The sequence below is a fragment of the Limosilactobacillus ingluviei str. Autruche 4 genome, from assembly GCF_000312405.1.
Classification (GTDB): Bacteria; Bacillota; Bacilli; order Lactobacillales; family Lactobacillaceae; genus Limosilactobacillus; species Limosilactobacillus ingluviei.
On the sequence record NZ_HE997173.1, the window covers coordinates 728,824 to 786,494 of the forward strand.

Here is a 57,671-nt window from a genome sequence, read left to right on the forward strand (position 1 = left end):
TTTACAGATATGCGCAAAAGTTTGTAAAAAACAAATTAATAAATTTAGATAAGGTTGATATATTAACATTTCACCAAAGACAAACGCTTATCATTTTCACGGATCGGTTATTGCGCATATTTTTAGATATGTCGTGTGTCAATTGACAAAAACGGCCAAAATCAAAAGTAATTTTTCAAACCAGCGGTACCGTGACACAAAAGTAAGCGGCTTAGCTATTCCGCCCGTTAAATTTTTGCTACAATTGGTCAGGACGTCCAAACGTGATTGACGCTAAAAGCTGCGATTTGGGAGGAAAACTACCATGAAAAAGTTACTTACGCTCGGGATGACCCTACTCTGCGGCTGCAGTCTTGCCGCTTGTGGCACTTCCCCTTCCGCTCAGCACAACGCCAATGAGGCCGATGGTCCCCTCACTAAAGTGGGCCAGTACACCAAAAGTGACGCTACTGACCCCAAAGTAACCCTGCTGGCGATCAAGCACTATGATCGCACCTACCAATTGGACGGGGCCACGATTAAAATCAAGACGGCAAAGCTGCTCCAAATGGACGCCACCACGAAAAAGCAGCGGACTGATTACGAGACCAAGCTCGGCCAAGACCTGGGCAAGAAATTTTACGTGTACCAAGTTGAGTATGTTTTGACCAACACGTCGGATCAAAAAATTACTTCCAATGGGTTTGAGGTCATCAATCCCCAGGGCGAGCAACTCGCCACTAATGATGGCGCCGCCGATCTGGCCACTAACGCTAGCATCCAGCCCAAGGCTAAAAAATCCGGCACTTTAATCGCCATCGCCAAAAAGAGCGATCAAGGGAAGCTCGATCAATTCAAGCTCGTGTCCCCCGAATTAATTGACGCAGCAGGCCACACAACCGCTGAGGCACAAACCATTGACTTGCGCAAAAGGGCTGGTAACACCAGCCAAACGGCAGCGGCCAATTCTTCATCGGATGAGCAGTCAGCAACGCCGGCCGCTAACAGTAATCAACAAACGGCCGCCTCATCCGCCGACCATGCTAATGGCGACGATAAGGTCATGGTGGCCGGCCACAGCTTCCACCACGAAACCTTTGCCGGTACCGATATTTTAGTTGGCGACAACGGTGAGGGCGAAGCCGGCGAATGGGCCGCCAATAATCCGGCCACCCAAAACGACGCCAGCGTTAAGGCCCAGCTAAGTTCAATCTATGGTAATAACTAAGTCCTTGGCTAAGGCAAGTATTCACTCCAAAAGTAGTCTTAAGCTCACAAAAGCGGTGCCACCCTACACGGGAGCACCGCTTTTTTAGGCATAAAAAAGAGCCCCCAACTGGGAGCTCTGTTCGGTAATTAGATGTCGCGACGACGTTCCGCGATCCGCGCACCCTTACCAGTCCGTTCACGCAGGTAGTACAGCTTAGCGCGACGTACCCGACCGTAACGAACAACTTCGATCTTTTCTACCCGTGGGGAGTGAACTGGGAAAGTCCGTTCCACCCCAACCCCGTTACTGATCTTCCGAACAGTGTAGGTAGCGGAGATGCCAGCACCGTGGCGCTTGATAACAACCCCTTCAAAGATTTGAACCCGTTCCCGGCTCCCTTCAACGATCAGGGCGTGAACCCGAACCGTATCCCCGGCCCGGAAAGCAGGGATGTCACTACGTAATTGACTTGCGGTGATCTTTTCGATCAATTGATTTTGACGCATTTTATTTATTCCTTTCATCGGCATTCATTCTTTCCCTTGGGAACAGCGGAATACCGTTTATCCGGCTAAACAGCCTTTAGTAATATAACATATCTCCCCCACTGATGCAAGGGCAACTTATTTTTTCCGCTTCACCAGCACCGAGTGGCGGATCCCGTAGCCAAAGTAGACCAACAGCCCAATGACAAACCAGCCGACCATCAGCAATTTGGCATCGACATCCAGGTTCCAGAAAATAACCGCCGAGAACAGCGCCGACAGGGCTGGTAAGACCGGGTATCCGGGCATCTTAAACGAAGCTTCCGGCAAATCGACTCCTTCGCGCTTGCGTAAAGCGTAGATTCCCAGTGATACAAAGATAAAGGCCACCAACGTCCCCGCTGATACCAAAGTCGCCAGGAAGGTAAAGGGAAAGACCGACCCGAGGATCATCGCCAAGACCGTGATCGTCCACAGAGCATGATTTGGGACGTGATTTTCATCGATATGGCCCAAAGTCTTAGGCAGTAAGCCATCCCGGCCAAAGGCGTAAATTAACCGCGAGGAGGCCAAGAGGATCGCAATCAAGGCCGAGAAGATCCCAATCAAGGCCACCACCGACAAGAGGTTGGCCACCAGGGGATGGCCAGCGTGGCGCAGGGCCCAGGCCGCGGGCTCGGCATTATTGGCGTAGCGGTGGTACGGGAACATCCCGACTAAGACCAGGGAAACGGCGATAAAAAAGCCCGTCCCTAACACCAAGGTCCCAATCAGCCCGCGGGGCATCGTCTTTTGGGGGTTCTTAGTCTCGGCGGTATTGGCCGCAATCGCATCAAAGCCGACGTAGGCAATGAAGATCTGCGAAGCCCCGGCCATAATCCCGCTAAGGCCCCCAAAGGTCGTCCCCGGGCGGTGCGGCGGGATAAAGGGCGTGTAGTTTTGCGGGTGCAGGGCCGTCACCCCGACCGCCACGAAGAGAATGATCACCAGCAGCTTGATGGCCACAATCGCATTTTCAATCCGGCTGACCTGGTGGACCCCATGAGAAACCAACCACCCGACCAACAGGATCGCCAACGCAGCAAATAAGTCCAGATACGAACCCTGGTGGGGATTAAAGCCCCCGGTCAAGGCCACTGGCAGCTTAACCCCCAGCGAAGCTAAGAATCCCTGCATATACGCTGACCAGCCCGAGGCGACAAAGGCGACCGAGATGAAGTATTCCGCCAAGAGCGCCCAGCCAGCAATCCAGCCAAAGAACTCCCCAAACAAGACATTCATCCACGAAAACGCCGACCCGGCAAAGGGCAAAACCGATGATGTTTCCGCGTAGGCCAACGCCGACAAGCCGGCCCCAACCGCGGCAACAATGAAAGCCAGCGGGACGGCCGGGCCGGTGTGCTCAGCCGCCACGATTCCCGGCAAGGTAAAGATGGCCGTGCCGACCACCATCCCGGTCCCCAAGCCGATTAAATCCAGGGTCGTCAAAGTCGGGGCCAAGCTGCCGTCTTTTAATTGGTAAGTCGCGGGATCCTCCCGCAACAACAAGCGCGCAAGTAACTTTTTCATCTATTGGTCACCCGCTTCTTCTAAGCGCAAGTCCTGCAGCATGATCCGCTGTTCTGGGGTCAGCGGAGCAGTTTCCAAGAGGTCCGGCCGCCGCTCTAAAGTGCGGCGCAAGGACTCTTTCATCCGCCATTCGCGGATCTTTTGGTGGTTACCCGAGGTTAAGACTTCGGGCACCTTCATCCCGCGAAAATCCGCGGGCCGCGTGTATTGTGGGTATTCGAGCAGCCCGTTGGAGAATGAATCGCCCATTGGCGAAGCCATATTGCCTAAAACCCCCGGGACAAAGCGGGCGGTCGCATCGATCATCACCATCGCCGCCAACTCGCCCCCAGTCAAGACGTAATCGCCCAGTGAGGCTTCATCGGTCACCAGGGTCCGAATCCGTTCGTCGTAGCCCTCGTAGTGCCCACAAATAAAGGTCAGGTGCTCTTCTTGGGCCAATTCGCGGGCGTAGGCCTGATCAAAGCGCCGGCCGGCCGGATCGAGCAGGATCACCCGTCCCTTGGGGTACTGGTCCTTGGTTTCGGCTTCAATGGCCGCCATCGCATCAAAGATCGGCTGGGCTTGTAAAAGCATCCCGGCTCCACCCCCGAAGGGCGCATCGTCGACGTGATTGTGCTTGTCAGTGGTGAAGTGCCGAAAATCAGTGACCTTGATGTCTAAGAAACCATCAGCTTGGGCCCGGCCGACGATCGACTGGCCTAACGTAGCATTAAACATGTCCGGAAAGAGGCTTAAGATATCAATCCGCATTATTCCAACCCCTCCATTAATTCCACCGTTACGACCCCGGCAGCTAGATCAACGTCTTTAACGACGTCGTCAATGACGGGCAACAATAAGTCCTTTTGCCCCGGCCGCTGAACGACCCAAACGTCGTTGGCCCCCGGTGCCAAGATCTCTTTAATCGTCCCTAAGGCTTGCCCAGCCGTCGTCTCGACGACCAGACCAATAATTTGGTGGTAGTAATATTCCCCCTCGGCCAGTTCGCCTTGCGCTTCTTCGGGTACCGCTAAGTAGCAGTCCCGGAAGGTCTGGACGTCATTAATATTGTCGTACTCCTTAAACTTCAGCAGCTCCATCCCCTTGTGGGCGCGAGCTTGTTGGATCGTCACCTCCACCGGGGTGTTCCCTTTTAAGATCACCAGCTGCTTGCCAACTTGAAAGCGGTCCTCGGGGAAGTCCGTCGTCACCATGACCTTGACTTCGCCCCGAATCCCGTGGGTATTTACAATTTTCCCAACGTGGTAGTAATTCACGTCTGCCTCCTTTAGCTCGTTAATTCAAGTGGTTCAGTAGAAAAAAGGGCCGCGACAATTACTCGTCACGACCCCTTCATTAATGGCGCTGGTCATTGATTACCAACCTAATTTTCTTTGCGTTCACCCGCTTATCCCGGGCCCCTTCAACCAGGGTCCGTAATGCCGAGATTACGTGCCCCTGGCGACCAATCACCCGGCCAACGTCAGCCGGATCGACGTCGAGAACGTAATTAATGTAACGCTCATCTTCCCGCGGGGTAACCTTGACGGCGGCTGGCTTTTGCACCAAGGGCCGGACCAAGGTTAACACTAACTCTGAAAAATCTGTTGTAACCATTAACCAATCCCATTACTTCTTAGCGTACTTAGCTTCGTGGAACTTTTGCATAACCCCGGCCTTTTGGAACATGTTCCGGACCGTGTCGGAAGGTTGTGCCCCCTTTTGCAACCATTCCATAACTGCGTCTTCGTCGAACTTAACTTCCTTTGGCGTCGTCAATGGGTTGTAAGTCCCCAACGTAGTGATGAAACGACCGTCACGTGGTGAACGTGAGTCAGCAACCACGATCCGGTAGAATGGGCGCCGCTTGGAACCCATCCGCTTTAAACGAATCTTAACAGACATGCATTCACACCTCCTTGCCCTTTATTTCTAACAGGTAATAATATACCAAGTTTCCAAATGATTGTAAAGGATTTTTTCTTGACAGGGGCAAAAAAGATTTTATTTGGCCTCCGTCCCCTGCTGTCCCAACGCCTGTAAGTGGGCGCGATGCTGGATTCCCCAGGCGTGCAGGGCATCCAAAGTTGGGATCAACTCCTGGCCGTGGGCCGTTAGGCGGTATTCGACTTTGGGCGGCACGGTCGGATAGACGGTCCGCTGGACCAGATCATCAGCGGCCAGCTCCCGCAGGGTCTGGGTGAGCATTTTTTTGGTCACGTCCGGCAAGGCCCGTTGCAGATCCGAAAAGCGCAGCACCGGCGTGGCCCGCAACTGGATCAAGACCGGAATCTTCCACTTTCCCAATAAACTGTCCAAGCCCGTATCAATCCGGCAATCGACAGGTTCAAAGGCCATGGTGGTTCCCCCTTTGCGTTTTTTCTACATTATAGAAGGTCCCTCGCGTCCTGCCAAGCCAGGTGGTTTCTTAAAAGTAACCTGATACCTTCAAAGTGCCGTCTTTTCTTCCTTCCCTGGCTCGGTTATGATACTTACATAAAGTAAGAGCGAACCACGGAGGTGCTCACTATGACCATGACAGATTACCGCATCCACCCGGAAAACGGCCTCGAGATCGGCATCTACACCCTCGGGGATCGGATGCCCGACCCTAACACCGGCCAAATGCCCAGTGAAAAGGAACGCATTGACCACCTGATTGAAATGGCGACGACCGCCGAAGCCGTTGGCCTGGACTACTTTGCCCTCGGCGAAAGCCACCAGGAATTCTTCGTCAGCCAGGCCCACGCCGTCATCCTTGGCGCGATTGCCCGGGCGACGGAAAAAATTAAAATCGGCTCCGGGGTGACCGTCGTCTCGACTTCCGACCCTGTCCGGATCTTTGAAAACTTCGCTACCTTAGACTTGCTCTCCAACGGCCGGGCCGAATTAACCGGCGGCCGGGCGTCACGGGTGGGCCTCTTCAAACTCTTGGGCTACGATCTGGCCGACTACGAAGAATTATTTGAAGAAAAATTTGATTTGCTCTTGCAGCTCGCTCGTCAGGACAAGGTCACCTGGTCCGGTAAGTTCCGCGCGCCCCTGGAGGACGCCACCGTCTACCCGCGGCCGTTAAACGGGACAATGCCAATCTGGCGGGGAGTCGGCGGCCCCGCCCAAAGTGCCATCAAGGCTGGGATGGCCGGGGTGCCGATGCAAGTGGCGATGCTGGCCGGACCGGTCTCGCGCTTCAAACAAACGATCGACGTCTACCGCGAAAGTTTACAGCGCCACGGCTTTAATCCCGCTGATTTTCCGGTCACGACCGGGGGGCTGTTCTATTCGGCTGCCGACATGCCAAGTGCCTTGCGGGCCTATTACCCCTACCTCAATGAAGGAATGAAGAAGGCCAACGGCTACGGCTTTAATAAACGACTCTTTGCGATGCAACGCGACCCGCAAGAAGTCATGCTGATCGGCGATCCGGAACAAATCATTGAAAAGCTGCTCTACCAATACGAAGAATTTGGTATGCAACGCTACATTGCCCACATTGATTTTGGTGGGCTGCCACACCACGAAGTCCTCAAGCAAATCGAAATCTTAGGGACCAAGGTCTTGCCAACCGTCAAAAAATACACCCAAACTTATCCCGGAGGTCAAGTCAAATGAACATCGTCTTAGTCGCCGGTGCGATCACCGGTAGTAAAACCGCGACCGTCTTAACCGCCCTGCAAAAGGAACTGCAAATTCAGGCGCCCGCCGCCAAAGTCACCCTCTTGGACCTGCGGCAACTGCAACTGGTCTTTAGCGACGGCCGCGACTTCCGCGAATACGAGGGGGATACCCGCTACGTGGCCGAAACGATTATGCAAGCCGACGCGTTGGTCTTTGGCTCCCCCGTCTACCAAGCTGGGATTTCCGGGGCTCTTAAAAACGTCCTCGACCTCCTGCCGGCCCGAGCGCTGGCCGATAAGGTGGCCACGGCGGTAATCACTGCTGGTAGTCCGCGCCACTTTTTAGTCGCCGACTACCAACTCAAGCCGATCCTTAACTTCATGAAGGCCGTCTTGCTGCCCAGCACCCTTTACGTTGAAGAAAAGGACCTCGCAGGCAATCAGATCGTGACCGATGAAATCACCAGCCGGATCAAACGCTTGGCTCAGGACCTGCTGTTAACCACCAAGACCTACCAGGCCCAATTAGCGGAGTTGGAAGCCGACCTCTTTTAACTCCACCAAAAAACGCCGTTCCCACCGGAACGACGTTTTTTCTATTGCTGCTGGTCTTGGTCAGACTGCCATTCAATTTGGTTGGGCATCTTGCGAAAGGCCAAGTAGAGCCCCGCCAGCCAGACCAAGGTAAAGATCAGCGCCAGTAAGGTCTCTTTTTCAAAGCACAAGACCCCGAGCACCATCGCTAAGAAGATTAAAATCAAGTAATCACTCAAGGGATAGAGCGGCATGGCAAAGCGGGTTTGGACCCAGTGCTGCTTTTTAAAGCGCAGGTGCGCCCAGACGATCGCCGCCCAGATAAAGAGGAAGCAGGTCGTCGCCACCGAGGTCACCAGGACAAAGAGCTGGTTGGGGATCACAAAGCTCAAGCCCAAGGTTGTCGAAATCATCAGGGCTGAAAAAGCCAGGGCCCGGGCCGGCACCTGCCGCTTGGACAAGCGACTAAGACTTCTAAGCGCCGGGTTTTTGACGTCGTGGGTCAATTCCGCCAGCAGGCGGCCGGTCGTGTACAAGGAACTGTTGCAAGCCGAGGCCGCCGCCGTTAAGACGACAAAGTTCACCACGTCGGCCGCCCCGGGAATCCCGATTTCTTTAAAGACCATCACAAAGGGACTGTTGTTGGGATCGAGCCGGTTCCATGGATACAGGGTCATGATCACCGCCAAGGCCCCGATGTAAAAGAGAATGATCCGCAGTGGGATCGCATTAATTGCTTTGGGAATCACCCGGGCCGGGTCGGCAGTTTCCGAGGCCGTCATCCCCACCATTTCAATCCCGACAAAGGCAAAGACGACCATTTGAAAGGACAGCATAAAGCCCGAAAAACCGGTGGCAAAAAAGCCGCCGTGCTTGACGAGGTTGGCCACCGAGGCCCGCTCGCCGCCGCTTTGAAAGCCCATCAACACTAAGCCAATCCCAATCAAGACCAAAGCGATGATGGCGACAATCTTAATCATCGCAAACCAAAATTCGGTTTCACCAAAGGCCGAGACAGTCGCTAAGTTAAGACTCAACAGCAAGCCCAGGGTCAACAACCCCGGGACCCAGATTGGCAAGTGGGGCAACCATAAATGGATATAGGTCCCAATCGCGATGATTTCCCCCATCGCCACGGCAATCCAACAGGCCCAGTAGGTCCAGCCGACCACGGCCGCAATCCGCGGGCCCAAGAAGTCCTTAATCGCCTCAATAAAGGAGCGGTAGTTCAAGTTTGCCAATAAAATTTCCCCGAGCGCCCGCATCAACAAGAAGCACATGATTCCCGTAATAATGTAGGCTAAGAGAATCGCCGGGCCGGCCGAATGGATCGACTTGCCCGAACCCAAGAACAGCCCGGTCCCAATCGTCCCACCCAGGGCGATCAGCTGGACGTGGCGGCTCTTGAGGCCGCGGGAAAGCTCTTGGGGCTGATCAGTTTGCGTTTTCATATTTTTTCCTCCGCGTATCATCTAACTTGGAAGTCTTTATTTTAGCATGATTCTCATTTGATTTTAACTGATTTTTCATTTTACGTCGAATCTTAAGTTTCGCCCCGCCCCAACTTTAAAAACCGCGGTCAACTAAAAAAGCGGGGCCCCCTTTGGCGCACCCCCGCTTGCTCTAGTTGTCTGTTTTCACCAGCCGCTGCTTAACCAAACTCGGATCGGTCTTGCCCGGGTTGAGTTCCACCAGTTTCCCGGAGGCAATGTAGATAATCCACTCGGCCAGGTTGACAATGTGATCACCCGCCCGTTCCAAGTTGCGAATCACGCCCATGTAGGTTTCGTAAGCGGGAATTCGGTCATGATTGGCCATCATCCCCGCTAAAATCGCCTTTTGTTGGCGCACATAAATGACGTCGACTTCCAAGTCCTGGTTGGCAACTTCATAGGCCGCCTGTTCATCATTGTTGGCGTAAGCATCCATGACCTTTTCCAACATCTGCCGCACTAATTCCGTCATTTTCGAAATTTCTTTTTCAATCGCCGGCACGTGGTGGACCTGATTTAAATTCACCGTTGCCCGGGCGATGTGGGTCGTGTAGTCCCCGATCCGTTCCACATCGTTACTGGCCTTTAAAATACTGATGATTTCGCGAAAGTCGCTGGCCAGGGGTTGTTGGAGGGCCATCACCTTCAGGGCCCGCTTTTCCAAGCTGACTTCTTCATCGTTAATGTCTTGGTCGCGGTTTAAGACGTGCTTGGCCAATTCATTATCGTGGTCAATAAAGGCCTTGGTGGCTTGATAGAGTTGCTCGCTAGCATCAATCCCCATTTCCATAAAGCGCGACCGTAACTTCTTTAACTCTGCTTCAAAGATAACGCTCATTTCTTTACCTCACTTTTCCTAGCCAAACTTGCCGCTCAAGTAATCCGCCGTCCGTTGCTCGCTCGGGTTCATAAATAATTGGTCGGTTGGTTTAAATTCTACCAGCTTGCCCTGCTCAAAGTAAGCCGTCCAATCTGAAATTCGCGAGGCCTGCTGCATATTGTGGGTCACGATTATGATCGTGAATTGCTCTTTGAGCTGGGCCAAGGTGGCCTCGATCTGGTTGGTCGAAATCGGGTCTAAGGCACTGGTCGGTTCGTCCATCAGGATGATTTCCGGCTGGGTGGCCAGGGTCCGGGCAATGCACAGCCGCTGCTGCTGACCCCCGGAGAGGGCCTGGGCGCTGGTCTGCAAGCGATCCTTGACTTCTTCCCAGAGGGCGGCTTGCTTAAGGCTTGCTTCCACCCGGTGGTCTAAGACGGTACGGTCCTTTTCCCCGCGCAAGCGCAAGCCGTAGATCACGTTTTCATAAATTGACATCGGAAAGGGGGTGGGTTGTTGAAAGACCATCCCGATTTGTTGGCGGACCCGGTAAACGTTGGTTTCGGGCCGGTTGATGTCGACGCCGTGGAAGTTGATCTGGCCAGTCACCGTGGCGATCTCATCGTTCATCCGGTTCAAGCTCCGCAATAAGGTTGACTTCCCTGACCCCGAAGCCCCAATCAGCGCGGTAATCTGGTGGGCGGGAAAGTCCATGTTGACGTCGGTGACGACTGGCTTTTCCCCGTAAGCGACGGCGACGTTTTGCACTGCTAAGGCAATTTCATTCATGCTAAAGCATCCTTTCTGCTGGTTATTTGCGCAAGCGCCGGGCCAGGTAATTCCCCAGCCCCCGGGCACTCAGGTTAAAGATTAAAATCGTCAGGATCAAGACAGCCGCGGCCCCACTGGACACTGCGGCCGCATCGGGAATCAACCCTTCGGTATTGACCTTCCAAATGTGGACGGCCAGGGTTTCGGCCGGCCGCAGCGGGTTCAAAAAGCTGGTCGGCGCAAAGGGATTCCAGTTGGTGTAATCGACGTTGACCGTGCTTTGCCCGGCGGTGTAGATCAAGGCGGCCGCTTCCCCAAAGATCCGCCCGGCACTTAAAATCGCCCCGGTTAAAATTCCCGGCAAGGCCTGAGGCAGGACGATTTTAAGGGTCACTTGCCACTTGGGCATCCCGAGGCCCAAGCCAGCTTGCCGTTGCAGGGCCGGCACTTGCTGGAGGGCCGTCTCGCAGGCCCGCGTCAAAAGCGGCAGGTTGATGATCGTCAATGCCAAGGCCCCGGCCAAGAGGGAAAAGTCTAACCCCCAGCGCAGGACAAAGACCAGGTAGCCAAACAACCCGATTACAATCGACGGCAGGGAGCTCAAGACTTCAATCGCCAGGCGCAAGGCATTGGTCCAACCATTTTGCGGCGCGTATTCACTCAGGTAGATTGCCGCCCCCAAGGCCAGTGGGACCGCCACCGCCAGGGTCAAAACCACCAGGTAAAAGGAGTTAAAGAGTTGATCAAAGATCCCCCCGCCACTGGTAAACGACGACGCCGAGCTGGTCAAAAAGTGCCAAGAAACGTGGGGCAGCCCGGTGATTAACAGGTAGGCGACCAAACTGATGACGATTAAAGCGGCGATCCCGGCCAAGCCTAGGATCAGCCCCGTCGCCAGGCGATCTTGTTTTTCTGCTTTTTGCATATCATTTCCTCCAAATTATCAGCTAGCCCTTTTTCGTAACCAAGCGCATCCCGAGGTTGAACAATAAGGACATCGCCAGCAAGACTAAGGCCAGGGCCCAGAGGGCATCGTTGGCGGCGGTCCCCATAATCGTGTTCCCCATCCCGGTCGTCAAGACGCTGGTCAGGGTCGCCGCCGAGCTCTGCAGGCTGGTCGGCATGATCGCCGCATTCCCAATCACCATTTGGACCGCTAAGGCTTCCCCAAAGGCGCGGGCCATCCCGAAGATCATCGCCGTTAAAATCCCGCCCCGCGCGGCCGGCAAGACCACCCGGTGGATGGTCTGCCACCGCGTCGCCCCCAGGCCTGCCGAGGCTTGGCGCTGTTGCTTGGGGACGGCTTGCAAGGCTTCAATGGCCATCGAGGTCATCGTCGGCATGATCATCAGGTATAAGACCCCGACCGCGGCGACCAGGCCAAAGCCGGTCCCCCCGACGAGCTGGCGAACGGCCGGCACGATCACCGTCAGCCCCACCAGCCCATAGACGACTGAGGGAATCCCGACCAGCAGCTCAATAACCGGCTGAAGGAGTTTCTTGGCGACGGGTGGCAGAATTTCGGTCACTGCCAGGGCCACCGCCAAGGCAAAGGGCAGGCCGATGAGCCCGGCCACCACCGTCACGATCAGGGAGGTGACGATCATGGGGGCGGCGCCAAACACGCCGGCCCCGGGCGCCCAGGTCGGGCTAAAGAAGAATTCGGTGAGTTTCCCTTCCCCGGTCGTAAAGAGGCGGACCCCCTTGGCAATTAAGAAGAGCAGAATCGTCACCACCAGCGCCCCGATCACCAGCAGGGCCAGGCTGGTCAGCCAACGACCGCGGCGTTCCTGTTGGCGTTCCTTCGAAGCCCCGGTCAAATAAGTATGCCAATTTTCCATGATTACTTTCCTTTCACTGGACTAAGCTTGCCGTGGGCATCCCGGTGCACTTGCATCTCATCGACGCTGACGTAGTGGGCCTTAGGGACCAAAGTTTGTTGGACCGTTGGCGAAGTCAGGTACTTAACAAAGGCGCGGGCCGCCGGGCTGGCGTTTTTCCGGAGGTAGACGTGTTCGTAAGACCACAGCGGCCAGCGGTTGGTTTGAATATTGGCCGCCGTCGCTTTTACCCCGTTCAAGGTCAGCGTCTTAACGGTTGAATTGACGTACGGCAGGGCGACGTAGCTGATCGCCCCCGGGGTGTTGGCGACAATTTGCTTGACGGTCCCGTTGGAATCTTGTTCCTGGGCCGGTTTCGGCGCTTGCCCCTTTAGGATCAAATCTTCAAAGGCCAACCGGGTCCCGGACCCGTCCGCCCGGTTGATGATCGTGATTTTTTCATCGGGGCCGCCAACGGCTTGCCAATTGGTAATTTCCCCGGTAAAAATCCGGCGCAGCTGGTCGGTCGTCAAATTGTTGACCTTCAACTTTGGATTAACGATCGGGACAATCCCGGCGACGGCCACGATATGGTCTTCGAGCTTAGTCGCGTCAATCCCCTTTTTTTGTTCGGCGTAGACGTCCGAAGAACCGAGGTCGACAGCCCCAGCTTGAACCTGGCTGAGCCCGGTCCCCGAGCCACCCCCTTGGATCGTGACGTTCACCCGCGGGTGCTGCTGATTAAAGCCCGGGACCGCCGCTTCGGCCAGCGGCTGCAGAGCCGTCGAACCAACGTTGGTGACCTTCGCCTGTTTGAGTTGACCGCTGGAGTGGGCGCTCCAAGCGCCCCACCCCAAGAGCCCGGCCACAATCACCAGGAATGCGAGCCATCCTTTTTTCATGCTTGATCTTTCCCTTCCGTGGGGTGATTCACCCCGGTTGTTTTCCTTGTCACATCATGGTACAAATAAAGCATACTGAAGCGATGTAAAGCTTTACCCGGAAGAATGTAAAGGTTATGTAAATTTAGGGGGCGACGACGATTAAACAGCTACTGGTACTTTCCAAGGATCAAGCTTTTTTGGCGCGGCTGCATAAGGCCGGGCAACAAAATGACTGGCAGATTACGGCCTTAACCACCGCCACCAGCATCGTGGTCGCCTTAAACCAAGCCGATTATGACGGCCTCTTATGGGATCTGGCCGCCAGCAATTTAGACACGACTTTGGCGACGGTGATGCTGATCCGGGAGACTTTCGCTCACCCAATCATCGCCATTGCCACGACCCCTAGTGAACGCGAACAACGCAAACTCTACCGGGCCAAGGCCGACGCCGTGATCGATCGCACGCTGGCCATGAGCGTCTTTAGCGCTCTGTTTGACCAGCGGACTTGGGTCTACCAAAACGCCCCCGCGACGGTGGCCACCCCCACGCCGGCCGCGCCATCGACCACGACCTACCAATTGGGAACCATCACCGTCGATCCCACTAATTACACCGTTACGAAAAATGGCCAGGCTCTAAACCTGACCAAGAAGGAATTTCAACTGTTAGTCTACTTATTGGAGCACCAAAACCAAGTCCTCAGCCGCGAACAACTGCTCAACGGCGTTTGGGGCTACGACCTGCTGGGGACCTCGCGGATCGTGGACATTCACATCTCGCATCTGCGCGATAAATTAGAGGACGATCCCAAACAGCCCCAGTGGCTCAAGACCGTCCGCGGCTTTGGCTACCGGCTGGAAAAATGAGATGAAGGGCCAGGCTGGTGGTGGTACCACTTTTCGACCCGGCTGACCACCCAAGTCGTCCCATGCAAAATTGGCCCCGTCGTCAAGGCGACCAAGCCCAAGATCGCCCAGCCGCGCAAGCTCGGCCAGGTCAAGCCAAACAGCCACGGGGTCGCTAAACTCCCGCCGGCCAGGGCCAGGAGACAACCAGCGTAAATCAAGCGCCGCACCCGATCGAAGGGCTGGCAGGTCCGGTACAAGACGCGTAACCCTACCAAAATCAAGAGTAAGACGGCGACGGTCGAATAATCGGCGTAGGTCAAGTTAAAGACCTGGGCCAAAGCAACCATCATCCCCACCACAATCACGTCCGTTAAGCCCCCCGGGAGGGCCAAGAACATGACGTTGGTCAAAAAGTGGCCGCGCAGGCATTCATGATTCGGCTGCAAGGCTAAGAAGAAGCCGGGCAGCCCGATCGTGACCAACCCCCATAAGGACACTTGGGCCGGCTTGAGCGGGTAGGTAAAGATAAACGCAACCGCTAAAAGGGCCATCAAAAAGGAAAAGAGGTTCTTAACCAAAAAGAGGCTGGCGGACCGCTGGATGTTATTGACCACCCGTCGCCCTTCCAAGACGACCGCGGGCAGACAGGCAAAGTCCGAATCCAACAAGACCACTTGGGCCACGTGGATGGCCGCCTCGCTGCCCGAGGCCATCGCAATGCTGCAATCGGCGTCCTTTAGGGCTAAGACGTCGTTGACCCCATCGCCGGTCATCGCGACCGTGTGGCCCTGGGCTTGCAGGGCCTGGATCAATTGCCGCTTTTGCTCCGGGGTGACCCGCCCAAAGACCGTATGCTTGGCCGCGGCGGCCTGCAGCGCCGCGGGCGTCCGTAACGTCGTCGCATCGACAAAGTCCGCCGCCCCTTTAATTTGCGCCGCTTGGGCCACGGCGGCCACCGTCGCCGGATTATCACCGGAAATGACTTTGACCGCCACGCCCTGTTGGCGGAAGTAGGCAAAGGTCTGCGGGGCTTGGGGCCGGACCGGGTTGGTCAATTGGACGTAGGCCAAGGGGGTCACTGGCCCCTGCAGCTGCGTGGCCTGCAGCCCGGTCGCCTGGCCAAAGACTAAGACCCGCTGACCCCGTTCCCGGGCGGCAGCCACGGCCGGGGGTAAAGCAGCGCTATTCCCCAGTACAAATTCGGGGGCCCCAATCACATAAGTGGTCGCCCCAAACCGGGCCGCGCTATACTTATTGCGCGAGGTAAAGGGCAGGACCGCCGTCGCCTGCGCCGGCTGCGGGGCGGGAAAGGCCGCCTGCAGGGCCTGCATCGTGCTATTATCCGGGGCCAAGACGCTGAGCAGCTGGGTCAATTGGGCTTGCACCGTTGCCCTGGCTTGACCAGCCACGGGTTGCCACGCCGTGACTTGCATCGTATTTTCCGTAATCGTGCCGGTTTTGTCGACACACAGGGTATCAACCCGGGCCAGGGTTTCGATGCTTTTCATCTCGTGCAATAAGACCCGCTGCTTAGCCAAGCGACTGGCACTGACCGCCAGGGCCACGCTGGCCAAGAGATACAGGCCCTCGGGAATCATCCCCAAAATTGCGGCGACCATCGAGGTAATACTGTCGTGAAGACTTTCATGGTTGACGGCCAGCCCCTGCCAAACCAACAGGATCCCGAGGGGGACCAATGCTACCCCAATTACTTTGATCAATTGATCCAAGGCGCGAATCATTTCGGATTGTTCACCTTGGGGCGTCGCCTTCGCCGCTAAGGTCAGCTGGTTAATGTAGGCGGCTGCCCCGACCGCGGTCACTTGGGCCCGACACGCCCCGGCGACCACAAAGCTCCCTGACATCAAGGTGGCGCCGACCGGCTTTTTGATTTCGTCGGCTTCCCCGGTCAGCAGCGCTTCGTTGACCAAGACTTCACCGGCGCAGACCTTGGCATCCGCCGCAATTTGATCGCCGGTCTGGTACACCACGATGTCGTCTAAGACCAGCTGCGCGACGGCAATCTGCTGGCGTTGGCCGGCCCGGATCACGGTCGCGTGGGGGACGTTGAGCATCGTAAGTTCATCCAAAATCTTTTTCGCACGCACTTCTTGAAAAATCCCGATCAGGGTGTTGGCGATGATAATCGGCAAAAAGGTCAGGTTGCGAAAGGATTGGACCACACACAGCAGCACCGTCAGCACCACAAAAATCAAATTAAAGTAGGTAAAGACGTTGGCGCTAATAATTTGTTTGACCGTCCGCACGGGCGGCGCCACCGCTTGGTTCACCTGCCCGGCCGCCTGGCGCTGGGCCACCTGGGCGGCGGATAGGCCTTGGTTGGGATCAACTTGCTGCAACATCGGACTGCCCCCCTTTCTGGCTCGTTACCCTTATTCTATCATTTTTTCATCCCCGCTGGCTTTAGTGAAAGGAGGACCCCCTTTTGGTAATGACAACTTTTCGGCACCGTTGGCAGGCCTGGCGCTTGCAGCAAGCTAGCCAGCGCTACTGCCGGCGCTGGCCCTTAGCAGCACAGCCAACCCTACAAATCACCCTGGCCACCCAGCTTGCCACCTTGCGCCGCGAAGGCTGGGATTTTGCCGCCTGCCGCGCCTACGTTACGGCGCTGACCAACCAGCCGTCCGCCCCGGCCCCCGCAATTCAGTTGGACCAGGCGTGGCAGCAGCTCCATTGCGTTGGCAGCGACCTTTACACCACCCTGCTGCGGGCCAGCCGGCTGGCTCCCGCGGCCAAACTGCGCTTAATGCTGACAGAGCACTTGCAAGCGGCCGTTGATCCGTACGGCTTTTTACAGTTGAACGCCACCGGCCAAGCCGCCTACCGGTTCAGTGCACAACTCAACCCGCTGTGCGATTATTACCCGCTGGTACGCCAGCTGGTCTGCCAGGCTTACGGCCGGACTGGACTGGGGCGTGATGCACTGGGCCACCAGCTCCACTGCTTTCGCTCCTACCTGGATCGCGCTGCCCTGGCCTACCTGCGCGCCTACCCTCATCCTCAACCCGCCGCCACCGATTACCAACGCCTTTTGCAATTTCTCGCCGACCACCAGCTCCGCGCTGATTACACCACGAACGCCAGCTTGCACAACCGCACGGCCCAGCCCTTTACCTACCCGCACAACATGAAGGTGCAACTAACCGCCAACGATCCAGCTTGGCGCTACAACCGCGGGCGGATGATCGAATTGATTGTCGATTTAACCAGTGAGCAATTCGTCTCCGAGTGGAATGCCTACCAGCACCACCGCCGCGCCAACGGTCAAGTCGACGCAAGGGGGCAGGGCTACCACCCCGCCGAGCTGGCCCAAATTGCCAATACCGAATCTTTTAACTATGGCATCCCCCATGGGGCACACCGTGTTCCCTATCCCTACCGCCACACCCACCAGCGGTTAGACGTTGACCATCCTCAGGACCCGGCCATCCGGCGCTTCGCCCTCACCGGCCGCTTGCAAGCGCCAACCGGAAAAATTATTATTAAGGGCCAAGCCGCCTATCGGGCACCTAAGACGTTGGCAGCGGGTGGCAACTACGTCAACATCGTCAGTGGTGGACAAGTGGCGGACCTGCGGGCTTGGCAAGCCGTCCCAGCCAACCAACGGGCTGGGGTTTACCGCCGCTATGTCCAGTGGGCCAAAGCCGACCGGCGCCACCGGCAGTACGCGGGGTTTGCGGCTTTTTGCAAGCAGATGAAAAATAATGACTACTCCCTCCATCGCTGAACAACTGAAGCCGTATCACTTTATTTCCTTGTGCGTAAAAAGAAGGCCTCCCACAGCCATTGCTACCATCCCGATGCTACTCAAAACAACAAACGGGGCCAAAGCAAACTGCTCCCTTGGCATCTTTGCCAGAATTTCAAATAGCGACGTCTGCGTAACCCATTTTGGCAAGTCTAGTAAAACCGCAAAGTACGTTACACAAAAGCTATAGCCAAGCAAGCCGTACACCAACCAATCACATACGGCGGGCAAACTTAAACTTAGCAACATTAGTCCTACAAACAAGCAAAGCAACGGCCATTGATTCATAGCCGCTTTGATGCAGGTAACGACAAATGCCTGATTAGCTGGCTGCATTGAGCTTACGGCCGCCATTCCTAAACTCAATCCGGTTAGTGCAATGGCTAAGGTCCCAAATCCCACTGCGAGCATCAAGGTAATTAAGTAGATCTTGCCACGGCTCACCCGATGTACCAAAAGATAACCCAAACGCGCTTGAACTTCTTCTGTCCGCACTTTGCGCACCACGACTAATGGCATTACCAAAGCGATTGCGGTCAAGACCATCATAATCAGGGAAGTAAACGAATCAATTAAGCTTGCGGCATTATTCGCAAACATTTGGTTAAGTAACTGGTTGCTATTTATAAAAGTGTCAATATCGCCATAAATTGAGCCATACATTGCCGCAATAACCACATCAGCAATCAACCAGGTAATGATTGTCCCTCGGTTGAGATAAAAGAAGAAGCCCACGGGCATCGTTAAATAGCGTCCCGCTTTAATTCTCCCTCGGTGAGCAACTAGTAAACTCGTTCCTAAGTCCCGCTGACTTTCTAATCGCAACCCGAGCATAAATAAAGTAAGGATGAGCATAAGCAAGCCGAACAGATAACGCCAATCATTCTGATGAAAGGGTTGGCCTAAATAAGCCCAAGCTAACGGATTGAACTTGGACAGCTTTACATTGCTGACATCCGTGCCAGCTCTTAGCAGGTAGAGCAATCCAACTAAACTAAAGAAAATTCTCCGAGCCTGTGAACTCGTGGCAAATATTTGTGCACAAACATACGCCATACTAGCCCCCAACAAGCTCGCTAGCCCTAGCGCACTAGCGAAGTAAAGACTGCCAGTGAAATCCACCGTCGGGGCTTTATACGAAACTAAGATCCCACTAATGAGAATCACCAGCAAAATCGCATGTAGCAAGACCAGTAAGTTAGCAGCTAAACTATAAGCACTCGAACCAATCCTTAATACTTTGAGGATTTCTAGCTGTCCATTTTCTTCCACCTTGCGCGTTTGCCCAATGATAAAACTCCCTGCCACCATCATTGTTACCACTGCGGTAAAGAGCGTCATCTCATGACCGTACATCACGCCAACCGTATATTGATGAGCGGAAGCCACCGGTAAAGGGCCAACGATCGCTGCCATTGCTGGATTTTGCATCGTCACAAACAATCCTGCTTTTCCTTGATCTGCGGCAATTTTTTCAAAAGCAGGTACATAGCCACTCGCAAACGCAACTACCCCTATCAACCATAACGAAAGCCATACCCGCTTTTGACGTAATTGAAATCGACAGAGGGCGAGCGCTTGGGTAAAACTATTTTTCATCGTTCTACCCCCATTCACCAGTTTGATAGTGACGCATAAATAATTCTTCTAATGTTGGCGGCAAGATTTCTAACTTTTGTACCTGATAATGGCTTAATTCTTGTAGCAACTCATTCAAAGCCGACTGATCAATGGAAAAAGTGGCTTGATTGACACCGGTTGGCGTCCAATCGTGAACAAAGGCCGCCGTTTTCAAAACGGAAATGTTTTCTTTTAGCGCAAGCTGAACCGTACTGCGCGTTAGATGCCGTAATTGGGCTAAAGTCCCACTCTCGACCACCCGTCCTCCTTGAATAATAACCACTCGATCTGCCAAACGTTCCACTTCACTTAAAATATGCGAAGAAAGCAACACCGCTTTTTGTTCTGCTTTAAGGCGCGCTACCTCGTCTTGAAAGACCCTTTCCATCAGAGGATCTAAGCCACTTGTTGGTTCATCTAAAATATAAAGTTCACAATCGACGGCTAAGGCGGCAATTAAGCCTACTTTTTGGCGATTCCCCTTTGAGTAGCTCTTCACCTTTTTCGATAAATCTAACTGAAATTTTTGGACTAATTCCGCTTTTTTGGCTTGATTTCCCTTACCATGCAACTTCATCAATAAGTCAATCGTCTGCCCACCGGTTAAATTTTCCCATAGGGCTAAATCGCCCGGAACATACGCCACCGCTTGATGAATCAACAAAGCCTCTTGCCAACTATCCTTGCCAAATACTTCTACCAATCCCCCACTTCTTTTTAGCAGTCCTAACATAATCCGAATTGTTGTAGACTTTCCTGCACCATTGGGGCCAATAAAGCCAACAACTTCACCGGGATAAACTTCAAAGCTTACATCCTTTAAGGCGGTAGTATTCCCAAATTTTTTAGTCAACTGTTCAATTTTTACAATTGGTTCCATCTGTTCCACCTTCTTTATAACTAAAAGACAATTTTAGTCTCAAAATAAGCTGTCTAGCAGTAAATGTCAACATTATAATTAGTAGCTACAACCCCTTTTCTCGTCCGTCTAAAATTCTCCCCTCGCTCTGCCAACCATGCTCAGCGATGCTTGATGCTTGGTTCGCTTCTCATATTCCCTCCACTAATTGATTCTTCATCATGAAATCACCCTCAGAGTTGTATTATCAGCTCTGAGGGCACCATTATTATTGTGTAGTTTTTCTTTTCCAGTTAAAGCGGTGGTTCATCCCAATCTAACTCCCCACCAAAAAATCTGCTGGTACAAATCTTCCTAGTCGTCATCTTGGTACTGGACTTGCAATTCAGCTAACATTACCGCCAGTTGCGGATCCTTTTTAGCCAGCTTTTCTTGTTGCTTTCACAAAGTTACCAAACGGACCCGCCGCCATTGAAGCCCGCCTGCGCGCGGCCCACTGGCCCTTTGCGACCACCGGCGAGCAAATTGTCACCACCGACCCGAATGGTAGCCAGGTCACCATCCAAGCCCAATGATTAACGTTTTGCCGGGTCAACCCCGAAAAAGTTGGCGTTTTTCTCCCCTTTTTACCGCGATTATGTTAAAATCCAACTATCAAACAGCCTAGTTACTTTAAAATTGTTCGGTTTTTCCGAACGTTATTTGGGAGGAACACCACTAATTATGAATCCTGACATTGAAAAAATCTTGTACGACCAAGCCCAAGTCGAAGCCCGGATCGATGCCCTGGCGGAAACGTTAACCCAGCGCTACCAAGACCAATTCCCGGTCGTCGTGCCGGTAATGACCGGAGCGATGATCTTTGCCTCGCTCCTACTCCAACGGCTGGATTTCAAACTGAACATTGACTACGTCGACGTCTCCAGTTATGAAGACAACGCCGAATCTTCGGGCCGGGTCCGCTTGTTGCGGGACCTCTCCCACGACGTGACCGACCGGCCGGTCTTGATCGTCGAAGACATCATCGATACCGGCTACACCCTCAAATTCCTGGACCAACTCTTTGCCAGCCGGGGCGCCAAGAGCATTGCCACTTGCGCCCTCTTGGATAAACCCAGCCGCCGGGAAGTGGCAGTGGACGCCGCTTATATCGGCTTTGAAGTCCCGAATGAATTCATTGTCGGCTACGGGCTGGATTACAACGGTCTGTATCGCAACCTCCCCTACATCGGCGTCTTAAAGCGGTCGATTTACGAATAGAATAAACTTAGCTTTTCGACTAAAACTTAGAAAACAACAACAAAAAGCGCTAGAAATCACCGTTTCAGTCACGTGGTTTCTAACGCTTTTTAATTTTTAAGCCTTTTTTCCAGCCGCTGTTTCAATTATTTAGTAAGTTAGACGTCGTATTGTACGACCCGTTGGGCTGCGGCGATAAATTCACTGATGTTAGCAATTTTATCCGGATCGTATTCGACCACCCCAATTGAAATTTGGATCTCATACTCCCCGAGTTCCTCATCCGCTTGAAGCAACTCTGTAACGCGTTGCTTAATTCGATCCATTGCACGCATGGCGCCCTCATAATCGGCAAAGAGCAGCACTGCCCACTGGGGAGTACCCCCAATTCCTTCGAGGCTATAGACAATATCATTATTGCGAAAGCCATCCGCCAAGATTTTTGACAAGCGTTTCACCAGGTGGTGTTGTTGCTCGGTCGTCAGCAAGTTCATAATTTGGCGAAAATAACGAATCGAAATGATCCCAGTCGCCACCGGAATTGCAAAGCGCTTATGAGTTTCAATAAAGACTTCCGCATCCTGCCGGTAGGAACGCATCGTCCGCAAATCCGTTTCGCTGTTATAACCAAGGCTACGTGCATTAGCTTCCTTTAACCGCTGATTTTCATCTTGCAAGTCGCGCAAGTTGTTGGTCATTAAATGTATCAAAACCGACCATAGCAAGGGCAAAAAAAGCCACCCAATTAACCACAAGTTGAGTTCTTGTCCTAACACTACGTCCGCGTATAACACATAACTCCCCTGAACAAAGATAAACAGCAAATTAAAAATCAACCCGGCCAACAAGCCCACAAAATAAGTGACCAGCACTAAAAAACAAGTAATCGCCAGAAATACGCAGTTTAAAATCATCAGATTAGCTGAAATCCCCACGAAGATGGCTGTCATGATTGAACAAGCTAATAACAAGATGATGTAAATATCAGCACTTAAACTATAGTTTTTATCGTTGCTCATCCTTTTTACCCTTTCTCAGCAAATTGTTTTTCCACAAAATCATAAAAATCGCTGCGACTAGCAAAGCCATAAACAAGCTGGCAATCACTAGGTAGCCGATCAACTTGGTGTTTTTGCGAATGGTTTGTTTCAGTGCCACGTGCTTGTTTAGCGTCGCGTGCTTTTTAAACCGGTAATTGTAGATATTATTGTCTTGATCAACCACAATCGTATCCCCACCATGCTCAACGATCGTCTTTTGGTAATTGATTTGGGTTGAAGCCAAGTAAACATCCTTCGGTGTCATCCCCGTGACGACCAATAGTCCTCGTTTGGGATTGTAGGGGGAGCGCAAAAGCTGGGCCGTGCCAATTGTCTTCCCGTAGTCTGATTCAATACTTAATTTTTCGTTTGAAATAAAGTGGGTGAACCGCGCATTAAAGCGGAAATACAATTGATCATTCAAGCGCTTGATCATTGCATTTTGTCCCGGGGTTCCCAGAACAATCACATTACTGTTCTTCAAGGTCGTGTGATCAGGTTGGTGTTGATAAAATTTAATTTGGCCCGTATTGCTCTTGGTATAAATCCCGATCAAATTAAAAAGATTGGACAAGGCTTCAAAATCATCAGTAGTCATGGTTTGGGGTCTGACCACTGCTAAATGATCGTAGGTATTATTTTTAATGAACAGACTCGGGTAATTGGAAAAAAGCAGCGTGTTCTTTTCCATCGCATGAACAAAGATTTTGGAAGTCGGATTAATCGCCGCCCACGGACTCTCGGTATTGTCTGATTTGGTAATTTGGCGTGGCTCGAGGTCAAAGGCGACCCGCACGGAAAAACCACTGCCGATCTTCAGGTTAGCAGGCAGCTTAAAGGTCAGCTCATCATTATCGGCCCGCTCGGCCCTTAACTTGTAGCTGCCAATGTTGCGATTATTGATGTAGACCGTTACCAATGAATTATTAAAGTTCAAGTTTTTGGCGTACTTCAGGCTTAACCGGACCTTGCTGCCATAGGCATTGCTTTGACTGGCTGGTAAAGCAACAAAGAAGGTTTCTTCATGGTGACCGCTCCCGCTTAGGGTTACCCCTTGGGTAGTCAACTGGCGACTGCCATCATAGTGTAAACTGGACATATAAGTCGCTGTCTTGGCACTTACGTATTTTACCGGCTTTTTGGTCTCGGTCATCAACTCCGTATTCGCCATAAAGCGAGTCGCTTTTTGCAACATTTGATCATCCAGGGCCGTAATGATCAAGGTGTACTTATCTTTGGCATACACTAATTTCAGCCCGCCCCGGTGCTTTAATTTGGCGACTGAAAATTCGTGTTGGTAGCGTTTAGGAAGATGATCATACGTAGCAATTACGACCCGGTACGGAGCGGCTTTGACCCGCCCATCATTATCGGGCAAGATCCGAACTTGGTCCGTGTCCGTTGCAATTGTCCTGGTGACACCGGTCAAAGCATAGGTTGCAGCGGCCAATTCACCATCACTAGGCTGCTTGGGCACGGCAATGACCGATTGCCCAAAGGAAATAGTGTCAGCCCCGGAAAAGTGATTATAAAAGGACTTTAAATTGTAGTCAGGCTGCTTTAAATTGTATTGAAAATTAACGTTTGAGGCTTGATAAAGGGTCAACCAGTTCGCCGGCGTTTGCACGCTAACAGCGCTTTTGCCCGCCTTATTTAAAATTTGGCCGTAAATTTTGAGATTGTTGGACCCCTTGATCAAATTAAGCGGAATGTCAATTGTCTTGGTTTGCACCCCATCCTTTACTTCAGGCCGAAAGGAATAAAATTTTACCCCATTAATGGCCACCGTAATATCTGACGTTTGATCGTCAGCAATTTGTGAAACCTGGTAACTTAAATTCAGCGAAGCCTTCTTCACGTCCCAATAATCAATTTTGGTAAAATATGTGTTGGCCGCGACCGACTTTCCCGATAAGGTTTGCGTGGTATTTTGAAAGGGCTGTGTATAGCTCTTTAAATCATCAGCGTTAGCTTGCCCGCCCCACGCACTCAGCAAGCCAAACGTGGTTAATATCATAATCAGTAATTTCTTCACTATTCATACCTCTGTGTCTTATACCATTTTGCTTTTTTATGAAAAATTTGTTCCTGCAGATACATCAGCATCCCGTAAAAGGCCACGGCCAACCACATTTGACTGTAGACCAAGTACATCACCACGATCAGCAACAGGTTTGATAGCGTCATTTCCCCTTTTTCCGTGGTGATCGTAATAAAAGTTCCTAGAACAAATAAAACAATCGCAAAAAACCACAGCCAATTACTAAAACCATTGATCGACGTATGGAGCAAGCCCGAGACCGACAGGATAAAGACGGTATCGGAAATTACCAATGACGTCATCAATAAAAAGTAGATTGACAAAAAATACATTAAGTCAAATCGAATGGCCTTACTCTTGGGATCGCCCAGCAATTTCAGATTCTTTAAAATTACGTAGATGTTTCCCTTCACCCACCTGGTTCGTTGATGAAACCAGACTAGCAACGTTTGAGGTTCTTGTTCCCAAGTCACCGCAGCCGGTTGGAAATTAATATGATAGCCCATCAAATACGTCCGAAAACTGATTTCCGTGTCCTCGGCCAAGGCTTTCACGTCCCAACCACCAATTTTTTCCAGTAAACTGCGACGAATCACAAAATTGGTGCCGGGAATCGTGCAAAGATTAAACAACTGCTTGCGCCCAGCCTGGGCCATCCATTGGAAAGAGAGGGTTTCGATGTTGATAAAGCGGGTTAACAAGGTCGCATTTTTGTTCCGCGTCCTAAATTTACCAATTACCGCTCCCGCTTTGGGATCGGCCAACAATTCAGCTACTAAAATCCGTAACGCCGGTTTTTCCGGGGTGTTGTCAGCATCATACACTGCAATGACTGACCCCTTCGCTGCTTGCAGCCCAATGTTTAAGGCGTTGGACTTCCCCTTTCCCCCGTTTGTTTGGTCCGTATTGATTACGGTTAACTGGCGGTTAGGGTCCTTGGCTTGAAGCTCGGCCAATAGTGCCGCCGAATTATCCGAAGAATTATCATTAATGACGATAATTTCGTAGCGCTCAGGTGGATAATCCAAGGCTAGCAATGCCCTGACGGTCCTCACAATCACAATTCCTTCGTTATGCGCCGGCACCAGGATGCTGACAAATGGCGGGACGGCAGGTAAGTGGGCGTGGACTTTCATCGTGAGGTATTTTACGTACCCCGCAAAGATCAATACGACGTTTACCGCTAAAATGGTCCAAATCGAAAAAATGCTGATAAATAACAATAAATCGACTAGTGACAATTTTCTTCCTACTTTCTCTTAAACTTTGCCCAATAAGCTTTGCGCCCTAGATAAATCAAGACCCCAAAGCCCAGCAAGGTTACCAAAATAAAGGCCATTAAGAACTTACCTTGATAGAATAAAATCAAGTTCAAACCAGTTTCGTGAGCCTGAGACCGTGCCGAATGCTTTGGTACCGGCGCGGCATCGCTGATATTTTGTGGCTCCCCGTTTACAAAATAGGTCCCCGCATGATAGGTCAATTTCAGCTTAGCAAAAGTCATGGTTCTGGTCTTTGTCTCGGTCGCTGGGTTTTCCCAGTCTAAATTGGCATTTAAAACGCTCTTTTTCACCTGGCGCAACTCCGCTTGGGTCCGGGGGAGTTTAACGTTTAAGGCAATTGGCACCGCATAGGATTGTGCCGCTTTGGTTAAAGCGACCGTGGTCTTTGCTTTGGCTAACCCATTTAACGACATGACATAATAAGCCCGGTCAAAGGATCGACTGAAATTCGTGCGCTGCACCTGCGGGTAAGTCTTCGGGTTGGGCAACAATAACACATTGGTCGCGGCCTTTAGCCCCACCTTGCCCAAAACTCGGTCTTGATTCCAATGGTTGGGAGCGGCTAACCCAGTTGGGTAGACCCCACTTTTAACCATTAACTGCAGGCGCTCACTCATCGTCGCCCTTAAATTAGCCGCGGTAATTTCTTTTCCCGTGTATGAATACAAGTACGGTACGCGCATAAAGACCAGGCCGTTTTTTAGCTCCGCCAGTCGCAACGCATACATATATTTCTGGTAAGCAAACTGATTGGTGTTAGTCTCCACGTTAGTTGCGCTAAGAGCAAACGGAATATTATTGCGGTCCAATGCCGTCACCAATTGATTAAGGTAGTGCAAGTTACTGGTTGGGGTCACATTATTGATTACCAACAGCGGCCGGTTTTCGGCTTGTGGATTAAAGAGGTCCGCCAACAACTTTGCCTCACAGCTCACTGCCAAGCCATTTGTGCGCCAAAACGGCAAGAAGGCATTTTGCCCCACCTTCACGCCGTAGGGCAGGATCTTTTGCTGCCCTACGTTTTGGGTATTTAATTGCCCATATTCATCACGCTGCGCCCCACCGGCTAAGTATTCCATCCGATCGGTATAGGGCAACTGTTCGGTAATTTTATGTGTCGTTAGGGTCAATTGCTGCCGAATCAGCATTCCCTTTTTAGCGTGGAGGTCAGCTAATTCATTGGCCTGTAAATTCGGTCCAATGTGCAGCTTGACACCACTAAAGTGCGCCCGATCAGTATTAAACCGCGGATTGCTTAACCCGGCGGCTGGCCAATTAATCAAAGTGACTACCCCGCGGTAAGCCGCATCATTCAGCTCCCCTTGCCGGTAATTGGCAAGCCGGACAGTCTTAACCGCTAAACCATCCGCTGTCAACATTCGTTGCACGGAATCGATCGTCTTGGTACCGTCATAATAAACATTGGCACTGTCATAGACCAATAACACTGGTCGCTGATCAGCCGCGTGCACCACCGGTTGGCACAGCAAGCTGACTACAATCGCCACCCATATCGATAACCATCGTTTTCTCACTGTTGTTCCTCCCTTGCCGGATGCCAAAAATTATGATGCAAGACATCTGCAATGATTTGTAAAAACATCAGGTTCAATGCTAAAGGCACAATCAATAAGTGCTTAGCCAAGTCGGCATCCCCATCACCAACCACCGCGGTAATAAAGGTTCCAATAATCATGGTGGCATAGCCAATCATCATGAAGGCCTTAATGGCCGCTTCCGTTTCGTTGCTTTTAATTCCAATGACAAAAATGATGGTATAGATGATCGCCAAGACCACGCATAAGGTCAAATAAAACGCAAACTTCTTCGGAAAAAACGCCTTCATGATGGCACCGAATAGTGTAAAGTATTGTACTTGCTGGTGCGGCTTGGCCCCGGAGTCCTTCGTAAAGTCCCCAACCGCCTTAATCTGCACCAAATAACCGTCCCGGGCAGCCACATCTAACATCTCGTCAAATTGTTGGTGATGTGTTAAGTAGTACTTTAAAATCCAAGCAAAATTATACTGGGGGATAAAATCTGCTGTAATATTCTTGGACTTGACGGAAGTGGCAGCGTACGTTTGGGTGTAAATATCCCCCTTAAGCAAACCGTATTGGCGCGAAAGCCCACCTTTTTCCAACGAATTACCTGGATCAGCTTCCTTTAGCAAGACCCCTCGCGTCATTGACTGGTAACTGTTAATGTTGCTGAATTGATCAGTAATCATAACGTAAGTTGCCAGTCCGGTCCCTAGTAAAGCCAAACAAATCAACGGGGCAACCCAACGCGCCAATTTATCGCGATACACAAAACCCAGGCCGACAGTCACGACCACTAAGCTCAAAGCCAACGGGGCATTTTGCTGCTTAACCGTAATCAAGGCCACGGCCGCCAAAAAGTACCCCACCAGCAAGCTCCACCGGCGGGTAAATTGTTTTTTCATTATCAACAATAAGGTAGCCGTAATGTACATCATGGCAATAATCATTACTGATTCGGCAAAGAACGAGTTAAAATACAGCGTCAATGATGAATCTGCAAAAACAAAGACCACGAGCAAGGCGATGACATAATCAACCAGTTGCCGCTTGGTACGGTCCGTCAAGGCCAAAGTGAGTAAATAGATCCCTCCCAGGTAAAAGCCATAATAAACCAGTCCCATAAAGCGAAGATCAAAAACCGTCCGGCTGTAAAACAATTTATTGAGCCCGATCGCCATTTTGACAAACAGCCCTTGGGACGAAAACAGCATTGCAACGTGCTCGTTATAGTACTGAAATAAGCCATAGTGTTGGGTTAGATAAGTGGTATACTGATAATTTTTCGGATCTAAGGGGTAGATCCCGTTAATATAGATCACCCGGGCAAAGTCACCGTTATCAGCATAGCCATTAATGGGGGTAATGAATAATAAATACCCTACTATCGCTGCCGCTAACAGGCAGGCTAGTAGGGGTGGCGAAACTCTTCGTCTCAATTGTTCGATCATTTTTCACATTCCTATTGATTCAAGGCGACTAACGCCGTTAGTTCATTAAATGAATATACTTGTTTGGTTTGCGGATCACCAAAGCTTCCATAAAGTGGAGAATTTTGATCAGTTACTTGCATTGTCAACAAAACTTTTTCGGCCGCGGTGCTTAATTGTTGATCGTGCACCGTTTGACCGATCATCAACGCCAAGGCATAGTTGGCGGCCGCAGTATCATGATTTTTAGCTTGCCCCGTCAACGAGTACGCATTATACAACGTTTGAGTTGCCACCCGTTGCTTAAGCCAGTTCAAACTGTCCGATGGTAATTTTCCCACTTCCGCTAGGTGCAAAAAAGTAATCAGCAACTGGGGGGTAACCAATTGCGCTTGGCTGTAGTGACCAGTTTTCAACTGGTAGCTTTGGTAATACAATGGCACACGATGACTGATTTTCCCCGCCGTCACAACTCGTACGGCTTTTCGGTAACTCTTTTGATCCAACCGCCGTAAAACCGCCAGATCCTGGTAGCATAAAGTCACCGTCTGATTATGGCTATGAGTCGTTAAACTATACATATCCGTCAGCAACCCCGCTTGCTTGACTTGACTGCTCAAGCCTTGGTACAAGCGCTTAATCTCCGTTTGGTACTTCGTAGTGTGATTGATATCATCGTACTTGAGCAATGCCGCAATAATCCGCAAATCATCGATCGTAGCATTGACTTGGTACTTCCTCGGATGATGCGGATCAAAGCGATACAAAAAGACTGATTGCCGGTAAAAGGTCCGCTTGGTCTGCTTATAGAAAGCTTGAAACTTACGCTTTTGCTTTGTCTGCGCCAAGTATTGTAAATAATAGCCAGCAGATTCACTTAAATACTGATGCCCGGTAGCTACCGAATCATCGGCATTGCTAGTGGCCAAGTAATTAGTATAAATCCCATCTTTACCGGTCATTTTGTGCTCAATGAATTGAACCAAAGCCTGGTTGGAGTTAACTGAAGCAGCCACTGCTGGAATTGCAACGTTAATCAGCAGCAGACCGCTCAACATCAGCAACAGACCGCGCCAAAATTTTCGCACACCTTACACTTCCTTTGCTGTAATTTTTCCGCAATTATCCCCACCGGCCAGCCCGGGCTCCGTGAAGTATTAAACCTGAAGCGGTGCTGACTGCTTCCTTCACAATTCTTTCATAAGCAGTACTTATTCAGTGTACAAAAAAAGCGGCTGCCTGAGCAACCGCTAACTCTTATTTCTTCTTGCGACGGGCCTTACGCAAGGCCTTCAGCCGCTTTTGCTTGTTCTTTTTCATTTGCCGGGCCATTTGGTTCATCGCCATTTGGCCCATCTTGCCGCCGGGCATTTGGCCGCCCATCATGTTTTGCAACCCGCTGAAGTTCCCGTTGGTGACCTGCTTCATCATCTTGCGCATCTGATTGAATTGCTTAATCATGCGGTTGACTTCAACAATTGGTCGCCCGGCCCCGGCGGCTAAGCGCCGGCGCCGACTTGGGTTCATCAGATCTGGATTCTCCCGTTCAGCCGGCGTCATCGAGAGGATGATCGCTTTGATGTGGGCAAACTGCTTGGGATCCAGGTTCACATTTTGCAAGGCGGGGTTGTTAGCCATCCCCGGAATCATCTTCAAGAGGTTTTCCATCGGCCCCATCTTGGTCAGTTGGTCCATCTGGGCTAAAAAGTCATTGTAGTCGAAGGTGTTTTCCCGCATCTTCTCCATCGTGGCCTGGGCTTGTTCCTCATCGAAATTCTTTTGCGCCTTTTCGATCAGGGAAAGCATGTCCCCCATCCCGAGGATCCGCGAAGCCATCCGGTCGGGGTGAAAGACATCAAGATCTTCCATCTTTTCCCCTTCCCCGACAAACTTAATCGGCTTACCAGTCACGGCCCGAATCGACATGGCAGCCCCACCCCGGGTGTCACCATCTAACTTGGTCAGAACCACCCCGGTAATGTCGAGCTTATCATTGAACCCTTCGGCGGTATTGACCGCGTTTTGCCCGGTCATCGCGTCGACGACCAGCAGAATTTCATTCGGGTTGGTCAAGGCTTTGATTTGGGCCAGTTCGTCCATCAGCTTTTCATCGATTTGCAGCCGCCCGGCCGTATCGATTAAAACGTAATCATTGTGGTTGGCCGCCGCTTGGGCCATCCCGTCCTTAACAATTTGGACTGGATCAACATCGGTGCCTTCTTCAAAGACCGGCACGTCAATTGTCGCCGCCACTTGTTGCAATTGCGTAATTGCGGCGGGCCGGTACACGTCGGCGGCAATCATCAACGGCCGCGCGTTTTCTTCGTCCTTTAACTTCTTCGCCAGCTTCCCCGCTGTGGTCGTCTTCCCGGCCCCTTGGAGCCCGACCATCATGATGACGGTCGGAATGTGGGGTGCCTTAGCCAGGGGCGTCGCCGTTTCCCCCATCATTTGGGTCAACTCTTCGTTAACAATCTTGACGATTTGTTGGGCGGGGTTCAAGCCCTTTAAGACTTCGGCCCCCGTGGCCTTTTCCCGGACCTTCTTGACGAAGTCCTTGACAACGGCAAAATTGACGTCGGCTTCCAGGAGGGCCAAGCGAATTTCGCGCATCGTTTCACGCAGGTCGGCCTCCGTCACCTTCGGCTTCTTGCGCAGTTTTTCCATCGCCTTTTGGAGGCGTTCGGTTAATCCTTCAAATGCCATTTGAGTTACTCCTCTTCTAAGGTTTCCATCTGAGCGACCAGCGCATTGAGCTGCTCGTCAGCGGGGTAGTGGGTCTTAACGTAGGCTTGGAGGGCATCAAATTGCCGGTTGCGGGCTTGATAATCCGCCAGCAGACCCAACTTTGCTTCATAGGCGGCCAGAATTTTTTCCGTCCGCTTGATATTATCATAAACTGCTTGGCGCGAAACCCCAAATTCTTCGGCAATTTCGCCCAGCGAGTAGTCATCGACGTAATAGAGTTCCAAATAATCATTCTGCTTTTTCGTCAGCAGGGGTTGATAAAACGCAAAGAGGGCGTTAACCCGTTCATTTTTTTCCAACTCCATTTTCCGACCACCCTTTCTGCCCGGTTGTTCCGAACTACTTAGTCGTGACCAAGCCCTTAAACAAGCCGTAGACAAATTCCGCGGGATCAAAGACTTGCAAGTCATCAACCTTTTCTCCTAAGCCCACGTACTTGACCGGCAGGTGCAATTCATTGCGAATTGCCAAAACGATCCCCCCGCGGGCCGTCCCGTCCAGTTTGGTCAGGACAATCCCGGTCACATCCGTGCTTTCCTTAAAGAGCTTGGCTTGGTTTAAGGCGTTTTGCCCCGTCGTGGAATCCAAGACCAGCAGCACTTCATGCGGCGCGGCCGGAATTTCGCGGGTCAAAATCTTCTTCATCTTGGCCAATTCGTTCATCAAGTTGACCTTGTTTTGCAGCCGGCCGGCCGTATCGACCAGCAAGATATCATAGTTGGCTTCCTTGGCCCGCTTCACGCCGTCAAAGACCACGGCGGCCGGATCGCCCTTTTCGGGTCCGGTCACAATGTCGACGCCATCGCGTTCGGCCCACACGGCCAGCTGTTCAGTGGCCCCAGCCCGGAAGGTATCGGCGGCCACTAAGAGGACCTTCTTGCCGTCTTGCTTGAAGGCGGCCGCCATCTTCCCGATCGTGGTCGTCTTCCCGGCCCCATTGACCCCGACAAACATGATCACCGTCGGTCCTTCTGGCGCCATTTGCAGGCCGGTTTGCTCATCTTGGCCCGCCGCTTCGTACAGTTCCACCATCTTTTCGATGATCACGTTAGAAACGTCCTGTTTGGTCTTGGCGTTTTGCAACTTCACTTCTTCGCGCAGGGCATCTGAGAGTTGTTGGGTCATTTCAAAGCCCACGTCCGATTCAATCAGCAAGTCTTCCAAGTCTTCAAAGAAATCTTCGTCGACGTGCCGGAAATTAGCCAAGAACTTGTTCAACCGCGCTCCAAACCCAGACCGCGACTTGGCCAACCCCTTTTCATATTTGTCATCAGCCGGTTCTGCCGCCGGGGCAGGCTCAGTGGACGCGGAAGGCTCTTCGGTTGCTGCTGCTTCATCCGCGCTTTTTGGAGCCGGGGCCGCGGAGCTTTCCGCCGCTCCTGACTCAATCCCAACTTCGGCTGGTTCCGGTTTAACGGCCGCGCTTGCGGCCGCCGGCGTGGTATCGCTGGCATCAGCAGTGGCACTGGCCGTCGGCTCCTCATTGACCGGCGCGGCCGATGTCACGATTTCCGGGGCTGGAACCTGCGCCGTTGCCTTAGGCGTTGCGGCAGGTTCTTCCGGTCCATCATCCTCCGCCGCCGGTTGGGGTTCAGCCGACTCAGAGGCTGATTCAGCCACCGGTTGCGGTTCGTCGGCCTCCACCGGCGCAGGTGCTGACGACTCGCTGACAGCCTCACTGACCGGATTGGCACTGCTAGTGGGTGTTGGAGCACCACTTTGTTCACTTTCCTCACTGGTTGGCGCTGCGACTGGTTGTTCCGGCTCGGCTGGTTGCTTCTTCCGCCGGAAAATATCAAATAATCCCATCTTCTCACTTCCTTACTTTGTTTGGGCGGCCTTGAGGGTTTGATCAACGTTGACGGTAATCACCTTGGAGACCCCTGAATCTTGCATCGTGACCCCGTATAAGACATCGGCGTTCACCATCGTCCCCTTCCGGTGGGTAATCACGATAAACTGCGGCCCCTGGTTGCCAAAACGGTCCAAATAAGTGGCAAACCGATCCACGTTGACGTCATCAAGGGCCGCTTCGGGTTCATCCAAGATGGCAAAGGGAACCGGATGAACTTTGAGGACGGCAAACAACAGGGCCAGGGCCGTCAACGCTTTTTCTCCCCCGGACAACAGGCTCAACTGCTGATTCTTTTTCCCCGGTGGTTGCGCGTAAATATCGACCCCCGTTTCCAACAGATCATGTGGTTCGGTCAAAATCAATTTGGCCTGGCCCCCGGCAAAGACCTGCTTAAACGTCGTAGCAAAGGCCGTTGAAAGCTGCTGGAAGGTTTGGTTGAAGCGCCGCTTAACCTCTTGGTCCATCTTGGCCATCGTTTGTTTCAATTGGTCTTCGGCTTCCAAGAGGTCAGTTTGTTGGGCCGCTAAGAAATCATAGCGTTCCTTGACCGTTTCGTACTCACCGATTGCGGCCACATTGACTTCCCCCAGCTCTTCAATTCCGCGGTGCAACAGCTTGATTTGCCGCTGCAATTCTTCATCCGGTAAATCAACGACTTGCGCTTTGGCCGCAGCCAGGGTGGTGTGGTATTGCTCACTCAGGTGGTTTTCTCCTTGGTCAATCGTCTGTTCACACGCCAACCGCTGCTCATTGATGCGGGTCAAGTCATCGTAAGCCACCCGCATCAAACCTTGCAGCCGGTCACTTTCGGTTGTCGCGTCGCCGAGGGTTTGTTCCAGCTTCTCCAGTTGATCATTTAATTCGGTGACCTGCGTTTGGGCTGCCGTCAACTCCGCTTGTAAGCTTTGGATTTGCGCTGCTGAAGCCGTTGGGGTCGCCGTTAACCGTTCCTTGGCCGCCGCTAACTGCTCGTTGAGCGCTTGGGCGGTACTTTGTAAACGGGCCAATTCAGCTTGCCGCTCCGCCACGGCGGCCTGGGCTTGGTGCAACCGTTCGGTTTCCACGGCCAGTGCTTGTTGGGCCTGGTGCCGCGCTTCTGCTTGATCAGCGGATTGGCTGGTCAATTGCGTTAGGGCCGCTTGTTTAGCCGCTAATTCCGCTTTCGTCTGGTCCAGTTCGGTTTCCAACTGGTCTGCCGCCGCTTGGGCCGCTTGGACTTGGTCTTCGTACTGACTGTGCTGGGAATCTTGCTGGCTGGTTTGCAATTGCAAGGCCGCAATCTGACGTTGCAGATCCTGCACTTCGCTCGTGACTTGCTGCAAGTGATCCCGTTGCTCACTTAACCTTGCCTGGAGGGTCGTTAATTCCTCAGTCGCAGTTTGCCCCGCAGCTTGCAGGGCTTGCCGTTTTTGTTGCCAAGTTTGCACCGCCTGTTCCGCTTGCTGACTGGCTGTAGTCGCTTGTTGGACGGCCGCTTCAAATTCTTGCTGCCGCTTTTTTTGCGTCAACAAACCAACCCGCTGCTGCTTGGTCTTCCCCCCGGTCATCGCCCCACTGGCGTTGATTAATTCCCCGTTGAGGGTCACGACCCGGAGTTGGTGCCGGCCTAAGCGGGCAATTTCCGTAGCGTGATCCAAATTGTCGGCCACCACGGTGGTCGCCAATAACTGGTCAACAACTGGTTGGTAGCGGGCCTCAAACTGCACCAGATCCACTGCCTTGCCTAACAGCCCCGGGTGGTTAGCTACTGCTGCATAGGCGGCCGGAACCCGCCCGTCGCGCAAACTGTCCAGCGGCAAAATGGTCACCCGGCCCCCGCGGGTGCGGGTCAGGTAGTTAATAATCTGCTTCCCACTGGCTTGACTGTCAACGACCAGGTGTTGCAACTGGCCACCCAGGACCGTTTCCAACGCCAGGGTGTACTCCTTGGGCACCGTCAGTAATTCTCCCACGGCCCCAAACAGACCCGGAAAAGATTGCCGTTGGCGTAAGACATTTTGCACCCCGTAGAAGTAACCGGTATAATCCGCGGCCATCGCCTGGTAATTTTTCAAGCGGGCTTGCTGCGATTGCAAGGTCCCCAGCGCTTGGTACCATTGCTTTTGAGCCGTTTCATACTGCCCTTGGGTTGTTGTTAATTGAGCTTGTAAATCCTGGAGCTGGCCTTGTTTGGCCGTCACTTGCGCCCCCGTCGCTTCCACCGCCGTCTGGGCCGTTGTTAAAGCCGCTTGGCGCGCCTGCAATTGCTCCTGGCGCTGGGCCAAATCGGCGGCGACTTGATCGGCTTGACTTTGGCCCCGCGATTGACTCTGCTTTAAAAAGGTTTGTTGATTGTGCAAGGTCGTCAAACTTTGCAGCTGCTCCACTTGTTGGGCCCGCAAGGCCTCGATTTCTGCCGCCAATTTTGCTTGCTGGTCGGGCGCTTGGGCCGCTTGCAAGGCCGCTAACTGCTCTTTAGCAGCTTGCACGCGGCTTTCATGCTGGCCTTGCGTCTGCTGAGCTGCTTCCACCGCCCTTTGCGCGGCTGCCAACTTGGTCGTTGTCTCGGCTTGTTGCTCCGTCAAGCGGGTGACTTCGGCGGTTAGTTGTTCTTGGCGCACTTGCGCGACCGATTGATCGTTATTTAACTGCCCGATTTCTTGCGTTAACCGTAAAATCGTGGCTTGCTGTTGGTCCTTCGAGTGCAGTAATTTTTGCCGCTGACTTTGTAACTGCCCCGCTTGCGCGTTCGCCGCGTGCACCCGGGCTTCATAATCCGCCGCCAACTTCTCGGCCTGCTGTTTTTGCGTCAAAATCGTGGTCAACCGTTCGTTTGCCGCCTCAACTGCGCGGACCGTCGCGGTTTGGTCCAAACGATCCAAGCGCTGCTTTTGGGCCACGTAATCCTGCGCTAGCGCCCGCTGTTCTTCCAAGGGACCTAAGCGTTGTTGCAGTTCATAGATAATGTCGTTGACCCGGTTTAAATTGTCATTGGTTTCTGCTAACCGGCGCTGCGCCGTTTCCTTATCCGCCTTATACTTACCGACCCCGGCAACGGCTTCAATCATCTTGCGGCGGTCCTGGGGCTTACCGTTAAAGATTTCCGCCACCCGACCTTGGGAAATCACCGCAAACGATTCTTTCCCAATCCCGGAGTCAATGAACAGGTTAACGATGTCTTTTAACCGCACGCTTTGCCCGTTCAACAAGTATTCACTGTCGCCCGAGCGAAACAGCTTCCGGCAGACGGTTACCTCGGTATAAGGGGTGTTTAAATAATGATCGCTGTTATCCAGGGTCAACTTTACCAACGCCCGGTTCAACGGGGCGCGATCAGTCGCCCCATTAAAAATGACGTCGACCATCTTATCCCCCCGCAAGGTCTTAGCGGATTGCTCCCCCATCACCCAGCGGATCGCTTCAATAATGTTGCTCTTACCACTTCCGTTGGGACCGATAATCCCGGTGACCCCGGTTTGGAAGTTGATGACCGTCTTTTCCGCAAAGGACTTAAAGCCATCAATCTCTAATGATACCAGTCGCATGCCAATCCCCTACTTTTTCGTGTGTCGTAATGCTTCTAAGGCCACTTGGGCGGCGGCCATTTCCGCGTGTTTCTTTGAAGAACCCGTCCCCTGGCCAATTACCTGACCATTGGCACTTACGTTGACCGTAAAAATCGGTTCGTTTTCACTGCCGCTTTCCTTTAACAAGTGGTAGACGATCTTCACATCCCCATTGCGTTGCAAAAATTCTTGCAGGGTCGTCTTCGCATCCACGGCGTGATCAAACCACCCTTGGTCCAGCTTCGGGAAAATGACCCGGTGAATAAACTTTTCTACCGCGGCCCGGCCTTGATCTAGGTATAGTGCCCCGATAAAGGCTTCAAAAATATCACACAACAGGCTTGGCCGCTTCCGGGCCCCGGCCATTTCTTCCCCCCGGCCGAGCCGGATGTATTGATCAAAGTGGCATTCTAAGGCAAACTTCGAGAAGCTGTCCTCACAAACCATTGCCGCCCGCAAGCGGGTCAATTTCCCCTGCGGTAATTCCGGAAAGCGCTGGTAGATGTATTCTGAAACAAATAATTGCAGCACCGCATCCCCTAAAAATTCAATCCGTTCATAGTACTTTAAGTGTTCCTTGGGGTGCTCATTTACGTACGAAGCCTGGGTAAAAGCTTCTGCCAACAGGGCAGTGTCCTGGAAATGAATCCCAAATTCTGCTTGCAAATACGCCTGTAATTCTGAAATCATGGTTATCCTTTCCGATTTTTCCTCTGAGATAGGCCGAAGTTTTTCCACCCATCTCACAGGCCGAATCTATGGTCCTGTTAAAGTGTCAGCCGTTAGAAAAAGGCCCCGACGAAGCTCACTTCATCGCGACCCCACTAGCGCATTCTTACTTCTGGTGGGCAGCGATGTAATCTACCACTTCACCAATCGTGCTCAACTTTTCGGCTTCGCTGTCATCAATTTGGGCCCCAAAAGTATCCTCTACTTCAAGCACAAATTCAACGAAGTCAATTGAGTCCGCGTTTAAGTCTGTTTTCAAGTTTAAATCATCCGTAATCTTTGCCCGGTCAATATCAAAGTGATCCGACACAATTGCGGCAATTTGATCAAAGATTTCTTTCTTGTCCATGCTTGTCAAACCTCTTAATCTGTAATTACTAACTTCTCTATTCTATTAGTTTTCCCCCGGCTTGTCCACGGTTTGGCCATTTTCTTCTGCCGCTTGGAAGTACGCGGCCGTCTTTTGGACGACTTGCGATGTCAACATCGTTTGAATCTGGTCAATCGTTGCGACAATCGCTTTTTCATCGGCGGCCCCGTGCGCCTTCACCACCGGGGCCTTCAAGCCCAACAAGACGGCCCCACCGTAATTCGACGGCGTCATTAATTTGGCAATCTTTTTAAAGACCGGCTTTAAGAACACGTAGCCCAATTTGGCCCGCCAACCACCATTCAAAATGCCATCCTTGAGGAGGTGCAAGACCAGTTTAGCCGTCCCTTCCGTAGCCTTCAGGGCGGCGTTGGCGGTCCAACCATCCGACACCACTACGTCGGCTTTGCCATGTAATAATTCACTGGCTTCGACATTCCCCACGAAGTTTAAGCTATCATCCGCCGCTAACAGTTGGTGCACGGCTTTATGGAAGCTGTCCCCCTTGTCGGCCTCGGCCCCATTGTTCAACAAGGCGACCCGGGGATTGGCGACCCCTAACACTTGGCTGGCATAAAACCTGCCCAACTGGGCAAATTGCACCAGGTTGCGTTCCTTGGACTCGGCATTGGCCCCCGAATCCAAGTAGACAAAGCGGGTCGCCTGGGCCGCATTGGGCAGGGCGACCGGTAAAATACTGGTCAAACCGGGCCGATCAATCCCTTTGATCCGTCCCACGATAAACAGGCCGGCCGCTAAAATCGCCCCCGTATTCCCCGCGGAAAAGAAGGCATCGGCTTCGCCATTTTTCACCGCCATTGCCGCCCGCACGAGCGAAGAATCTTTTTTCCGGCGAATGGCCCGCACAGGTTCTTCGCCCATTTCAATTTCTTCGGTCGTGGGAACAATCGTGATCCGGTCTGGATTGCTTAGCTGGGCTTGGACCGCGGTTGGATCACCAAACAGCAGAAATTCTAGGTCGGGGTGTTGATCGCGGGCCCGTTCAATCCCGTTTACCACCACTTTCGGGGCGTGATCGCCACCCATCGCATCAACTGCAATTTTCATTATCAAAGCCTCCATCTTTTTTAGTCAAAGTGCGTCTGTAAGTTTTGCCGGGTTAAGTAGTGCACCAGGGGCTGATTTTCGTCTTGCTGATCCCACTGCGGTTGTTCTAATAAGTTCAACGCATCTTGGCGGGCGTATTGCATCATCTTTAAATCCGCCACTGGATCGGCCACTTTAAATTCTGGCATCCCGGACTGCTTTTTCCCGAGCAAATCGCCCGCGCCCCGCAATTCCAAATCACGTTGCGCGACCACAAAGCCATCGGTCGTCGCCACCATCGTCTCCATCCGCTTTTTACCTTCGCTGGTTTTCGGATCGGCAACCAACAAGCAGTAGGACTGGCGCCCACCCCGCCCAACGCGGCCCCGCAATTGGTGCAGCTGGGCTAGGCCAAAGCGATCCGCATCATAAATCACCATCACCGTCGCGTTCGGGTTGTCGACCCCCACTTCAATCACGGTCGTGGCGACTAGCACTTGGACCTTACCCGCCGCAAAATCAGCCATGACCGCCGCTTTTTCATCATTGCTCATCCGCCCGTGCAACAAGCCAACTTGATACTCCGGCTGAAAGTGGGCGGCCAAGTGCTCATACAGGGCCGTCGCATTTTGGACATCAAGTTTTTCGGATTCTTCAATCAGGGGACTGACCACGTATGCTTGCGCGCCCTGTTGCAATTGAGCGGTTAAAAACGAGAGCGCCGCTTCCCCCTGATCACTTTTAAGCCAAGTCGTCTTGATCGCTTTTCGCCCCGCCGGCAGTTCATCAATCACCGACACATCCATTTCACCATAAGCCGTAATGGATAGGGTCCGTGGAATCGGCGTCGCCGTCATTGCCAACACGTTGGTCTGCAGCCCTTTTTCGCGCAGCAATTTGCGTTGCTCAACCCCAAAGCGGTGTTGCTCGTCAATGATCGCCAAGCCTAAGTTGGCAAAATTGACCTTTGCTTGGATCAAGGCATGAGTCCCAATAATCAAATTACACTGGCCGGCGGCAATTTGTTTGAGCAGCTCGGTATGCTGCTTGGCGGTCAACGAGCCGGTAAGCAAGGCCACGTTAACCGGCGTATCCGCAAAAACTTCGGCCAATTTAGCAGCATGTTGGGCCGCTAAAATTTCAGTTGGTGCCATTAGCGCCGCTTGATGGCCAGTCAGGATGGTCGCATAAATCGCAATCGCGGCGACAATCGTTTTCCCACTGCCGACATCTCCTTGCAGCAGCCGATTCATCTGAAAGGGACTGCGCAAATCACGGCAAATTTCATTCACCACCCGCTTTTGTGCCGCCGTCAGCTCAAAGGGAATGGTCTTGATAAAGGCCCGCAATTCCTCGTTGTCATACCAGATTTGCAAGCCATCCGCCGTCCGGCGGGCCAAGCGCATCGATTGCAGCCGCAACTGAAACAAAAAGACCTCTTCGTAAGCCGCGGTCCGCCGGGCTGCCCTTGCTTGCTCCCCGGTGGTGGGAAAATGTAGCCATTTGATCATGGTCGGGCGGTCCAATAACTGGTAGCGTTGGCGCAACGCCACTGGGAGCAACGTTGCAATCACGTGCCGATACTGGTGAAACGCCACTTCGATCAATTGGTGCAAGGTGGCTTGCTTGACGTGCTTATTGGCCGCGTAAACTGCCCCAATCGTTTCTTCGCCTGGTTTCACCGTTAGCAACTTGGTCCCCAACACCTGTTGGCGGGCCCGCTGCCACGTGCCGACCACCGTCACATCCCCGTTCACTTGTAAATGATCCTTAAAGTACGGTTGGTTAAAAAAGATCACCTGCACCACTTGGTGGCCGGTTTGCAAGCGAAAACTCAAGCGACTTTTTCGGTAACCATACCGACTGACAACCGGGGCAGAAATCACCGTCCCGTGTAAAGTTACCTTTTGCTTATCCACCGCCACTTCTAAATTGGTGGGCGCAAAGTCATCGTAGCGGCTGGGATAATGGGTCAACAAGTCCTCGACCGTGGTAATCCCTAAGGTCGCCAGTTGCTCGGCTTTTTTATCGCCAACGCCCTTTAACGCTGTCACCGGATCTTGTAATGATTGCACACGGCCACCTCCTCAACCATATGTATCGAAAGAAGCCGGACCCAAGTGTTCACTTGCCATCCGACCCTTATTAAAAATTATTCAACCGAAATCAAGTATGGGTAAACTGGTTGATCCCCTTCATAGATTTGAACATCTAATTCATCATCTTGCGTCAGGATCTGTTCCTTCAGGGCTTCGGCGGCTTCCTTACTGCCGTCGGCCCCGTACAAAATCGTAACCACTTCACTGTCTTCATCCAGCATGGCCGCCACCATCTTTTCAGCGGCAGCTTCCACAGTCGGCGCGACAGCCACAATTTCGCCATCGACGATCCCCATGTAATCGTCCTTGTGGATCGTTTGACCGTTCAATTGGGTATCCCGCACCGCGACCGTAACTTCACCACTGGCCACGTTGCCCAACACACTTTCCATGGCTGCTTGGTTATCCGCCAGGCTGGCTTCTGGATTATATTCCAACAAAGCACTCATCGCTTGGGCAATCGTCTTGGTATGCACAATCTGAACGGGAATATCCGCCACTTGGGCCGCTTGTTCGGCGGCCATAAAGATGTTGCCGTTGTTTGGCAGGATCAAGGCTTGCTTGGCGCCGGACTGATTGATCGCATCCGCTAAGTCCTGGATGCTTGGGTTCATCGTTTGGCCCCCCGCAATCACTTGGGTCACACCTAAGCTTTGCAAGAGCTTGGCCACCCCATCCCCGGATGCCACAGCAATCACCGCCGTGGCTGGCGTTTCTTGCGGTGCGGCGGCCGTTGGTTGGGCGGGCTGATCTTCTTTCATGATCTCTTCTTGTTGCCACCGCATGTTATCAACCTTGACGGTCTGCAGATCCCCAAATTGTTGGCCCCACGTCAAAACCTTCCCCGGATGTTCCGTGTGGACGTGGACTTTGACAACTTCATCGTCATTGATCACTAACAGGCTGTCACCCAAGTCCGCCAAGTAATTGTAGAACGTTTCGTAATCAAAGGCTTGGGTCACTTGCTTGCCCTTACCAAGCCGCACCATCATTTGGGTACAGTAGCCAAATTCAATGTCATCTGGATCCAACTTGCCTTGGGCACTTTGGTGGTGCTTGGCGTTGATCATTTCATCCATTTGGGCATTGTCTGGCAATTCATCAGCAATTTCTTCCCCGGTCAAGGCCCCATAAAAGGCGTGCAAAACAAAGGCCAAGCCTTGGCCGCCGGAGTCAACCACGCCGACTTCTTTTAAGACCGGTAATAATTCCGGCGTCTTTTGCAAGGCGGCATCCGCGGCCGCGACAATCGCGGCTAACACGGCTTCTAAGTCATCCGTCTCTTTGACCTTGTTTAACCCCGCTTGGGCCGATTCACGGACGACGGTTAAAATCGTCCCTTCAGTTGGCTTCATCACTGCCTTATAAGCCGTTTTGGCCCCATTGGCATACGCGTCAACAAAATCCTTGGTCGATAAGGTAGTTTTGCCTTCACAACCCTTGGCAAAGCCCCGGAAAATTTGGGATAAGATGACCCCGGAGTTGCCCCGGGCCCCCATTAACAGTCCCTTGGCCACGCTTTGGGCCAGCTCACCAACCGCGGTGCTGGTCGCTTCTCGTTCATACTTGGCCCCGCTGGCCATTGACATGGACATGTTCGTCCCCGTATCACCATCCGGAACCGGAAAGACGTTCAAGGAATTGATAAACTCAGCTTGTTGATTTAATTTAGCAGCGGCGGCTTGCACCATCTTGCCAAATTCGAGATTCGTAATCGTAGTAACTGCCAAAATTTTTCCTCCAACTATCGCTTAATCATCGCCCAGGACCCGGACCCCTTGGACGCAGACATTAACTTCATTGGCGGTGATCCCAAGCATTGATTCTAAGTTGTACTTAACCTTGTTTTGGACGCTCTTGGACACTTCGGAAATCTTCGTACCAAAACCGACGATAATGTTAACCTCGACTTCGATCCCATTATCATCTTGCTTGATCACAACACCCTTACTGTAATTATCCCGTTGTAAAATTGAGTTGACCCCATCGCGCAACGGATTACGACTGGCCATTCCAACGACACCATAATTATCAGTGGCGGCCCCGCCAACGACCGTTGAAATCACATCGTTTGCAATGTCAATCGTGCCAGCCTTTGTCTTAATCTTTACTGCCATGAAAATGGCCTCCTTTTCGCTCAAAGTCACCATCATCTTATCATAGATAACGCGCTGAAAAAAGTTTCGCTCCCCGGCGGGGGTAAAAAAATAAGCCGCCCGCTGCGGACGGCCTATTTCTTAGTGAACGCGGGTAACCTTACCCGACTTCAGCGTACGGGCTGAAACGTAAACCTTCTTTGGCTTACCATTAACTAAAATGGTTGCTTTTTGCAAGTTTGGCTTCCAGCTACGACGACTTGAGTTCAGGGCGTGCGAACGCTTGTTACCGAAGCGTGTCCGTTTACCGGTGATATAATCCTTAGCCATCTGGGGACCCTCCTCTCCTCATCAATTTTCTCAGTAGCGCCTAAGCGCTGTAACTCACCTAAATAATTTACCATAGCAACCGGGACTTTTCAATAGTTTTCTTTCAAGTAATTTACCTTGACAGGAGCAAAAGCCTACCGGCGGGCCGTCGCCGGGCTGTCCTTGCTTTGAATCACCGCAACAATCCCGCTTTTAAACGAAAAGTGGTTCACGGGCCCAGCAAATTCATTACTGGACCACGAAATCGGAATCGGGGCATCATAGTCCGTCAACCGGTACTTTTCATCTGGCAAGGTCAAGCCGGTCACCGGGGTTAAATTCACAAAGGCCAGATATTTCATCCCCGGCAATTGATGCAAGGTATGAAAGCCCGGGCGAAAATAACGGACTTCATTTTGCCGGTCGATGATCACCAATTTTTCTAAACAGGGCTGAAACTCCGCCATGAGGGGAAAGTACAGATTAGCCAACAGTTGGTCTAAGCGCCCACCCGTGGCCCCAAACAGATTGATTTGATCCGCCTTCAATTCTTCCAATGCTGCTTTGACCCCAATTTGGGTATCGGTATAATCCTTTTCCGGCGGGTAAAAGCGGACCGTCGGCACCTGGGCTTGGAGGGTCGCTAACTTCGCTGGCTGGGTCGAATCAAAGTCGCCCAGGGCCATTAAGGGCACAATCCCCCGCTCTAATAAGTACGTCGCCCCATAATCGACCCCGACCCACGGCTCCGCTTGCCGCGCTAGGACAAGTGCTTCCGGAATTTCTTGGGCGGGGCCCCCCACCATTACGTTGACGATTCGCATCCTACTTCCCCCGCTTCTATGGTCAGTCAGTGACAAAAAGCGCCGGCCCATTGCCGACGCAAAAAATTACTTGGTGGCTGCCTTGATCGCGTTGATCCGTTCCGCCGGATCAGCGGCCCCGTATACGTAAGAACCAGCTACGGCCACCGTAGCCCCAGCTTCGTAGCAAGGGACCACCGTTTCGGCGTTGACCCCACCATCAATTTCGATGTCAAAGTCGTAGCCGTTAGCTTGCTTCAATTCATTTAATTCGGCAATCTTCGCCACCGTTTCCGGCAGGAACTTTTGGCCCCCAAAGCCTGGGTTCACCGTCATGACCAAGACTTGGTCCACCATGTGTAAGACCGGCTTGATAGCTTCAACTGGCGTTCCAGGGTTGATTACCACTTCCGCCTTGACCCCACCATTTTTGATAATTTGCAAGGCCCGGTGAATGTGTTGGGTCGCTTCGACTTGAACCCCAATAATGTCCGCCCCTGCTTCAATGAAGTCTGGCAAAATGTGTTCCGGATTTTGAACCATCAAGTGGACGTCCAAAACCATCTTCGAAATCGGCCGAATTGCCTTCACAAAGCCCGGCCCATACGAAATGCTTGGTACAAAGGTCCCATCCATCACATCAATGTGAAGGAACTCGGCCCCGGCTTGTTCAACCTTTTCAATGTCCTTTTGCAAGTTAACGTAATCCGCACTCAAAATCGAAGGTGCAACCTTAATCATAAGAAACTCTCCTCACTCTTAGTAAATTGGCTTTTGGTTGACAATCAAGTCATGGAATTGACAATAATCATCATACCGCGACGGCATTATTTTACCATTTTCAAGCGCATTTTTCACGGCACAACCCGGTTCTTTTAAGTGTAAACAGCCCCGGAATTTGCATTCCGGCGCTAAGGCTTGAAATTCATAAAACAACTGGGGTAAATCATTAACCGTCATTGGAAAATCTTCATAGGACGAAAAGCCCGGGGTATCGGCAACCAGCGCCCCGTTAACCTCTAGCAGGCTGACCGTCCGGGTGGTATGCCGCCCCCGCTTGAGGGCCTTGGAAATTTCGCCGGTTTTAAGGTTTAATTCCGGCGCTAAGTGGTTTAACAGCGTCGATTTCCCCGCCCCGGTCTGGCCCATCATCGTGACCACTTTCCCGGCCAAGCGACTGGTCAGTTGATCCAGGGTCGCTTGCGCAAAGGGGGCTTCATCCAACCAGACTTCATAGCCGATTGCCCGGTAGCCCGCCGCTACTTTGGCTAAGTGCGCGTATTCCGCCGGGGACAATAAATCCGTTTTGGAAAAATACAGCAGCGCATCCACCTTCTGCCAAGCCAAGGCCACTAACTGGCGATCCAATAAATTCGGCGAGAAATCCGGTTCCTTAGCAGCGGTTACCACCACGGCCGTATCAACGTTGGCCACCAGGGGCCGGACAAGGGCGTTTTCGCGGGGCAAAATTTTTAGCAGGTAACCCTCTTCGCTGAATTCCACGTGGTCCCCCACCAATGGCTTTTGCCCTTTTTTACGGAAATTGCCCCGCGCCCGGGTCCGATAAACCTGGCCATCGGCTAAAATGTCATAAAAGCCACTTAATGATTGTTGAATAATTCCGGTTTTCAAAAATTACCTCCTTTAGGTCGTCGTTAACCCGTGATATTGGTTGCACTCATAATCGTCCGGCCATTGCGAATCACCTTGTAAGCCCCCATTTGGTTGTCCCGGAGGGTAAAGGGCACGTAAATGACCGTTTCTTGGTTAATGGTAATGTCTTCGTATTCCATCGTTAAGTTGTGATAAGCATCGCTGATGTAGACCTGGACCCGATTCTCTTTGCGCCCGTTGTTACTGTCAAACGGAATACTGATCTGAATATTGGTCGTCTTCAGCTGATCCCCTGACGTGGCTACGGTCACCGTGAGCGTGTCACCTTGGGCCAGCGTCGAGCCGGCCTTTGGCGTTTGGGCCAAAACCCGGTTGGTGGCCACGGTGGTCGACTTCTTCTTCGTTTCCGTCAACTGCAACCCGTGCTCGTTGGCAAAGGCTTGGACGTCTTTAATATCCTTATTCTTAAAGTTAGGAATTTTAATTTGTTTCCGCCCAGCGCTAACCGTTAAGGTAACCACCTGCTTGGTCGGTTGGATCGTTTTGCCCGCCGTTACATTCTGCTTGATAATTTGTCCCTCGGCGACCTCATCAGAATATTTCTTTTGAATCTTCACGGTAAAGCCAAGGTTTTCAAGCTGTTGTTGGGCTTGATCCACATCGGTCCCCACTAAATCCTTCATTTTCCAGTGGGCTACCCCGTCGCTGACCACCAAGTTGACTGCCCGCCCATAGCGGACCTTAGCGGCACTAGCTGGCTTAATCACCTTTCCTTTGGCAACCGTCGCACTGTTTTCCCGGGTAATAGTCCCGATCTTCAAATGATGGTGGGCCAAAATTCGGCTGGCCTGCACGGGGGTCTTCCCCGCCACCGTTGGCACGGCAATCGGCCGATTAAAGTACCATAAGCCCCCGAGCGCCATCACAATCACCACAGCCAACGCGACTAACAACCCCCGCAACCAGTTGCTGTGCGCTTTGGTCGGCAACGGCGCCAGTTGCTTGGTGTCATCTTCAGCGTGGTCTTGCTCGGCTTGCTGTTGGGCTTGGTGATCCGCCGCTTTTAGTTCCGCTAGATCTAATACCCGGGTCTGGTCATCACAGGCGTCATGTTCTTGAAACCGGGGCTCGGTCTCCCGGCCCGGATTCAGCGCCGTCTTTAAATCGGCCGCCATCGCCGCCGCCGATTCATACCGTTGTTGCGGTGACTTAGCCGTCGCCTTATACACCACATTTGCCAATGGTTGCGGAATCGCTGGATTGATATCACGGACGGACGGCATTTCATCCCGAAAGTGTTTCAAAGCAATTGAAACCGCCGTTTCTCCTTCAAATGGGACATGACCGGTCAGTAATTCAAATAAAATAATCCCGAGGGAGTAAATGTCCGACCGCTCGGTAGCAATGCTGCCCCGTGCTTGCTCGGGCGACAAATAGTGCACGGACCCCACCAACGTATTGGTTTGGGTCAACGAATTGGCCGTTGACGCCATGGCAATCCCAAAGTCCGTAATTTTAATATTCTTATCTTCATCAATCAGGATGTTTTGGGGCTTAAGATCGCGGTGAATAATCCCATGGCGGTGCGCCGTCTCAACTGCCGCCAGTACCTGTTCCATAATATCCACCACTTGGGGGAGCGGAATGGGATAATTCTGCTTGATAAAGGCTTTCAGATCGGTTCCTTCGACGTATTGCATGACCATATATTGCATGCCATGGTCCGTTCCCACATCATAAACGCCGACGATATGCGGATCATTGAGTTGGGTCGCCGCCATCGCTTCGCGTTCAAACCGGCGCTGGGTCTTCGGATCATCCCGCAAATCCATCCGCAACAGTTTCACTGAAACTTTCCGTTCTAAGACTTGGTCATAAGCAAGGTATACATTTGCCATCCCACCCTCACCGAGTGGACGAAGGATCCGGTACCGGTTGTTCAGCTTGTATCCGGATTTCATACTATTCCCTTTCTTGGTCGAACTCGCCAACTAGTACCGTGATATTATCCAGGCCCCCAGCATTATTGGCCAAGGCTACCAAGCGTTCACATTTCGCTGTGACCGTTAACGTCGGATCTAATAAAACCGCTGTTAACGCATCATGTTCAACCATCTTGGAGAGCCCATCGGAGCACAATAAAAGCTGGTCCCCCGCTTGCAAGACAAAAGCATTCACCTCGACTTCGGCATCGGGTGAAACCCCGATGGCCCGCGTAATGATGTTCTTTTGCGGCGAGCGACGGGCCTGTTGCTCAGTCATATCACCATTTTTTACCAGTTCATTGACTAGGGAGTGGTCAACGGTTACTTGGTTTAATTGCCGGTCGTGCAAGACATAGCCCCGGCTGTCACCAATGTTGGCCACGACAATGACTCCCTTGGGCAAGGTCACTGCCGCCACCAAGGTCGTTCCCATCCCCCGGTAGTTCAACTTTTCATTTGCTTTTTTTAATAAGAGTTGGTTTGCCAGCGTCACTTGGTCTTGCAACCATTTTTTAGCATGCTTGACACTTTTGGGTGCGCTTTGGCAAAAGTTCTGACCAAGCAAGCGAACCGTCGTTGCGGCCGCGATGTCACCACCGCGATTGCCACCGATCCCATCGGCAATTACCGCCAATTGACGCTTACCATTTTCAAAGAGCGCCACCCGGTCTTGATTTTGCGACCGTTGACGGCCGATGTCAGATAAGTAATCAATTTTCATTGGTCTATTAGTAAATCCCTTCTACTCGACTCGTTTCAAAGTGGCAATAAAGAATCCATCCGAGCCGTAGTCACTTGGTAGAATCGTCAGCGTTTTCGCTGCTCGGTCAGCTTTTAGGGCACGTGCGGTTTGCGTTTTTTCTAAGGCAAAATTGGGGTGCGTCGCCAAAAAGGCGGCCACCGTTTGATCATTCTCTTCTTTTAGAATGGTGCACGTACTATAAGTTATTATACCGCCCTTTTTAATTTTTGGGGCAACTGCCGCCAAAATTGCCAATTGAATTTCATGCAACCGTTGACTGTCGCGGAAAGTTTTTTGGTAACGAATTTCCGGTTTCCGCCGCAGGAGGCCCAACCCGCTGCATGGCGCATCAACCACTGCCGCATCTAAACTGCCGTCAGCCAAGAATGCTAACTGCCGGGCATCGCCTTGCCGCGCTGAAACGCGCGTCGCTAACCCCAAGCGCGCCATGTTCTTTTGAATCAGTTTCACCTTGTGGTCATGAATATCCAGCGCCACGACCTGACTAGCGGGCTTGGTCAGGGCCGCAGCGACTTGCCCCGTCTTGCCGCCCGGCGCACTGCAAGCGTCCAGGACCAAGGTGGCTTGACTTAAATCATAAACCTGGCCCAGACTTTCCACTGCCAACATCGCACTTTCGTCTTGCACTGTCACAACCCCTTGGGCAAACGCTTGGCTGGCCAATAAATCCCCGCTCTGGACGATCAACCCATCGGCTGCCACTTGACTTGGCTGCGTCTGGACCCCTTCAGCTGCCAATTGAGCCTGGGCTTGCGCCAGACTTGCCTTGGCGCGGTTCACCCGAATACTCAAGCGTGCGGGTTCATTAATTGCCTGGCCAATTGCCGCCACCGTTGTCAAATCATATTCGGCGGCCAGTTGCTTTACCAACCACGCTGGCAAACTGCTCGTCAAACTGATCCGCTGGATGGGATCTGAAATGGCCGCAAAATCAGGCCAGCCGGCTTTTAAAGCTGCGTGCAAGACCCCGGTCACAAACTTGCGAATCCCGGCATTGCCCCGCCACTTAGCGATTTCAATTGCTTCATTGGTCGCCGCAAAATCAGGGACCCGTTCTAAATAATGGTACTGATAAAGCGTTATCAATAGCAGCTGTTTGACCCACGGATCCAGTTTCCGGCGGGTGAATTGTTGCAGCCAATACTCCAGGCTTAATTGATGCTGTAAGGTTCCGTAGACGAGCGTGGTCAATAAATGTTTATCAGCAACCGTTAATTGATGCCGTTTTAACACCTGGTTTAGTTCCAAATTCGAGTACGCGCCCTGCCGGTTAATCCGTTCTAAAACCGTCACGGCTAAATTGCGGGGCGAATTTTTAATCGTTGTCATCAGTAATTGCTTGCACTCCTGCCTTTAAATTTTGGTGACCATTTAAGTATGCCGTGATATCCATGGCGGGCTTGCCGGCGGGCTTCAGCCGGTCAATCCGGTAGGTCGTCCCTTGACCACCCGCCAAAATCAAGGCATGCTTTTCCACCCGGACAACCGTCCCGGGCGCTTGGGTCGTGGTTTCCGCCAGGGGAGTCGTGGCCAGCAGCTTCGTCACTACCCCATCAATCACCATGTTGGCCAGGGGCCGCGGCCGTAACGCCCGCACCTTGGCATCAATCAACCGGGCCGGCAACCGGTAGTCAATGCGTTCCTGCGCGGTCGTAATATTGGGCGAAAAGACGACTTGACTTTCATCTTGGGGCTGAGCTTCAATCTCACCAGCCAATAACTTAGGCAGCGTGGCCATGAGTAAATCCCGCCCCAAGTAGCTCAATTTTTCAAACATCGTGCCCGCATCATCGGTGGCTTCAATTGGCAAGGCTTGCTTAGCTAGCACCGCACCGGCATCCATTTGCTTGACCATGTACATAATCGAGACCCCCGTCTCAGCGTCCCCATTCATAATGGCGTACTGAATCGGCGCCCCGCCCCGGTATTTCGGCAATAAGGAGCCGTGAACGTTAATTGCCGCCACGCGGGCAGCAGCCAGCAAGCGGGTTGGCAAAAATTGGCCGTAAGCAGCGGTAATCATTAAATCCGGTGCCATCGCCACCAGCTCGTCCAATTCCGCGCTTTGGCTGAGCTTGGCTGGTTGGAAGACCTTAATTCCAGCCGCTTGGGCCACTTGTTTGACCGGGGACGCCGTCAATTGGTGTTTGCGCCCTACCCGACGATCGGGTTGAGTCAACACGGCTTGCACGTCGTAAGCCGGGTCCGCCAGCAAGGCTTCTAAAATCGGTACCGCAAACTGCGGGGTTCCCATAAAGACAACAGATGTCATTGTCATCATCCTTTCATTGGTTCGATCGGTTTCACGTGAAACGGTTACATAAAATACTGGGGATCCGGATCAATTGCAAAATGAAGCTGCCGGTCGCGCTGGATCTCATGTTGCAGCGCGGTCAACAATTGGTGCAGGGCCGGATCATGCCGGTACTTGATCACAATCTGATAGTAATACTGATTTTTAATGCGCGCAATCGCCCGGGGCGTCGGGCCCAAGACCACCGTCTCAGGCGCCAAATGCCCCTGCAAACGCCGGGCCAGCTGATGAATCACTTTAGCCGCCGCTTTTTCTTCGGGGTGGGCCACCATCAAGCGCACCGTGTAAAAATAAGGCGGGTACTGCGCTTGTTTTCGCAATTGCATTTCCGCGCCAAAAAAGGCCTCATAATTACCCGTCTGGGCCAGTTGAATCACGTAATTATCGGGATTGTAAGTTTGGATAAAGACTTGTCCCGCTTTATCCGCTCGCCCGGCCCGGCCACTAACTTGAGCGAGCAGGTCAAAGGTCCGCTCACCGGCCCGAAAATCGGGTAAATCCAGGCCCGTGTCAGCATTTAACACCCCCACCAAGGTTACATTGGGGAAATCCAGCCCCTTAGCAATCATTTGCGTTCCCAGCAAAATATCTGCTTGGTGCTGACCAAAGGCTTGTAGAAGTTTGGCATGTTGGCCTTTGCGTCGGGTTGTGTCCACATCCATCCGAATTACCCGGGCCGCTGGCAAACGGCGTTTTAACTCCGCTTCCACCTTTTCCGTCCCCGTCCCATAATAGCGGATTTGGCGACTGGCACAATGGGGACATTGTTGCGGAATGGGAGCCTCAAAACCACAGTAGTGACACTTCATATTCTGCGTGGCCAAGTGTAAGGTCAAGGAGATATCACAGTTCGGGCACTTCAGCACGTAGCCACAATCCCGACACATCATAAACGAGGAGAAGCCCCGCCGGTTTAACAGCAAAATGCTCTGCTCGCCCTTGGCCAAACGAGCTTGTACGGCCGCTAACAAGGCCCGGGAAAAGTTGCTTTCGCCCCCTTGGCGCGGTTCTTGGCGCATATCAACGACCGTTACCGGCGGCAGCGGTTGCTGATTAACCCGGTGGGTGAGGGTCAGCAAGCGATAATTGCCCGTTTTGGCCCGGGCATAGCTCTCTAAGCTGGGGGTGGCTGATCCTAGCACCACGGCGGCGTGGTGGTATTGCGCGCGCCATTTGGCTACTTCGCGCGCATGATAGCGCGGCGCGTCTTCTTGTTTATACGAACTTTCGTGTTCTTCATCAATCACAATCAGACCCAGCTTCGGCAAGGGCGCAAAAATGGCGGACCGGGTCCCCACCACTACTTGCACCTCCTGCCTTTGAATCCGCCGCCATTCGTCATACCGCTCCCCATTTGAAAGCCCGGAGTGCAAAATGGCCACCCGCTGCCCAAACCGACCGCGAACTCGTTGCACCATCTGCGGCGTCAAGGCAATTTCTGGCACCAACATTAACGCCGTCTGGCCGTTAGCCAACGCCGCCGCCATTGCCCGCAAGTACACTTCCGTCTTGCCACTGCCGGTCACCCCTTTTAAGAGGAAGGTGGGGGCCGTGGGCGCTTGAATGCCCGCTTGGATCGCCGTGACAGCTGCCGTTTGTTCCGCGTTCAACGTCACGGGCCGGTCCGCGCCTTTCGTTTGCGTCATCGGCGTCCGCAACTGTTCTACCAGGCTCTTTTTCAACCAGCCCCGCTGTTCTCCTAACCGAAACGTGGCCAAACTCAAGCCAGTTTGTTGCCGCGCGGCTTTTAGCGGCACTTTTTGCGCCCCCAAGCCTTGCAAGTAGACCAACAAGCGTTGCTGAGCCTTGGCATTTTTGGGTACCGTGGCCAACAACTCCTCATAGGCTTCAAAATCCAACGTCGCTTGCAAAGCGGTCACCTGCTTGGCGCGGGCTTGATCCTCAACGGCATACTCGATTTGGACCTTGCCGGCCCGCTTCAATTTCACCAGTTCATGCATCGCCGTCGGATCAGTCTGCACCTGGGCCAGATCCAGGGTCACTGCTTCGCCAAACAAGCTCTGCTGTAACTGCGGATCAAATTCATCAATCACCCGGACCAACCGCTTAGTCTTAGCCTTCAGAAGGTTAGGCAGCATGGTATACAAGCAGCTGATCCAAAAGGCATAGGTATGATCGGCCAGCCACTTGCTCAGCGCTAACATTTCTGGATTCAAAACCGGCGTCAGATCCATCAAGGCCGTGAGCTCCTTAAGCGCTCCTTGGTAGGCGCTCTCTGTTTGTCCCGTGGCCACGACAAAGCCCTGGACTTCCCGGTGCCCCCGCCCAAAGGGGACAATTACTCGCATCCCCGCTTCAACTTGATTAGTTAACCGTTCGGGCACCAAGTAAGTATAGGGCCGGTTGGTCTGCATCGTTGGCACATCGACAATTACTTGGACCGTTTGCAAAGTACCACCCCCTTAACTTACTTCGCCAAGCGCGCCGCTAATAGTGCTACTAGCCGGTGCCCGACTTCTTGTTTCGTTAACAAGGGCCAAGCTTGCGGCGCTTGGTCTGGGGTCAAAATCGTAACTTGATCGGTTGGAACACCAAACCCACTCCCCGCTTGGCTGACATCATTGGCAACGATATAGTCGGCGTGTTTCTTAGCCAGTTTTTCTTTGGCATGGGCCAACAAGTCATTGGTTTCGGCGGCAAAGCCCATTATTACCTGGGTTGTTTTTTTGGCCCCCAGTGTCGCTAAAATATCGGGATTTTTCACCAATTGGACCGTGAAGGCTTCCTGGCCAGCTTGTTTTTTGATCTTTTGGTCGCTAACCGTCGCCGGGCGAAAGTCCGCCACAGCCGCCGCCATCACGACCGCATCGACCGTCGGAAACGCGTCCTGCGCCGCTGCCAACATTTCGGCCGTGGTGGTGACTCGTTGCACCGTCAAACGGGGGTGGGTGGGCAGTGCCACTTGCACCGTACCGGCAATTAAGGTGACCTTGGCCCCCGCCGCCAAGGCCGCCTTGACAATTGCTACCCCCATTTTGCCAGACGAACGGTTCCCAATGTAGCGAACCGGATCCAGCGGTTCCCTAGTCCCGCCAGCGGTCACTAGGAGGTGCCGGTTGGCTAACCGCGTTGACGCCGTCAAAAAGGTGGTGACCGCGGCCACAATCTCCGCCGGCTCCACCATCCGGCCCTTTCCGGCATACCCTTCGGCCAACATCCCCGTCGTGGGGGTCAAAATCTGTTTTCCATCCGCGGCTAATTGGGCTAAATTGCGCTGCGTCGCTGGATTCTCCCACATGTGGGTATTCATCGCCGGGGCAACCATGATTGGGGCACTGGTCGCCAATAAAGCAGCCGAAACCGCATCATCCGCGATCCCCTGGGCCATTTTGGCCAATAGATCCGCGCTGGCCGGGACCACTAAAGCTAAGTCGGTCCAATCAGCCCACTCAATGTGGGGCACCGGCCCTTGGTCCCCTTGCCACAAGTCCACTAAGACCGGAGTATGGGTCAGGGCGTAGAAGGTCGTTGGACTGACAAATTTGGCGCCCGCCGCCGTTAGTCCGACCCGAACTTGATGACCAGCTTTTTGTAACTGGCGGACCACACTGACTGCTTTAAACGCGGCGACACTGCCGCTGACATACACCGCAATTTTTGCCATTGCTGTTCCACACCTTTCTCATTACGCAAAAAGCGCCAACGAACCCGTGGCTTGCCAACGACCATTTTTGAACCCAAGAACGGCCGCCCCAAAATCACCAGCTGTCAGCTTCGTCAGCGCCTTGATATTTAGTTATTACCGTCAAACGGGTTAGTCTTCATCCGACGTACTTGGATTTTCATCAATTGAAACCAACCCCGCTTCAATTTCTTCCAAGGCCATCCCAACGGACTTCGTTGAATTGTAACGGTTCAGTAATAATGGCTTGTCCTGTTCCAAATCAACCGGCTTATCCGAGTTTTGGGCCCGATCTTTATCCGTGCGGTACTTATCAATTTCATGCGCCCGCTTGCTGGCCAACATAATCAATGAGTAACGGGAATCAACTTGCTTCAACAATTCATCGACTGAAGGGTACAGAATCATTTGTTTGAATCTCCTAACATTTCTAAGTAGTCTGGCATGACACGAGTTACCCGCAAACGTTCGCTGCGGATAATTTCTTTGATCTTTTCAACCGCGTTTGGAACTTCGTCGTTAACCACCGCGTAGTCATAGTTTTGCATCATTTCAATTTCTGAAAAGGCTTTGTGGATCCGCTTGTTAATGACTTCCATGCTGTCCGTGCCCCGGTGAATCAAACGTTGCTTTAATTCCATCAAGTCCGGCGGCGTCAAGAAGATAAAGACCCCGTCCGGTCGCTTTGAACGAACTTGCATGGCCCCGTTGACTTCGATTTCCAAGAAGACATCCTTGCCGGCATCCAAAGTCTCATCAATGTATTTTAACGGGGTGCCGTAATAGTTGTCAACGTACTTGGCATACTCCAACATCTGCCCGGTTTGAATGTTGTTTTCAAATTCTTCCTTTGAAACAAAAAAGTAATCAACCCCATCTTTTTCGCCCGGGCGTGGTTGCCGAGTCGTCATTGAAATTGAGTACTGAAAATCATTGCCTGGTTGGTCAAAAATTGCCTTCCGCACCGTTCCTTTCCCTACCCCAGAAGGACCGGAAAGGACAATCAACATTCCGCGCTTTGTCATGAATCACAAACTCCTAACCATATATGAACGTATTACTTTTTATTTTGCAATACTCTGGGCTTGAATTCAAGTCCTTTATCAAGAAAGTCCCTGCCCGGCAACGAACCAAATTTTGAATCTCTGCTTGCAATTTTAAACAACCGTTCGTATAATTAAATTGCAAACGATAGTTCGGAGGTTGTAGAAAATGCAAAAGCTTAATCCCTCTTTTATCAATCACGGAACAGCTAAATTACTTACCCACCTTAAACCCCTCTTTGAAGAACCCTTCTTCGAACAACAGCCCCCCGTCACCCTCCTGCCGGTCGAACCCCTTTTCCAACGCCAACTCTTTTTGAAAATGGCCATTGACCAGCAACGCGAAGTCTTTGTCCAGTTAATGCCCGCCACGGCAGCTGGCTACCCGATTAATGTCCGCGGGACCATCAAGGCTTTCGATGAGCAACGTTATCTGTTAACCCATCAAAACCAGACCTACTTTTTTACCATTCAACAACTTCGCTACATTGCCGGCTAAGCCCTTGTTCTGCCCTTCCTAAGCTCGTATAATTTTTAATATCAACTTTTTTGGGGAAGGGATTAAACTATGTTTGGAACACTCGTGAACGTAGCCGCCATTTTAAGCGGCACCACCCTTGGTTGCTTATTAAAGCACGGTTTAAGCCAACGCTATGAACAAGCGCTCTTTGACGCGATGGGCCTCACCGCCCTGGGGATCGGGGTGCAATACATTGCCACCAATTTGCCGCACAGTCACTATCCGGTTTTATTCATTGTCAGCCTGGCCCTGGGTGCCGTCAGCGGTACGGCCCTCCAAATCGACGAACGCTTTAACCGAGTGGTCGCGCACTTTGGCGCCGCCCGGGTTGGGCGGGGAATTGCGACTGGCTTATTGCTCTACTGCATTGGCGCGCTCTCCATCGTTGGCCCCGTGATGGCTGCGATTAAGGGTGACCAAACGATGCTGTTAACCAATGCCAGCCTGGATTTTGTCACTTCCATCGTCTTTGGGGCTAGCTTTGGGTGGGGAATGCTCGTCTGTGCGCCGGTCCTCTTTTTATGGCAAGGCGGGATTTTCTTAATTGCCCGTTACTTGTCGGCCAGCTTCTTTTCGGGCGCCTTAGTCACGGAATTAGCTGCGGTGGGGGGCTTTTTGATCCTCGCCTCTGGTTTGAGCATTTTAAAAATCAAAGCGATCAAAACCTTAAATTTACTTCCCGCCCTTTTGATCCCGATCCTCTTTTTTATTGGGCAAATGCTGTTAAAATAATTACCAAAACAAATGGCGTTATCCTTGGCTCGCTTGGGCTAAGGGTAACGCCATTTTGCTTGTTATTTTTTTTGCTCCATCGCCAATAATTCCTTGGCGTGTTCGCGCGTCAACTTAGTGATTGTGTCGCCTGCCAACATCCGCGCCAACTCATCGATTCGTTGCGCAGCTTGCAGGGGGGTCACTGAAGTCGTTGTCCGCTCATTGTGGACCTGTTTTTGAATCAGAAAATGGTGCTGGGCTACCGCCGCCACCTGCGGCAAGTGGCTGATACAAAGCACCTGCGATTTTTGAGCAATGACTTTGATTTTATCGGCAATTGCTTGCGCTACCCGGCCGCTAACCCCGGTATCCACCTCATCAAAAATGATGCTGGTCACCCCTTCGCCTTGGGCAAAAATCGTCTTCAGGGCTAACATTACCCGTGACAGCTCCCCGCCGGAAGCAATCTTAGCTAAGGGCCCCATCCGTTCGCCCGGATTAGTCTGGATGTAAAATTCAACGTCATCTTGACCATCAGCCCGAAAATGCTGCTTAGCTACCGAGGCAAAGTGGACTGTAAAAACGGCCCGTTCCATGTACAGTTCCCGTAGTTGGTGCTGGACTTGTTTTTCCAACC

The 57,671-nt window shown here is 52.3% G+C and carries 53 protein-coding genes (1 of these 53 running past the window's edge); 8 read left to right on the plus strand and 45 right to left on the minus strand.

Features of this window, described 5'->3' with window-relative positions:
* The first annotated feature begins 304 nt into the window (after positions 1-304).
* Positions 305-1,207, plus strand: coding sequence for a hypothetical protein (locus BN54_RS09805; protein ID WP_019205778.1), 903 nt, complete (start codon positions 305-307; stop codon positions 1,205-1,207).
* 128 nt (positions 1,208-1,335) lie between these two features.
* On the opposite strand, the gene rplS is transcribed toward BN54_RS09805, so the two are convergent.
* The 7 genes from rplS to BN54_RS03625 form a co-directional block, all read right to left on the minus strand.
* Positions 1,336-1,695, minus strand: coding sequence for a 50S ribosomal protein L19 (gene rplS / locus BN54_RS03595; RefSeq protein WP_019205779.1), 360 nt, complete (start codon positions 1,693-1,695; stop codon positions 1,336-1,338).
* 117 nt (positions 1,696-1,812) lie between these two features.
* Complete coding sequence (locus BN54_RS03600; RefSeq protein WP_019205780.1) at positions 1,813-3,243, minus strand: APC family permease; 1,431 nt, start codon at positions 3,241-3,243, stop codon at positions 1,813-1,815.
* Positions 3,244-3,996, minus strand: coding sequence for a tRNA (guanosine(37)-N1)-methyltransferase TrmD (gene trmD, locus BN54_RS03605; RefSeq protein WP_019205781.1), 753 nt, complete (start codon positions 3,994-3,996; stop codon positions 3,244-3,246).
* Positions 3,996-4,502 carry a ribosome maturation factor RimM gene (gene rimM, locus BN54_RS03610; protein WP_019205782.1) on the minus strand — a complete coding sequence of 169 codons (507 nt, stop codon included), beginning with the start codon at positions 4,500-4,502 and terminating at the stop codon, positions 3,996-3,998. Before rimM ends, trmD begins: the two co-directional genes overlap by 1 nt.
* Before the next feature lie 79 nt (positions 4,503-4,581).
* Positions 4,582-4,842 (minus strand): KH domain-containing protein, encoded by a 261-nt coding sequence (locus BN54_RS03615; RefSeq protein WP_019205783.1) that lies wholly within the window; start codon positions 4,840-4,842, stop codon positions 4,582-4,584.
* A 12-nt stretch (positions 4,843-4,854) separates the two neighbouring features.
* A complete protein-coding gene (rpsP, locus tag BN54_RS03620) occupies positions 4,855-5,130 on the minus strand; it encodes a 30S ribosomal protein S16 (RefSeq protein ID WP_019205784.1) in 276 nt (91 codons plus the stop codon).
* A 99-nt stretch (positions 5,131-5,229) separates the two neighbouring features.
* Positions 5,230-5,583: a winged helix-turn-helix transcriptional regulator gene (locus BN54_RS03625; RefSeq protein ID WP_019205785.1), complete on the minus strand. Its 354-nt coding sequence runs from the start codon at positions 5,581-5,583 to the stop codon at positions 5,230-5,232.
* Between the two features lie 171 nt (positions 5,584-5,754).
* Between BN54_RS03625 and BN54_RS03630 the strand changes: the two genes are divergently transcribed.
* Together BN54_RS03630 and BN54_RS03635 are read left to right on the plus strand one after the other, a co-directional pair.
* Complete coding sequence (locus BN54_RS03630) at positions 5,755-6,837, plus strand: LLM class flavin-dependent oxidoreductase (RefSeq protein WP_019205786.1); 1,083 nt, start codon at positions 5,755-5,757, stop codon at positions 6,835-6,837.
* Positions 6,834-7,397, plus strand: a complete 564-nt coding sequence (locus BN54_RS03635; RefSeq protein ID WP_019205787.1) for an NADPH-dependent FMN reductase — start codon at positions 6,834-6,836, stop codon at positions 7,395-7,397. The genes BN54_RS03630 and BN54_RS03635 overlap by 4 nt, the downstream gene beginning before the upstream one ends.
* A gap of 41 nt (positions 7,398-7,438) precedes the next feature.
* Here the strand turns inward: BN54_RS03635 and BN54_RS03640 are convergent, their stop codons facing one another.
* From BN54_RS03640 to BN54_RS03665, 6 genes are all read right to left on the minus strand, one after another.
* Positions 7,439-8,827: an amino acid permease gene (locus BN54_RS03640; protein WP_019205788.1), complete on the minus strand. Its 1,389-nt coding sequence runs from the start codon at positions 8,825-8,827 to the stop codon at positions 7,439-7,441.
* A gap of 172 nt (positions 8,828-8,999) precedes the next feature.
* Complete coding sequence (phoU, locus tag BN54_RS03645; protein WP_019205789.1) at positions 9,000-9,707, minus strand: phosphate signaling complex protein PhoU; 708 nt, start codon at positions 9,705-9,707, stop codon at positions 9,000-9,002.
* An 18-nt stretch (positions 9,708-9,725) separates the two neighbouring features.
* A complete protein-coding gene (gene pstB, locus BN54_RS03650; protein WP_019205790.1) occupies positions 9,726-10,478 on the minus strand; it encodes a phosphate ABC transporter ATP-binding protein PstB in 753 nt (250 codons plus the stop codon).
* Between the two features lie 22 nt (positions 10,479-10,500).
* Positions 10,501-11,385, minus strand: a complete 885-nt coding sequence (pstA, locus tag BN54_RS03655) for a phosphate ABC transporter permease PstA (RefSeq protein ID WP_019205791.1) — start codon at positions 11,383-11,385, stop codon at positions 10,501-10,503.
* 22 nt (positions 11,386-11,407) lie between these two features.
* On the minus strand, positions 11,408-12,301 hold the full coding sequence (pstC, locus tag BN54_RS03660) for a phosphate ABC transporter permease subunit PstC (RefSeq protein WP_019205792.1): 894 nt from the start codon (positions 12,299-12,301) through the stop codon (positions 11,408-11,410).
* A gap of 2 nt (positions 12,302-12,303) precedes the next feature.
* Entirely contained in the window at positions 12,304-13,182 is an 879-nt protein-coding gene (locus BN54_RS03665; protein ID WP_019205793.1) for a phosphate ABC transporter substrate-binding protein, read from the minus strand.
* A 179-nt stretch (positions 13,183-13,361) separates the two neighbouring features.
* Here BN54_RS03665 and BN54_RS03670 point away from each other — a divergent pair, with 179 nt between their 5' ends.
* Positions 13,362-14,033 carry a winged helix-turn-helix transcriptional regulator gene (locus BN54_RS03670; protein ID WP_019205794.1) on the plus strand — a complete coding sequence of 224 codons (672 nt, stop codon included), beginning with the start codon at positions 13,362-13,364 and terminating at the stop codon, positions 14,031-14,033.
* On the opposite strand, the gene BN54_RS03675 is transcribed toward BN54_RS03670, so the two are convergent.
* Complete coding sequence (locus BN54_RS03675) at positions 14,015-16,378, minus strand: HAD-IC family P-type ATPase (RefSeq protein WP_019205795.1); 2,364 nt, start codon at positions 16,376-16,378, stop codon at positions 14,015-14,017. The genes BN54_RS03670 and BN54_RS03675 overlap by 19 nt on opposite strands.
* Positions 16,379-16,467: 89 nt before the next feature.
* Here BN54_RS03675 and BN54_RS03680 point away from each other — a divergent pair, with 89 nt between their 5' ends.
* Positions 16,468-17,763 carry a DUF3114 domain-containing protein gene (locus tag BN54_RS03680; RefSeq protein ID WP_019205796.1) on the plus strand — a complete coding sequence of 432 codons (1,296 nt, stop codon included), beginning with the start codon at positions 16,468-16,470 and terminating at the stop codon, positions 17,761-17,763.
* 15 nt (positions 17,764-17,778) lie between these two features.
* Here BN54_RS03680 and BN54_RS03685 read toward each other — a convergent pair whose 3' ends face one another.
* Positions 17,779-19,383 carry an ABC transporter permease gene (locus BN54_RS03685; RefSeq protein ID WP_019205797.1) on the minus strand — a complete coding sequence of 535 codons (1,605 nt, stop codon included), beginning with the start codon at positions 19,381-19,383 and terminating at the stop codon, positions 17,779-17,781.
* A gap of 4 nt (positions 19,384-19,387) precedes the next feature.
* Complete coding sequence (locus BN54_RS03690; protein ID WP_019205798.1) at positions 19,388-20,284, minus strand: ABC transporter ATP-binding protein; 897 nt, start codon at positions 20,282-20,284, stop codon at positions 19,388-19,390.
* Positions 20,285-20,986: 702 nt separating this feature from the next.
* On the opposite strand from BN54_RS03690, the gene hpt reads away from it, so the two are divergent.
* Positions 20,987-21,523, plus strand: a complete 537-nt coding sequence (gene hpt, locus BN54_RS03695; protein ID WP_019205800.1) for a hypoxanthine phosphoribosyltransferase — start codon at positions 20,987-20,989, stop codon at positions 21,521-21,523.
* Between the two features lie 137 nt (positions 21,524-21,660).
* Here hpt and BN54_RS03700 read toward each other — a convergent pair whose 3' ends face one another.
* The 28 genes from BN54_RS03700 to gmk all read right to left on the minus strand — a co-directional run bounded on the left by BN54_RS03700 (position 21,661) and on the right by gmk (position 55,782).
* Entirely contained in the window at positions 21,661-22,521 is an 861-nt protein-coding gene (locus BN54_RS03700; RefSeq protein ID WP_019205801.1) for a GGDEF domain-containing protein, read from the minus strand.
* Positions 22,508-24,577 carry a cellulose biosynthesis cyclic di-GMP-binding regulatory protein BcsB gene (locus BN54_RS03705; protein WP_019205802.1) on the minus strand — a complete coding sequence of 690 codons (2,070 nt, stop codon included), beginning with the start codon at positions 24,575-24,577 and terminating at the stop codon, positions 22,508-22,510. Before BN54_RS03705 ends, BN54_RS03700 begins: the two co-directional genes overlap by 14 nt.
* Positions 24,577-25,824: a glycosyltransferase family 2 protein gene (locus BN54_RS03710; RefSeq protein WP_019205803.1), complete on the minus strand. Its 1,248-nt coding sequence runs from the start codon at positions 25,822-25,824 to the stop codon at positions 24,577-24,579. Before BN54_RS03710 ends, BN54_RS03705 begins: the two co-directional genes overlap by 1 nt.
* A gap of 8 nt (positions 25,825-25,832) precedes the next feature.
* A complete protein-coding gene (locus tag BN54_RS03715) occupies positions 25,833-27,401 on the minus strand; it encodes a hypothetical protein (RefSeq protein WP_235720472.1) in 1,569 nt (522 codons plus the stop codon).
* Positions 27,398-28,858: a glycan biosynthesis hexose transferase WsfD gene (gene wsfD / locus BN54_RS03720; RefSeq protein WP_040469716.1), complete on the minus strand. Its 1,461-nt coding sequence runs from the start codon at positions 28,856-28,858 to the stop codon at positions 27,398-27,400. Before wsfD ends, BN54_RS03715 begins: the two co-directional genes overlap by 4 nt.
* Positions 28,859-28,869: 11 nt before the next feature.
* The gene (locus tag BN54_RS03725) at positions 28,870-29,925 is read right to left on the minus strand and encodes a hypothetical protein (protein WP_019205806.1); all 1,056 of its coding nucleotides are present in this window, start codon (positions 29,923-29,925) and stop codon (positions 28,870-28,872) included.
* Between the two features lie 169 nt (positions 29,926-30,094).
* Positions 30,095-31,543 (minus strand): signal recognition particle protein, encoded by a 1,449-nt coding sequence (gene ffh, locus BN54_RS03730; protein WP_019205807.1) that lies wholly within the window; start codon positions 31,541-31,543, stop codon positions 30,095-30,097.
* A gap of 5 nt (positions 31,544-31,548) precedes the next feature.
* Positions 31,549-31,890: a putative DNA-binding protein gene (locus tag BN54_RS03735; RefSeq protein ID WP_019205808.1), complete on the minus strand. Its 342-nt coding sequence runs from the start codon at positions 31,888-31,890 to the stop codon at positions 31,549-31,551.
* Between the two features lie 34 nt (positions 31,891-31,924).
* A complete protein-coding gene (ftsY, locus tag BN54_RS03740; protein ID WP_019205809.1) occupies positions 31,925-33,394 on the minus strand; it encodes a signal recognition particle-docking protein FtsY in 1,470 nt (489 codons plus the stop codon).
* 12 nt (positions 33,395-33,406) lie between these two features.
* Positions 33,407-36,964, minus strand: coding sequence for a chromosome segregation protein SMC (gene smc, locus BN54_RS03745; RefSeq protein WP_019205810.1), 3,558 nt, complete (start codon positions 36,962-36,964; stop codon positions 33,407-33,409).
* Between the two features lie 9 nt (positions 36,965-36,973).
* Positions 36,974-37,675 carry a ribonuclease III gene (gene rnc, locus BN54_RS03750; RefSeq protein WP_019205811.1) on the minus strand — a complete coding sequence of 234 codons (702 nt, stop codon included), beginning with the start codon at positions 37,673-37,675 and terminating at the stop codon, positions 36,974-36,976.
* Between the two features lie 145 nt (positions 37,676-37,820).
* Positions 37,821-38,063 carry an acyl carrier protein gene (gene acpP, locus BN54_RS03755; protein ID WP_019205812.1) on the minus strand — a complete coding sequence of 81 codons (243 nt, stop codon included), beginning with the start codon at positions 38,061-38,063 and terminating at the stop codon, positions 37,821-37,823.
* 45 nt (positions 38,064-38,108) lie between these two features.
* Positions 38,109-39,152 carry a phosphate acyltransferase PlsX gene (plsX, locus tag BN54_RS03760; RefSeq protein WP_019205813.1) on the minus strand — a complete coding sequence of 348 codons (1,044 nt, stop codon included), beginning with the start codon at positions 39,150-39,152 and terminating at the stop codon, positions 38,109-38,111.
* Positions 39,153-39,172: 20 nt separating this feature from the next.
* On the minus strand, positions 39,173-41,206 hold the full coding sequence (gene recG, locus BN54_RS03765) for an ATP-dependent DNA helicase RecG (RefSeq protein ID WP_019205814.1): 2,034 nt from the start codon (positions 41,204-41,206) through the stop codon (positions 39,173-39,175).
* Between the two features lie 77 nt (positions 41,207-41,283).
* Entirely contained in the window at positions 41,284-42,960 is a 1,677-nt protein-coding gene (locus BN54_RS03770) for a DAK2 domain-containing protein (protein ID WP_019205815.1), read from the minus strand.
* 21 nt (positions 42,961-42,981) lie between these two features.
* Positions 42,982-43,347 carry an Asp23/Gls24 family envelope stress response protein gene (locus BN54_RS03775; RefSeq protein ID WP_019205816.1) on the minus strand — a complete coding sequence of 122 codons (366 nt, stop codon included), beginning with the start codon at positions 43,345-43,347 and terminating at the stop codon, positions 42,982-42,984.
* Between the two features lie 120 nt (positions 43,348-43,467).
* On the minus strand, positions 43,468-43,656 hold the full coding sequence (gene rpmB, locus BN54_RS03780; RefSeq protein WP_019205817.1) for a 50S ribosomal protein L28: 189 nt from the start codon (positions 43,654-43,656) through the stop codon (positions 43,468-43,470).
* 134 nt (positions 43,657-43,790) lie between these two features.
* Positions 43,791-44,459, minus strand: a complete 669-nt coding sequence (locus tag BN54_RS03785; protein ID WP_019205818.1) for a thiamine diphosphokinase — start codon at positions 44,457-44,459, stop codon at positions 43,791-43,793.
* Positions 44,460-44,525: 66 nt separating this feature from the next.
* Complete coding sequence (rpe, locus tag BN54_RS03790; RefSeq protein WP_019205819.1) at positions 44,526-45,179, minus strand: ribulose-phosphate 3-epimerase; 654 nt, start codon at positions 45,177-45,179, stop codon at positions 44,526-44,528.
* 18 nt (positions 45,180-45,197) lie between these two features.
* Positions 45,198-46,070, minus strand: a complete 873-nt coding sequence (rsgA, locus tag BN54_RS03795; protein WP_019205820.1) for a ribosome small subunit-dependent GTPase A — start codon at positions 46,068-46,070, stop codon at positions 45,198-45,200.
* A gap of 23 nt (positions 46,071-46,093) precedes the next feature.
* Positions 46,094-48,013 (minus strand): Stk1 family PASTA domain-containing Ser/Thr kinase, encoded by a 1,920-nt coding sequence (pknB, locus tag BN54_RS03800; RefSeq protein WP_019205821.1) that lies wholly within the window; start codon positions 48,011-48,013, stop codon positions 46,094-46,096.
* Between the two features lies 1 nt (position 48,014).
* Positions 48,015-48,758, minus strand: coding sequence for a Stp1/IreP family PP2C-type Ser/Thr phosphatase (locus BN54_RS03805; protein ID WP_019205822.1), 744 nt, complete (start codon positions 48,756-48,758; stop codon positions 48,015-48,017).
* 21 nt (positions 48,759-48,779) lie between these two features.
* Positions 48,780-50,129, minus strand: coding sequence for a 16S rRNA (cytosine(967)-C(5))-methyltransferase RsmB (gene rsmB, locus BN54_RS03810; protein WP_019205823.1), 1,350 nt, complete (start codon positions 50,127-50,129; stop codon positions 48,780-48,782).
* The gene (fmt, locus tag BN54_RS03815) at positions 50,116-51,072 is read right to left on the minus strand and encodes a methionyl-tRNA formyltransferase (protein WP_019205824.1); all 957 of its coding nucleotides are present in this window, start codon (positions 51,070-51,072) and stop codon (positions 50,116-50,118) included. Before fmt ends, rsmB begins: the two co-directional genes overlap by 14 nt.
* Positions 51,073-51,116: 44 nt before the next feature.
* Positions 51,117-53,525, minus strand: coding sequence for a primosomal protein N' (gene priA, locus BN54_RS03820; RefSeq protein ID WP_019205825.1), 2,409 nt, complete (start codon positions 53,523-53,525; stop codon positions 51,117-51,119).
* 17 nt (positions 53,526-53,542) lie between these two features.
* On the minus strand, positions 53,543-54,739 hold the full coding sequence (gene coaBC / locus BN54_RS03825) for a bifunctional phosphopantothenoylcysteine decarboxylase/phosphopantothenate--cysteine ligase CoaBC (protein ID WP_019205826.1): 1,197 nt from the start codon (positions 54,737-54,739) through the stop codon (positions 53,543-53,545).
* A gap of 150 nt (positions 54,740-54,889) precedes the next feature.
* Entirely contained in the window at positions 54,890-55,165 is a 276-nt protein-coding gene (gene rpoZ, locus BN54_RS03830; RefSeq protein WP_019205827.1) for a DNA-directed RNA polymerase subunit omega, read from the minus strand.
* Positions 55,162-55,782 carry a guanylate kinase gene (gene gmk, locus BN54_RS03835; RefSeq protein WP_040469719.1) on the minus strand — a complete coding sequence of 207 codons (621 nt, stop codon included), beginning with the start codon at positions 55,780-55,782 and terminating at the stop codon, positions 55,162-55,164. Before gmk ends, rpoZ begins: the two co-directional genes overlap by 4 nt.
* Before the next feature lie 187 nt (positions 55,783-55,969).
* On the opposite strand from gmk, the gene BN54_RS03840 reads away from it, so the two are divergent.
* Positions 55,970-56,299, plus strand: coding sequence for a hypothetical protein (locus BN54_RS03840; protein ID WP_019205829.1), 330 nt, complete (start codon positions 55,970-55,972; stop codon positions 56,297-56,299).
* 69 nt (positions 56,300-56,368) lie between these two features.
* Positions 56,369-57,052, plus strand: a complete 684-nt coding sequence (locus tag BN54_RS03845) for a DUF554 domain-containing protein (RefSeq protein ID WP_019205830.1) — start codon at positions 56,369-56,371, stop codon at positions 57,050-57,052.
* A 62-nt stretch (positions 57,053-57,114) separates the two neighbouring features.
* On the opposite strand, the gene recN is transcribed toward BN54_RS03845, so the two are convergent.
* A protein-coding gene (recN, locus tag BN54_RS03850) for a DNA repair protein RecN (protein WP_019205831.1) crosses the window boundary here: on the minus strand, positions 57,115-57,671 show its 3' portion. The gene runs 1,129 nt beyond the window's last position; 557 of the gene's 1,686 nt are visible here — the last part of the coding sequence; its start codon lies beyond the right edge, outside the window; it ends in the stop codon at positions 57,115-57,117.

Coding starts and splice junctions, on each gene's coding strand:
- BN54_RS09805 (WP_019205778.1), top strand. CDS start 305: ATGAAAAAGTTACTTACGCTCGGGATGACCCTACTCTGCGGCTGCAGT.
- rplS (WP_019205779.1), bottom strand. CDS start 1,695: ATGCGTCAAAATCAATTGATCGAAAAGATCACCGCAAGTCAATTACGT.
- BN54_RS03600 (WP_019205780.1), bottom strand. CDS start 3,243: ATGAAAAAGTTACTTGCGCGCTTGTTGTTGCGGGAGGATCCCGCGACT.
- trmD (WP_019205781.1), bottom strand. CDS start 3,996: ATGCGGATTGATATCTTAAGCCTCTTTCCGGACATGTTTAATGCTACG.
- BN54_RS03615 (WP_019205783.1), bottom strand. CDS start 4,842: ATGGTTACAACAGATTTTTCAGAGTTAGTGTTAACCTTGGTCCGGCCC.
- rpsP (WP_019205784.1), bottom strand. CDS start 5,130: ATGTCTGTTAAGATTCGTTTAAAGCGGATGGGTTCCAAGCGGCGCCCA.
- BN54_RS03625 (WP_019205785.1), bottom strand. CDS start 5,583: ATGGCCTTTGAACCTGTCGATTGCCGGATTGATACGGGCTTGGACAGT.
- BN54_RS03630 (WP_019205786.1), top strand. CDS start 5,755: ATGACCATGACAGATTACCGCATCCACCCGGAAAACGGCCTCGAGATC.
- BN54_RS03635 (WP_019205787.1), top strand. CDS start 6,834: ATGAACATCGTCTTAGTCGCCGGTGCGATCACCGGTAGTAAAACCGCG.
- BN54_RS03640 (WP_019205788.1), bottom strand. CDS start 8,827: ATGAAAACGCAAACTGATCAGCCCCAAGAGCTTTCCCGCGGCCTCAAG.
- phoU (WP_019205789.1), bottom strand. CDS start 9,707: ATGAGCGTTATCTTTGAAGCAGAGTTAAAGAAGTTACGGTCGCGCTTT.
- pstB (WP_019205790.1), bottom strand. CDS start 10,478: ATGAATGAAATTGCCTTAGCAGTGCAAAACGTCGCCGTCGCTTACGGG.
- pstA (WP_019205791.1), bottom strand. CDS start 11,385: ATGCAAAAAGCAGAAAAACAAGATCGCCTGGCGACGGGGCTGATCCTA.
- pstC (WP_019205792.1), bottom strand. CDS start 12,301: ATGGAAAATTGGCATACTTATTTGACCGGGGCTTCGAAGGAACGCCAA.
- BN54_RS03665 (WP_019205793.1), bottom strand. CDS start 13,182: ATGAAAAAAGGATGGCTCGCATTCCTGGTGATTGTGGCCGGGCTCTTG.
- BN54_RS03675 (WP_019205795.1), bottom strand. CDS start 16,378: ATGTTGCAGCAAGTTGATCCCAACCAAGGCCTATCCGCCGCCCAGGTG.
- BN54_RS03680 (WP_019205796.1), top strand. CDS start 16,468: ATGACAACTTTTCGGCACCGTTGGCAGGCCTGGCGCTTGCAGCAAGCT.
- BN54_RS03685 (WP_019205797.1), bottom strand. CDS start 19,383: ATGAAAAATAGTTTTACCCAAGCGCTCGCCCTCTGTCGATTTCAATTA.
- BN54_RS03690 (WP_019205798.1), bottom strand. CDS start 20,284: ATGGAACCAATTGTAAAAATTGAACAGTTGACTAAAAAATTTGGGAAT.
- hpt (WP_019205800.1), top strand. CDS start 20,987: ATGAATCCTGACATTGAAAAAATCTTGTACGACCAAGCCCAAGTCGAA.
- BN54_RS03700 (WP_019205801.1), bottom strand. CDS start 22,521: ATGAGCAACGATAAAAACTATAGTTTAAGTGCTGATATTTACATCATC.
- wsfD (WP_040469716.1), bottom strand. CDS start 28,858: ATGATCGAACAATTGAGACGAAGAGTTTCGCCACCCCTACTAGCCTGC.
- ffh (WP_019205807.1), bottom strand. CDS start 31,543: ATGGCATTTGAAGGATTAACCGAACGCCTCCAAAAGGCGATGGAAAAA.
- BN54_RS03735 (WP_019205808.1), bottom strand. CDS start 31,890: ATGGAGTTGGAAAAAAATGAACGGGTTAACGCCCTCTTTGCGTTTTAT.
- ftsY (WP_019205809.1), bottom strand. CDS start 33,394: ATGGGATTATTTGATATTTTCCGGCGGAAGAAGCAACCAGCCGAGCCG.
- smc (WP_019205810.1), bottom strand. CDS start 36,964: ATGCGACTGGTATCATTAGAGATTGATGGCTTTAAGTCCTTTGCGGAA.
- rnc (WP_019205811.1), bottom strand. CDS start 37,675: ATGATTTCAGAATTACAGGCGTATTTGCAAGCAGAATTTGGGATTCAT.
- acpP (WP_019205812.1), bottom strand. CDS start 38,063: ATGGACAAGAAAGAAATCTTTGATCAAATTGCCGCAATTGTGTCGGAT.
- plsX (WP_019205813.1), bottom strand. CDS start 39,152: ATGAAAATTGCAGTTGATGCGATGGGTGGCGATCACGCCCCGAAAGTG.
- BN54_RS03775 (WP_019205816.1), bottom strand. CDS start 43,347: ATGGCAGTAAAGATTAAGACAAAGGCTGGCACGATTGACATTGCAAAC.
- rpmB (WP_019205817.1), bottom strand. CDS start 43,656: ATGGCTAAGGATTATATCACCGGTAAACGGACACGCTTCGGTAACAAG.
- BN54_RS03785 (WP_019205818.1), bottom strand. CDS start 44,459: ATGCGAATCGTCAACGTAATGGTGGGGGGCCCCGCCCAAGAAATTCCG.
- rpe (WP_019205819.1), bottom strand. CDS start 45,179: ATGATTAAGGTTGCACCTTCGATTTTGAGTGCGGATTACGTTAACTTG.
- pknB (WP_019205821.1), bottom strand. CDS start 48,013: ATGAAATCCGGATACAAGCTGAACAACCGGTACCGGATCCTTCGTCCA.
- BN54_RS03805 (WP_019205822.1), bottom strand. CDS start 48,758: ATGAAAATTGATTACTTATCTGACATCGGCCGTCAACGGTCGCAAAAT.
- rsmB (WP_019205823.1), bottom strand. CDS start 50,129: ATGACAACGATTAAAAATTCGCCCCGCAATTTAGCCGTGACGGTTTTA.
- fmt (WP_019205824.1), bottom strand. CDS start 51,072: ATGACATCTGTTGTCTTTATGGGAACCCCGCAGTTTGCGGTACCGATT.
- coaBC (WP_019205826.1), bottom strand. CDS start 54,739: ATGGCAAAAATTGCGGTGTATGTCAGCGGCAGTGTCGCCGCGTTTAAA.
- rpoZ (WP_019205827.1), bottom strand. CDS start 55,165: ATGATTCTGTACCCTTCAGTCGATGAATTGTTGAAGCAAGTTGATTCC.
- gmk (WP_040469719.1), bottom strand. CDS start 55,782: ATGACAAAGCGCGGAATGTTGATTGTCCTTTCCGGTCCTTCTGGGGTA.
- BN54_RS03840 (WP_019205829.1), top strand. CDS start 55,970: ATGCAAAAGCTTAATCCCTCTTTTATCAATCACGGAACAGCTAAATTA.
- BN54_RS03845 (WP_019205830.1), top strand. CDS start 56,369: ATGTTTGGAACACTCGTGAACGTAGCCGCCATTTTAAGCGGCACCACC.